Genomic DNA, 57,671 nt, shown 5'->3' on the forward strand with positions numbered 1-57,671 from the left:
AGCTTTTGTCAGTTGGTAAATACAGGATCACATAGAAGCTCAGGATCCAGAGCACTATGGTAGCCTGAATGAAGCGGTCTTTATATAGGATTTTGGTGGGAGAGCCCGTATCGCTCTCTACGTAGGTGACTTGCAAATATCGCAATAAACCTGCAATAACGAAAAGGCAGGTGTAATAAAGCCGGTAGGTCTTGAAGCGGATCATGGTTTCCGGTGCCAGCGTGTACATCAGGTACGCCACGATGATAATGGCCGACACCACGGCCAGCATCACGTTCATAAAATCGAGGTTATAGCCTTTCACCGCTTTGCGCATGTCCTTACCAGACTGCAGTTTGATCAGCACATCGTCCCTGCGCTTGGCCACGGCCAGGAAAAGGGCGAGGAGGAATACCATGATCACCAGCCATTCGGAAATGGCAATATCGGTGGCAATGCCCCCGCACTTGATGCGGAATACAAAGCCGGCTGCCAGGATGAGGATATCGAGGATGGAAACATTCTTTAAGCCGAAGGTATAGGCTACATTCATGATGAAGTATGCGCCCAGCACGGCCAGGAATTTCAGTTTGATAAACCAGGCGATGCTGAAAGCAGCCAGCAGGCAAACCGCAAACAGCACCAGGGCAGCGGGTTTGCTTACTGCACCGGAGGCCAGGGGACGGTTGCACTTTACCGGGTGCGCACGGTCTGCCTCCAGGTCTTTGTAATCATTGATCACGTACACTGCGCTGGCGGCCAGGGAAAAGGCCAAGAAGCCCCAGAAAGCCGGCAGCAGCTTGTGGAGGTTAAAGATCTCACCGGCAAAGAAAACGGGTATGAACAGAAAGCCGTTTTTAGCCCAATGTGTGGGGCGCAGTAATTTCAGATATTGCACAGGGTAAAACGAATGATCCGCCCGCAAGATACCTTAAAATGCGGGTGCTTCCAATCCCGGCCTGCCGCGGCTGGCAGCGTGAATGGCAGGAATAAAGGGATAAACGCCGGGGCGCCGGGGGTAAGCGCAAAGAAAACACGGATAAACGCTTTTTTTAAAATCATGCAAAATTAAGTGAAAGGCCCGCTGACGCGCAGTAAATGAAGCAATTCCACGAAAATAACCGCGGGTTTTTCCGTCAAATGGGTATTTTTGCCCGCGCCAAACATCCCGGACTATGCAAACGAACACCCCCAGATTATCCAGGTTCTCCGTGATAGAACTGCTTACCATCGTACTCATTGCCCTGGTACCGCTTTTCCTCACCTTTCCCTACCGGGTGAATATTTTCCTGAGCTGGGAAGGGGCCTACCGCCTCTCGCAGGGACAGGTACCTTTCAAAGATTATGGTACCCCGCTGGGCTACGGTTTCTGGATCGTGCCGGCACTTTGCTTCAAGCTTTTTGGGGCCAAGCTTATTTCCCTGGTGAAAGCACAGGTGATCCTCAATATTATAGCCGGCCTGGCTTTCCGCTGCATCCTCAAAAGCCTGGATGTAAAACCCGGTATCCGGGCGCTCTCTGTGCTGGTGTTTGTGCTCTCTTATTCCTTCTTCAATTTCTGGCCGTGGTATAACCAGACGGTGATTGTATACGAACTGGTGGCCCTCTGCTTCCTGCTGCGTTTCCTGGTGCGGGAAGATAAATGGCGCTGGGCTTTCCTGGCGCTGAGCAGCTTGTTTGTATTCCTGACTTTATTTACCAAGCAGGATGGGGGAGGCCTCACACTGATGCTTTGCCTGGCACTGCTGGCGTATGATACATGGCAGCGCAAAGCCTGGCTGGATATCCCGGTATTCCTCGTTATGCTAGGCGTGGTGGCCGCTTGTTTTATTTTGCCATTGATGCCCAATTTTGCTTATTGGTACAATCACGGCCAGGCCCCGCATAATTCCCGCCTCAGTATAGGCGACCTGGTGGGCGAGTTCTTTGGTGCTTCGCAATGGATCAAGTTCTACCTGCTGCTAATAGTATTGCTGCTGCTGCCGCAACTGCGCCATTTCCGCGATCTCTGGAATAACCGGAAGTTGATGCTCTTTACGCTGGTAACACTGGGCATCCTGGCGGAAGCCGCTATCTTCCAGGTGACCAGCTACACACCGCCGGACAATAATATTTTCTTCCACAGTTTTGCCTTTGCTTATATCTTTTCACTGTTGCTGCCCTTGCTGCAATTGTCGTCTGAAAATGTGCGCAATTTTGGCATCAGTGCCCTGCTGGTGCTGCTTTGGTGGTCTGGTGTGTACTGGAAATATGCAGACCGCGTGTTTGCCCGCTTCATGCCGGCGGGCGGTCCTTCGGGTATCGTGGTGAGCAAAACCGGGGAGAACGTGGTGAGCCGCAGTAACTATATGTTGTCTTACGATACCACGGATGTGCCCACCTCGCAATGGGTCTTCAGCAGGCTGCCGGAGTTCCAGAAGGTGTACATGCCGCCCGGTACCGTGGCGGGGATAGACCGCTTTATGGCCATGCCGGTATTGAAAGAAAAAGGGGATTCCCTGCGGGTGTTGAATATGTCAGAACTTACACCCCTGGCGCACGCCGTGCCTTTCAAAGAAGAAACCGGCCCGGATATCCCCCTGTGGTACCACCTGGGGGTGGGGATGTTCAACCGCCAGCTGGAGGCTTACAAACAGAAGGTGCACCGCCACTATTACCATGTGGTACTGTATGAGTATATGCCGTATAATAATAACTTCAATCCCTTTGCGCTGCGCGACGCCTTGCGCAAGGATTACCAGTTGGTGGACAGTTTCCTGGCGCCCAGAAGGCCTACCCGGGAAATGATTGAAGTGTATGTACCGAAACCGCAGGACCCTGGTACTTTTTAACCCGCGTAAAATTTCGCGCTATCTTGTAGCATGCAAATCCTCAAAAATTTAAACCTCGTCCTCAAGTTTGCGATAGAGTTGGTCATGCTTGGCGCATTTGCCTATGCAGGGTGGATAATTCCCCAACAATTGGCTTGGAAGATCATTGTTCCTTTGGTTTTGCTCACGGTGGTTATCCTGCTATGGGGAAGAGTGGCGGCGCCTAAGTCACCCACCAGGCTGCCTTTTGCAAAGCGGGTGGCGTTTGGGCTGGCCATGTTCATGCTGGCTGCAGTGGCATTGTATGTTGCCGGGCAGCCGGTGCTGGCGTTGGTATACGCGGGGATTGTGTTGCTGTGTGAAACGGGGACTATTGTGTGGCGGCAGTGAGGAGGATCCGCGGCGTGCATTTTTTCACGCCGCGTGATAATATCAATCGTTCAAACCTTTCCCCGCCATGATCTGCGGCATACATTTCTCCACGCGGGATGCCCGGGTAGCGGATTGCTTGGCCTGGGAGATATAAATATTGTAAGCGCGCTGGCGGCCGGGCGTTAGCGCGTTAAACGCCTTTTTCAGCGCAGGGATTTTATCCAGTTTTTCCTGAAGTTCCGCTACAAGCTCCATCGGGGCCGGTTTTTCGGCTTCCACCGAGATGCCGGATTTTTCCACTTCGATGGCTTCCTTGATGTATTCTTTCAGCGTAGCGGCAATGTCTGTGACCTGTTTTACACTGGTGAAACGGAGCTGACGGCCCACGACGGTGTTCTCACCGGTTTTAATGAGAATGCCGGCTGGATCTTTCATCAGGTAGCCTTTGAAGAACAACAGGGCGCAATAATCTTTAAAGGGCTGGATCAGTACAATGTTTTTGCCATCGTGGGCGTAGCATGGTTTGCTCCATTTGATGGTTTCGGTGAGCTTACAGTCCAGCAGGATCTTTCTGAGTTTTTCCATTTCGGCGGGCCATTGTTTGGCGCTGAGGAAAAAACCGTCTGCTGCGTGGTGGGTAGTTTTACTCATTAGGATTTGAATTCAATTGGTTGGGTTAAAGATAAATCTTAAAGTAGAAAAATGATGGGTTGCGGTGGGCTAATGGGAATCGGAATTTTTGTCTTATAATTTATATTATGTTAAATAGAATTATGCAGGAAATCCCCTGACTTACAGGCAGTTATTAAACGGACCGTTATCTCATCCGGCCCTGTCCTTCTCACCTTCCCATCGTTCACCATCATTTGCTTCACCACAATGCCCGTGCAAACCCTATGATCTATCTTTGCATTTCCAATCATCAACACCCATCACATTGAATCACCTCGCCACTCACTATAACACACTTTACCAAACCGCCGTGCAAAAGATCTACGCCGGCCAATATGAAACAGACCCGCTCATAGACGATCCCACAGACACCCGTCGCGGCCTCACTTTGCTCATACGCCCGGATGAAATTATAAGATCCCGCATCCGCCACTTCCTCGATCAACTTGCCCTGGTGGCGCCCGGCCAATATTTTTACCCGGCTTCTGATATGCACGTCACCGTGATGGCCGTGATTTCTGCGGTGCCAGGCTTCACGGTGGATCAAATTGATCCCAAAGCTTACGAGGCCCTCGTCCAACGCTCCCTGGCTGGCATCCAGCCGTTCCAATTAGATTTCCGCGGGCTTACCGCATCGCCCGCCGGTGTATTGGTACAGGGCTTCCCGGGCGGTGCTGCGCTCAATGATATCCGCGACCAGCTCCGCGCAAATTTTAAAACCTCCACGCTGCCGCAATCCCTGGACGCGCGCTATCCCATCCAAACGGCCCACCTAACCATAGCGCGGCTGCGCCAACCCCTGGCGGATGTTCCCACCTACCTGGAAATGATAGAAAAATATCGTTCGGTACATTTTGGAACGATGCAGGCGCACCAACTGGAGCTGGTGTACAACGACTGGTACCAGCGTGCTGCCCATACACAAAAGTTGGCGCAGTTTGCACTGGGCTCGCAGAAAACAATGTAACTTCGCGCTTCTTTTTTACCAGCCGGCATTCCGCCACAACACGCAATGAATCCGCAACTCATAGAAATCATCGAAGGCCTGCTCTTCGCCATCCTCTGGGCCTCCGCCACACCCGCCACTAAGTTTGCCGTGCATTCTGTGGACCCTTTCCTGCTTACCTGCATCCGCTTTCTATTTGTAGGCGTGGTAATGCTGGTCTATGGGGCTTTTTCGCGCAAAAACCCGCTGGAGCACCCGTCCCGCAGGCAGTTTGGGCAATTATTCGTACTCGGGCTGCTCAATATCACGTTGTACATGACCGGCTTTCTCATCGCCGTCAAAACCGTATCTGCGGGGCTGATCAGCATTGTGATGGCTACCAATCCGCTCATCCTGGTGCTGCTTTCCGCGGTGGTCCTGAAAAGAAAACTCACCGTTGCCGAGATCATTGGCAGCATAGTGGCCGTTTCCGGGCTCGTGATCGCTGCTATTCCCAACCTGCGGGAAAGTCATGCTACGCTCCTGGGCATTGTAGCCCTGGTCCTGGGCATTATGTCCCTCTCCTTTGGCAGCATTTATTTTTCAAAGACCGGCATGGCGCTTACCCGCATGACGGTGAATATGTGGCAGATCATTTTTGGCGCCCTGCTTTTCATCCCGGTGGTGTCACTGAATTATGCCCACAACTTCCTCATCCCGGATCTGAACTTCTTTCTTTCCATTGGCTGGCTGGCCTTCCCGGTATCCATTGTAGCCTACATCCTCTGGTTAAAGCTCCTGCATAAAGATCCTGTGAAGGCAGGCCTTTGGATGTTCCTCACGCCGGTACTGGGCTATAGCATGGCGGTAATAATCCTGCGCGAGCCCCTCACCGCTTATGGTGTGGCGGGTGCTATCCTGGTAGTGGCGGGATTATTTTACTCCCGCCGGAAGGCGCGCATGGCATAGTCTTCACGGTTACGCATAAACGGTAGAGGGCCGCCGTTCTAGCCCGGTGGCCCTTTACCTCGTAATAATACAGCGCATAACTCACGTTCTTCCATATATCTCGCGCAGCGAAGTTTTCGCTTTCTCTAACACCTTATGCTGCGCGGCCGGCAGGTTCTTTCCCGCACGGTTAATATAAAAGTTCAACATAGACATGGCGGACTGGTAAGGCGTGCCCTTCTTACGTTTGCTGGCATCTGCCGATTTTTTCAGCGACGCTGCGATCGCCTTCGGATTTTTCAATTTGAAAACATTGTCCTGCAGGTCCAGTGCATCGCTGTGCTCCATGACTTCAGCAGACCATTTGTTCACGGTTTTTTTAGCAGGCGCCCGCTTCGCGCCCGCTGCCTTCTTTGCCGCCGCTTTTTTAGCCGTTGTCCGTTGGTGGGTAGTGCTGCCGGCCTTGCTGGTGGCGCGTTTCGTGGCCGCCTTTTTTGCAGTAGCCCTCTTTGCAGTGCCGCCAGCTTTTTTAGCTGCAGCTTTTTTAGGCGCTGCAGTTTTTTTAGTGCCGGAAGCGGTGTGCGTTTTCTTCTTCGTGGTGGTATTGGTTGCCTGGGTAGTGGCCTGCTGGCGGGTCGTGGGCGCATGACTGGCCGTTGCTTTCTTTGCACGGGTGCGCGGAGCGCGCTTAGCCGTGGAAGTCTTACTGGTGCTGTGTTTGGTGCTCGTTGTCATCATCTCACTGTTTCCAGGAATATGCACAAGGATAATGCCTGGTCTTGAATGGTACAAGTCTTGCACCGCATTGACAAAACAAGGAACCATGTTATACTATTCACTCGCTGCCATCCAGGTACAGCCTTACACGTTGCCGGACGACGGTGTTTATCCTGGCAATCCCAACTTTCCCGTATTGTTCTATGCAGACGCGGTACAATTCAGGGACAATGCCCCGGAAGCCGCATTGGAGCGGCTTTTCAGTGCCAATGGGTGGACCGGCTGGTGGACCAATGGCATTTATGATTACCATCACTACCACAGTATTTCTCATGAAGTGTTGGGCGTGTACGCCGGGGAGGCGCAGGTACAACTGGGTGGCCCGCACGGTGTGATCCTGCCCTTCCGCAAAGGCGATGTAATGCTGATCCCTGCAGGGGTGGCTCACAAATGCATCAGCAGCACGGCAGATTTTGGCGTGGTAGGCGCCTACCCGCCCGGCCAGGAAAACTACGATGTATTGTACGGGCTGGCGGATGAAAGGCCTGCTGCAGATGGCCGTATTGTGGCGGTGGCCCTGCCGGAAACCGACCCGGTGTATGGCGAAAACGGGCCCATGGCGGCCTACTGGAACCCGGCCTATCAGCATGTATAGCAGCTATCCTCCACGACAGTGCCCCAACTCCCTGCTTTGCCGTATTTTTAGGGTTATTCAAGAAAGGAACTATGACGAAAGAAAAGATCAGGCTCAGCGTACTGGATCAATCTCCCATCCGCAAAGGGGGCACTGCCTCCCAGGCCCTGCAGGAAACCGTGCAGCTGGCCCAATTCACTGAATCCCTTGGCTACACCCGCTTCTGGGTTTCTGAGCACCATAACACGGCCAGCCTGGCAGGGTCTACTCCTGAAGTGCTGATGGCGCACCTGGCCAGTAAAACGGATCGCATCCGCATTGGCTCTGGTGGCGTCATGCTGCCCAACCACAGCGCATTGCGCGTAGCGGAAAATTTCCGCATGCTGGAAGCGCTCTTCCCCGGCCGCATAGACCTGGGCATAGGTCGTGCACCTGGTACAGACCGCATTACCGCCGCTGTGCTCAACCCGAGCAACCAGTTCCGCGAAAACGAGTTTATTGAACAGCTCTCCGATTTGCAGCATTATTTTCACGATACGTATGAACCCGGCACCCTGCATGAGCGCGTGAAAGCCACGCCCCAGGCAGCCACCGTGCCCCAGCAATGGCTGCTGAGCAGCAGCGGGCAAAGCGCTGTATTTGCGGCCCATTTTGGCATGGGCTTCACCTTTGCACACTTTATCAGTGCAGCGGGCGGACCGGAAGCCGTGCGCATTTACCGCGAGCGTTTCCGGCCTTCTGCCGATCTGAAAGCACCTGCTGCCAGCGCGGCGTTCTTTGTATTCACCAATGAAAGCCAGGAGCTGGTAGACCAGCAGCAGGCCATCATGGACTACGCCATGCTGCAGATTGAGAAAGGAAAGAGCCAGCCCTTCCCTGCTTTTGAAGACATCCGTGATGTGGAATACTCTGATATGGAGATAGAACGCCTCCGCTTCAACCGGGCACGCATGCTAACGGGCACGCCTAAACGCCTGGAGGAAAAGCTGCGGGAACAGGCGGAGCGCTATGCCGTGGATGAACTGATCCTGGTAACGATTACGAATGATTTCCGGCAGCGCTTAAAATCATATGAGCTGATGGCAAAGGCGTTTGATCTTTAAGCGGGTGCCGGGAGGTTGCAAAGAAGATAGCTATGGGGCAAAAGAAAAAGGCGGTGCTGCGTTGTATGCAGACCGCCTTTTTTATATCGTAGAAGGATAGACTATTTAATAGTAACACCAATGCCCAGTTGTGCTTCGGAAGTTCTCCATTTTTCAAAGGATCTTTCTTCAATGCCGGTGTTATTCAGGTTGCTCAGGCCCTGCACGTAGCGGCCAAAGAAGCGCCAGTTGCCCAGGGTTACGTTCACGCCACCGATCACGCCAAAGTTGTTCTTCTTGAAAGCGCCGTGGCCCAGGATCAGGTTCTCATCGTCGTACACCAGGATGCTGTATTGCGGACCTGCCACCACGCTGAGGATCTTGGAAAATTTGTATTGGGCCATTACGGGAACCGTGATGTAGTTCAGGTTCACACGCTGGCGGCCCTTGGAATTATATTCGTCGATCACACCGGGTTTCTGGTAATAATCGTAGAAGTTATGGCTTTCGTTCTGGAAGCGGGTATACAGCAGATCAGCGGTAAGGCCCCAGTGCTTGTCCAGGCTATATTCTACAAAGCCGCCCGCGTTGAAGCCAGCTTTCATCCCCGCACTGAAACCGGTACCATCAATGGTGGTCATGTCCAGGCTCACTTTAATGCCGTAGTGGAGCTTTGCATCTTCTTTCTTCTTGGCAGGGGCTGCGTCCTGCGCCATGGCGCCCGCGGTGAGACCCAGGATGGCAGTAGCAGTGAATAGTACTTTTCTGATCATAGCGATGTAGTTAATTCCGGATGCAACATTAATGATCCTGCTTCAATTGTGGTGTTTATGGCAGGTGATAATAGATGATACCCCGTTTTTGCCCGGCTGTTGTGCGGATTTTGTCGGTGAAATGTTGATCAGACAAAATTACCCTGCTGAGGTTTAAACCGGCGTTAATTATTGTTAAGAAATACCTGGATGACAGGTCTTGGCGGCGCAAAAATAGAAATTTCCGGCAAACAATCTCCAATTTCAGCCCACCGGCCCGCATCGGGCGGTGCCGGGGAATGGACGTGCATGTGGCGCATTCCCTGAATTTGGAAATTGTTTTGCGTAATGCTCCTGCTACTGGTTCAGCAATCCCAGTCTTTGCATCCAGCCCTCTGCCAGTGAGGGCCAGCGGGTTACGGGTTTGTCCGTGGGCCGCAGGCCGTAGCCATGGCCGCCGTTGGCGTACAAATGTATTTCCGCGGGTACGCCGGCTTGTTTTAATGCCAGGTAATAATACAGGGCATTTTCCACGCGGATGGGGTCATCCTCGGTTTGCAGCAAAAAGGTGGGTGGCGTCTGGGCGTGCACGGGCAGTTCCGGTGCCAGTTGGTCCCCGTTGTTCTTTTGGGTAAGATAGGCCGGGTAAATGAGCAGGGTAAAGTCCGGGCGGCAGCTGGTGCTATCGGCGGCATCTACCGGTGTATAGGTACGGCGGCTGTAGTTGTTACTCAGGGCCGCACTCAGGTGGCCACCGGCGCTGAAGCCCAGGATGCCAATGCGCCGGGTGTCCAGTTTCCACTGGCCGGCATTGGCGCGCACATATCCCAGGGCGCGCTGGGCATCCTGCAGGGGAGCTATGTAGCGGGTACGCTCATCGGTATTGGGTACCCGGTACTTGAGCAGGATGGCGGTTACGCCCAGGCTATTGAGCCAGCGGCATACCTCCGTGCCTTCCAGGTCCCAGGCCAGGATCTGGTAGCCACCACCGGGACATACTACCACGGCCGCGCCGGTGCGCTTATTAGGACCGGGCTCGTACACCGTAATAGTGGGCACGGACACGTTGGTAAGGCGGATGATAGGCTTGCCCGCTACGGTCCCAATATCTTTGGTGGGGCCTTCCGGCGGCATGCCAGCCGTTATGCCGGGAGCGCCATGGGGCCACAGGAGAATGGGCGCGGACACTTTTTGCTCAGTCATAGTTTTGCCGGGGGCTTGCTGGCCAAAGGCCGCAGCAGTGAAGAGTATGGAAAGGAAACATGTAAATTTCATCATCGGGAATCATAAAGGCTAGATGCACCAAATTACAACCTGCGGCGGATAAAACAAAGCCGGCCCTTAAAACAGTAAAAGCGGATGCACCCGGAGGCGCACCCGCTTTTCCATACAACCGGTTACGATACTAAGCCTTCTTGGCAGTAGTAGCCTTGTGGGCTTTTTTATGATGCTTGTGTGCTTTCTTAGCTTTCTTTTCCTGCTTGGGAGCGGCCGGTTCCTGGGCCTTCTTTGCAGCAGCTTCGGTTTTTACCGGGGCTTTCTTTGCGGCTTTCACAGTTTTGGGAGCAGCGGCAAAAGCGGCGGTGCCCATCATAGCGGCCAGTGCGAATAATGCGATCTTTTTCATATTAGTGTTGTTTTAAAGTGGTAATGCAAATAGTTACTTCTTTTATAGGTGTTGCGGTGGGAAATGCAGCCACCGGTAGGCTACTACTTTGCTTTCTTGGTGGTGGTAGCGGTTTTGGTTACTTTTTTATGGGTTTTAACCGCTTTCTTGGCAGTGGTGTCAGCAGCGGGTGTAGCAGCTTTGGGCGCTTTTACCGGTGCGGCGGCTTCTGTCTTGGTAGCTTTTTTAGCAGGATGCTTAACGGTTTTGGGAGTGGCAGCGAAAGAAGCGGTACCGATCATAGCGGCCAGTGCGAATAATGCGATCTTTTTCATGTTTATTGGTTTTTTGCTTTTTTAAAATTGTTTGTAGGTAAGACGCATGCTTTGCTTCTTTCGTTTAACCTTTAATTTTGTTTTAAGTACATCTTAATTTGTGTTAAAGAAAATGCAAAGAGACGATCCGTCTATGATCGTCTCTTTGCATGAACACGGGCAGTGATAACTTATGCAGGTTTGTGGGCGGCAGGAGCATGTTGCTTCTTTTTGCCATGGTGATGATGATGTTTCTTGTGATGCGGTGCAGGTGCTTGCTTTGACTGGGGCGCCTGGAAGGAAGTCACTACAGGAGCAGCAAATACACCGGTGCACAGCAATGCGCCTGCGGCGAGTAGTACGATCTTTTTCATAAGGGAGCTTGTTTTAAGTAAGGAAAGATAACCGCTTTCGGGCATCCGGCGGGCAGGGATGGATAATTCTAATTACATCTTAATGAAGAAAAAAGGGGCGAGCCTGGAAAAACCCACCCATGCATATGTATGTAAATGTATGAGGAACAAGTTTTATGCTGCAGGAATACGCACAAGGATAGTGCCATCGCGTAAACCGTACGCGGAGGCACCGTATTTAGCGGGTACCTGGGGCATGTCTCCATCAAGTTGGTGGGGCGTGCATTACGCGTAGATAATTTGCACGGTAGATGATCAACGTGTTGGGGTAATAGTGTGGAACAAGATCAGGTATATACGCGTAATAATAGGGTATAATGGCTGTATCTGCTATGAAACGGTACGCCCTGTGTGCGACCAAAGCCGGCACGGCCGTGGGTTTCATGGCATGGCTTTCGTGACTATACCAGGAGTGAACCAAACCATATCATCATGAAAAAGCCAACCTTCCTGCTGAGAAACTGTATGCTGGGTGGCGGTATCCTGTTAGGTACATTTATGGTGCAGACCGCCAATGCACATAAAACAACCACACCTCCCATTATTGAGATGCTGGTAGACACTGTACCGGGAACACCGGTTACGCCTACACCCGTAACACCGTCCACGCCCACTAAGCCGGGCATGCCTACGGTGCCTTCTCCTGCCAATCCGAGTCCTACCACTCCCGTGTTGCCTACGCCGGGCACGCCCTCTCCCACTTCACCGTTGAATCCGGGCGTACCCGCACCCACATCGCCATCCCCGGCCCAGCCGGTACCTGGCACGCCGGTGCCTGCGCCTGCTAATCCTACAATGCCCACTACCCCAACCACCCCGGCACCCACCACGCCTACAACGCCCACCCCGCCGGTGCGGCCTTAACAGCGTGATAGCATACAACGAAGAAAGGTATCCACAACCGGATACCTTTCTTTATTTACGTATAGTCAATGCCGTTATAACCACCCGTTGTACAGGGAGTGGATCAGGTTGGCCACCAGGCCGCTCCATCCTGTCTGGTGGCTGGCTCCCAGGCCATGGCCATCATCGCCATGGAAGTATTCATGGAAAAGAATGTAGTCACGGAAATGCGGGTCCTGCTGCAGTTTTTCGTAGTGGTTGAACACCGGCCGGCGCCCGTCCCCATCCCGCCGGAAAATGCTGATGAGGCGCTCTGTCAGCCCATCGGCGATCTCCCGCAGGGACATGAACTTACCGGAATGCGTGGGGTATTCCACGCGGAAGTCGTCACTGTAATAAGCATGAAAGCGGCGCAGGCTCATCACCATCAGGTAATTGATAGGAATCCACACCGGTCCCCGCCAGTTGGAGTTACCACCAAACATGTTACTATCGCTGTCCCCGGGCACATAGCGGATGCGCATTTTCTCCCCGTTGAACTTGTACTCATAAGGCTGGGTAAGGTGATACTTGGAAAGGGAGCGCACCCCATGCGGGCTGAGAAACTCGTCTTCATCCAGCACCCGGAGCAGGATGCGTTTCATGCGGTGCCCGCGCAATAAGCTGAGCAGGTGTTTTTCATCGGAACCTTCTTCATACCAACGAGATACCATGGCTGCCAGGTCGGGCCGGTGGCGGAGGAACCAGCTCATATGGGCGGTGAAGGCCGGCAATTGCTTCAGCCGCTCACTTTCCAATACCTGCACCGCAAACAGGGGCACCACGTTTGCAAGGCTGCGTGTGCGGAGGGTTTCAGGGGGCTTGCCGGCATAGCGCAGCTGGTCGTAGAAAAATTCATCTTCCTCGTCCCACAACGCTACAGACTGGCCGCCAATGCCCGCAATGGCGCCGGCAATGTACAGGAAGTGCTCAAAGAACTTTATGGCCATGGCGGTGTACACGTCATCTTCCCGCGCCAGCTCTATGGCCATGTGCAGCATGTTCAATGCAAAGGAGGCCATCCAGCCGGTGCCGTCTGCCTGCTCCAGCACTGCATCCGGAGGCAGGTGGGAATTGCGGTCAAACACGCCGATGTTATCCATGCCCAGGAAGCCGCCTTCAAAAATATTGAGCCCATCGGCATCCTTCCTGTTCACCCACCAGGTGAAATGGATGGTGAGTTTGTGAAAAATACCTTCCAGGAATTTACGGTCGCCGGAGCCGGTGGTGATCACTTCCCGGTGGTAGATCTCCATGGCGGCGCCGGCCATCACTGGCGGGTTGGTATCGTCAAACTCCCATTCGTAGGCGGGCAGTTTGCCGCTGGGGTGCATGTACCATTCTTTGGTAAGCAGGAGCAGCTGTTGTTTGGCGAATTCCACATCCACCAGGGCCAGGGTCTGGCAGTGAAAGGCCAGGTCCCACGAGGCGTACCAGGGAAACTCCCATTTGTCCGGCATGGAAATAACATCTGCATTGTGCAGGTGCAGCCAGTGGGAATTCCGGCCTTTATCGCGCCCGGGCGGCGGTGGCGGCATACCGGGATCGCCCATGATCCACTTATGCAGGTTGTAGTAATAGTATTGCTTGTTCCACAACATGCCGGATAGTGCCTGGCGCTGGATATTGCGCAGGTCATCATCCGGGATGTTATGTTGCAGGTCGTTATAAAAAATATCCGCTTCCAGCTGGCGGACAGCAAAGAGCGCATCAAACTGTGAAAAGTCCTGCTGGGAAGTGGTACCCAGTTGCAGGCGTATGGTATGCGACGCCCCCGCTTCCAGGTGCAGGTCGTAATGCAGGGCGGCCTTGGTGCCATACAGCTCAGGATTTACGGTGTGGGCACCATGCACCACATGCTCATTGATCCCGTCTTTATAATAAACGTCCTGTTCACCATACCCGTACAGGCGGTGGGTGTTGGTATCGTTATCACAGAAAAGCGCCACAGGCTGGCCGTCATACGTGCAGAAGCGGGTTGCAATCTTAGGATGAAGAATGCGAACCACGTTACCATGATCCTTGCCCAGGTGGGGCTTTCCCGGATCGTAACCCCAGGACCAGGTATTGCGAAACCAGAGCGTTGGCAACACGGACAGCGAAGCCGCCTGGGTGCTCCGGTTATGAATGGTAATGCGCACCAGGATATCATCTTCCGTGCGCTTGGCATATTCAGTGAATACATCAAAGTACGCATCCTGGTCAAAGATGCCGGTGTCCAGCAACTCGTATTCCGGCATGCTGCGGTCTCGGCGGCGGTTCTCTTCAATCAGCTGTTCGTAGGGGAATGCCTGCTGGGGGTACTTGTACAGCATTTTCATGTAGCTGTGGGTGGGCGTGCTATCCAGGTAGTAGTACAGCTCTTTTACATCTTCGCCGTGGTTGCCTTCCGCGTTATTGAGGCCATAGTATCTTTCTTTGAGGATGGGGTCTTTTTTGTTCCACAGTGCCAGGGCGAAGCAAAGCAGCTGCTTGTCGTCTGAAATGCCTGCTATGCCTTCTTCCCCCCAGCGGTAGGCGTAGCTGCGGGCCATGTCGTGGGTGGTATAGCTCCATGGGTCCTGGTTGGCGCTGTAGTCCTCCCGCACCGTTCCCCACTGCCGGTCTGACACATAAGGACCCCATTTCTTCCAGGCCGGGTCTTTAAGTCTTCGCTGTTCTTCGTTCATGTATGCTAATGTAACGAAAAAAGGTCTTAGGTATTAAGTCTTAGGTATTAAGTACCGGGTGTTGTGTTTTACGTAGTGGACTTTATGTTGGGGGCATGGACCTGAAGGTGAAATTTATTGGCACAAAAAAACCGCTCCCTGATGGAAGCGGTTTGTGGAACAAAACTATAACGTGTTGTTTGTTGTTTATCATTCTCCAAGCTGGCTAAACTTCGCCACGCTTGTTTTGATCACTGCGATCGTGCCGGTATCGTTGTCAAAAACGGAGTACCGGCCCTGCGCTTCGTGGGGTGGGTCGCCCAGGAAGCCGTTTCCGGGTTTCCACATGCCACCGGGTACGCGGGGCTCCCCTCGCCGCCCCAGGCCCAGAAATTGACGCCAGGCACAATACTACTATCTTTCTTTGCATAATCAAATACTGCGTCAAAAATATTTTGATAGTATTTGTCGCGGATAGTATTACGGTTGTAGTTGTTGCCATCCCGGGAAATGCCAAATGCTTCCGGTACCACGGGCTTTTTCAGTTGGCGGGCCATGGCCACGTGCCGGTCCAGGTAATGTTGGGCATAAGCCACGGAGGGACCAAAGGTGGAATCTGCCTTTGCGGGGTCGTAGATATTCCAGTTCTGCACCCAGGTGTGGATGGTGGCGTAGTCAATATGGCTGCTTTCATGATCAGCAGGCCTGCATGCGCTGGTGGCAAGGCGTTAACTTTTTTTACGCTGCCGCTCTTCCATGCGAAACTGTGTGATCACCAGCACAATGGCGGCTACCAGCCCGGCGGTATTGATGAGCAATGCCGGCCAGTGAAATTCCAGGAGGCAGAAGACCGTGAGGCCCAGTGCAATTACCACCAGCGCGTAGGTGAACATGGACGATACCAGCAGCTGCCTGTCCCTGGACAGGCGCCAGGTAAAGTACACGGCGGCGGCCCACACGGCCAGGCCGCTGAAGATCATTACGTAGGTGAGCGGCGGATACATCATGGGTGTCATATTAATCTTCTTTGCCGCTTTTATCGCCGGTAAACCACTGCTCCTTGTTTTTGAAAAGCACATTGAAAGTGGTCAGCGATCCGTAAATGCGGGTGATATATTGCTGGAGGTTTACCTTTTCTTCATCACTGAGCTGCTTGTGCGCGTTCAGTTGTTGTTCCAGCACGCGCAGGCGGTCCCTCAGCATCACGATCTTGTGGAAGAACACTTCAATGGGCACCTCTTTGGGTTTCTGGGTTTTGTCTTTGGGCTGCAGGATCATGGTGCCTCCCTCCCAGCGTTCGCCCAGGGGCACTATTTCCGAGATGCCGCCCCATTGGCGCAGGATCTTCAACAGGGAAATTTCCGCCTGCGATGCGGTTTCCACTTCGGTGCTGCGGTTTTCCGTGTACAGCGATTCCAGCAGTGGATCTGTTTTATCGACTTCCTGGATGCCGTGGTCCATAAAGGTGATCACGTATTGTGCGTATTTAAGTCCAATGATCACGCCGGGGCCCAGTTTGGCGTGTTGCACGCGGGAGCCGATGCCCAGAAAGAGTTCCTCCATGTAGTGGTTACGGGATTGGTGAATGAAGTGCCCAATTTAGTACTTCTCTCCCACAACCGGAAAAATCACTGCCTGGTAGGGCTGCAAAGTAAGCTGTATATTTTCCAACAACAGATCCGGTAAATTGTTGAGTACCGGCGTCGCTTCCACGGGTTCTGGCAGTGCGTAAGGCACCGTGTCTTTACTGAAGTTCATGACCACCAGTATGGCGGTTTTGTCCAGCCGGCGCGTGTAGGCATATACCTGCGGGTGGGCAGGGTCATGCAGGGTGTAATCCCCGTAAACCAGCACGGGGTGGGCTTTTCGTAGTTGTATAAGTTTACGGAAATAGTTTAAGACAGACTGCGGGTCTTTCTCCTGGGCGGCACGGTTTATCCAGTGGTAGTTGCCGTTCACCCTCAGCCACGGTGTACCGGTGGTAAAGCCGGCGTGCAGGCTGTTGTCCCACTGGAAAGGCGTGCGGCCGTTGTCGCGGGCGCTCAGCTTCATGTCTTCCAGGAAGGCCGCCACGTCTTCATTGCGGCCCTGCAGGTAGGTATACATCATGTGGGTTTCAATATCGCGGTAGTCTTCTATTTTTTCAAAGCGGATGTTGGTCATGCCCAGTTCATCGCCGGCATAAAAAATGGGTGTGGCGCGCATGCTGAGCAGGAAGGTGATGAGCATTTTGCACGATGCCACGTGAAAGGCCGGCGCGTCATTGCCCCAGCGGCTGACCATGCGGGGCTGGTCATGATTGCCCAGGTAGATGGTGCCCCAGCCGTCTTTCGCAAAGATGCTATCCCATTTGGAGTACACGCGCTTAAATGCCTCCAGCGTATAGCCTTTGGGGTCGGGGCGTTTAAACCCATTGGGCATATAGCCCAGGCTCATACCTTCAAAATGATAGAGCATGTTCAGCTCCTTGCGGGATTGCTGCACAAACAGCAATGCTTCTTCCGCGCGGATGCCCGGCGCTTCCGCCATGGTGACAACGTCAAAGTCTTTGAGCACGCGCGCATGCATTTCCTGCAAATAGTCATGCAGGTGGGGACCATGCGCGTAGTAGTAACTCCAGTCGCCATAATATTTATCCGCCAGCTCCTGCGGGGAAATGGGCATCAGTGGCTGTTCTTTGGCAATGAAGGAGATCACGTCCATGCGAAAGCCATCCACGCCTTTCCGGAACCAGAAGCGCATCATGTCATACACGGCCTGGCGTACGGCGGGATTTTCCCAGTTGAGATCCGGTTGTTTACGGGAAAAATAGTGGAGGTAATAAGCATTGGTGGCCTCATCGTAGGCCCAGGCATTGGCATCGGGATCAAAGAAACTGAAGCGGTGTGGTGGAGTGCCGTTTTCTGCGGGCCACCAGTGGTAAAAATCGCGGTAAGGATTATCCCGGGAGGCGCGGGAGGCAATGAACCAGGGATGTTCATCGCTGGTATGATTTACCACCAGGTCCATGATGAGCTTCATGCCGCGCTGGTGAAGGCCTGCCAGCAGCAGATCAAAGTCCGTCATGGTACCAAATTCCAGCATGATATCCTCGTAGTTGCTGATATCATAACCGTTGTCATCATTGGGCGAACTATAGACCGGGTTCAGCCAGATGAGGTCTACACCCAGGCTGGCCAGGTAGTCCAGTTGCTGGATGATCCCCGGCAGGTCGCCAATGCCATCTCCATTACTGTCTTTAAAACTCCGCGGGTAGATCTGGTAAATGACCGCTTGCTGCCACCAGTTGTTCATGTTGATTGAGTTGTCTTGAATCGCAGGTGCTGGGACTTAGGTCCTAGGTCTTAAGTCTTAGGTCTTAAGTCTTCCGCAATGCGTGTACCATGTTTTTCCAACTTGCCAGGTGATCATCATTTCGTCTTAAAAATGCCCAATACCTAATACCTAGGACCTAAGTCCCAGCACCTGCGATTCAAGACAATCCCTTCATACCACCGCCACCCTGGCCATATGCCTTACCGGGAAATTAACGGAGGCGGCGATGTAACAGCTATGGTGCGCTTTTTCATGAAGGGCATTGGCTTTATCTATCATGGAGGCATCCTGCACGGTAACGATGGGTTGCAGGGTTACCTCCGTAAAACGGCCGTCCTGGCCACTTTCCAGCATAGTACCTTCTGCATGGTCTTCATAAGCAGTCACCACTACCCCGTTCACCGCGCATAAATGCAGGTACCAGAGCATATGGCAGGTGCTCAGGGACGCCAGGAACATTTCTTCGGGATTGTACCGGGTGGCATCGCCCCGGAAATTAGGATCGGAGGAGCCCATGATCTCCGGCTTGCCTTCCACGTGAATAGTGTGATCGCGGCTGTAGGCAGTGTAAGCAGCCGTGCCGGAACCTTCATTGCCGGTCCAGTAAACGGAGGTTTTGTATTGATGTGTGTGTGACATGGCTGTAGAATGTAGTATGGTGGATGGGATTGTACAAGTGAGACGTACAATGCATCCTGAAGGTAATAAATCCTGCTGGTTTGTTTTGCAGGATGCCGGTGCAATATTTAGTTATTTACCGTAAGTTTATTGCCGGTTACGGACCGCCTTTTTTTCAACATTTTACTGCTTATTACTTAATACCCAACATTACATGCACGAAGAGCAACACCTCCGCAGTTCTGAATTTATCCGCGACGTCGTGATCGGCATGTCCGACGGGCTTACAGTACCCTTTGCACTGGCAGCCGGCCTCAGTGGCGCGGTACAGGGCGCCGGCATTGTGATCACCGCCGGGCTGGCGGAAATTGCAGCGGGCGCCATCGCCATGGGACTGGGCGGTTTCCTGGCCGCCCGCACGGAAGCAGATCACTACAAGTCTGAACTGAAGCGGGAGTACGACGAAGTGGAGCGGGTGCCCGAACAGGAAAAGAAAGAAGTGAAGGAAGTTTTTGCGGCCTTTGGCCTTTCCCCTGCACTGCAGGACCAGGTAGCCGATGAAATGGCGAAGGATAAGGACAAATGGGTAGACTTCATGATGCGCTATGAGCTGGGCCTGGAAAAGCCGGAAGAGAGCAGGGCCCGCCGGAGCGCTTTTACCATCGGGGCTTCCTACATCGTAGGCGGCATTATTCCGCTGTCTCCTTATTTCTTTGTGCAGCAGGCGGCCGATGGCCTGACCTATTCTGCTGCCGTGACCATCGTATGCCTGTTTGTTTTTGGCTATTTCAAGAGCAAGATGACCGGCCAGCCTGCGCTGAAAGGTGCGTTCAGCGTAGTGATGATAGGTGCCCTGGCTGCCGCTGCTGCATTTGGATTGGCAAGGCTGGTGCAAGGGCTGTGAGGGTGTACAGCGTACAGCGTACAACGTACAGCGTACAACGTGCTACGTACTGTTTCCCTGGTAACCGAAAACATAACGCTGTAACGGTTACGGTTATACTATATACATGTGACAGTTGTATAAACATGACAGATATCGTTTTCCCCACTGTAAACAAGTCTTAATTTTGCAACGTTTATAAGCAACGCCGCGTACGTTGTACGTTGTACGCTGTACGTTGTACAATTTTAATTTTATGCCCTACGACAAAGCTTTCTGGAGCCGCCTCCTTGTTTATATTGCCAAAAGTGTGACGGGCGTGGTGATCGTGTACCTGCTTTCCTGGCTGGTAAATTACAACGACCGGATCTGGTGCCTTATTTCTGTAATGCTGGTGCTATCGCCAGACGGGAAGGACGCCACTTCCCTGGCCATGAACCGCATTAAAGCCAATGCGGTGGGCGCCGCCGTAGGGTTTTTAGTACTGGCGGTGTACAACAGGTCTGATATTTATGCTATGTGCGTAGGCATAGCCCTTACGGTGGTAGCCTGCACCTTCCTGAAGCTGGAAGCCCCTACCCGCTCCGCCCTTGCCGCCACCATCATCATTCTCACTCATGAAGCCGGGCGCCACATCTGGGATACCGCCGTGGAAAGACTTATCTCCGTAATGGCCGGCTGTGTGCTGGGCCTCGTGATCACCCTCGTATTCCACTCCCGCTTCGTTACCCGCACCGTGGCAGGCATACATGACGATGCCTGAGCATTTCTCTGCGATAGATTAGTATTGAAAATAAATTATAGAAATTAATATATAGGAATGGCTGCAGCCCGCTGTGGGTGCGGTGTACAGGGTATTGACTTCTCGATAAATAGTATTATTTTTAGCCCCGATCGTAAAGGCACAACAACCAAAAGCCTGCGCCAACTACACCCTACATTTATGTTTTTAAAACACCGGCTTCTCTTTCTTCTAGGATGGATCTGCTACGGCGGTAGCCTTTTTGGGCAGTCGCCTGCCGCGGACAGCCTGCAGCGGGTGTTAAAATCGCATCCGCAGGCGGACACCGGCAGGGTGAACCTGCTCAACCAACTGGCCCGGCTGCTGGTAACCCAGGATGGGGAACTGGCGCAAAAGTATAGCAGTGAAGCGGTGGAGCTGGCCGGTAACCTGCACTACGACAAAGGCCGTGTGCTGGCCCTGCGCAACCAGGCCCTGGGCGAGAATTTCAAGGGAAACCTGGACCAGCAGATGGAGCTCACGGTACAGGCCCTCCAGATCGCGGAGCGCCTGAAGGATAAACAACTGATGGCCATCCTGCTCAATGATGAAGGCAATATTTACATAGAAGAAGCCAATGCAGACCGCGGCCTGCCCCTGCTCCTGCGCTCCCTGGAGCTGAAAAAGGAACTGAAAGAGAAAGCCGAAATTTCCAAGACCCTTAACAATATCGGCTCTGTATACCTGTCTGACAATATGCCCGACTCCGCGCTGTATTTCCTGCGCCAGTCGGAAGCCATAAAACTGGCCATGAACGATCATCGCGGGCTGGCCTATACCTATGAGAACATGGGCCTGGCCCACCGGCTGCTGGGTAATCATAACAACGCATTTGATTACCTGGATCTTTCCCGCAAGTACTACGAGGAAACCCACAACCTGCAGGGCCTTACCAAGATCTACCTGGACCTGGCACAAACCAGTGCCGTGCTGCGCAAGTTCAAAGAGGCCGACCGTTATTTTGTGGTTGCAGACAGTCTCAATGAAATTGTAAAGAACCCGAAAAATAAAATGATCGCTTACCAGGCCCACGCAGTGCTGGATTCCGCCCGGGGTGATTTTAAAAAGGCATTGGCGGATTATAAGGAATACGCCATGCTGAATACAGATTATTTCAATGTGCAGAAAGACCGCTACATGACCAATGCAGCGGAGAAATATGAATCGGAGAAAAAGCAACGCGAAAATGATGCCCTGCTACACCAGCAACAGGCACACCTGGCCACCATCCGCCACCAGCGCATGCTGGAAGTGAGCGGCCTGCTGGTACTGGTGGTCATCCTCGGCATCACCTTCCTGGTATTCCGCCTGAACCGCAAATTGAACCTGAAAAATGCAGAAAGCCTGGAGCAGAATAAGATCATCATAAGCCAGAATGAAAAACTGGAAAGCCTGGTGCAGGTGAAAGACCGCATTTTCAGCGTGATCTCCCACGACCTGCGCTCTCCCCTGGCCATCCTGGATGGCCTGCTTTTCCTGCTGCGCGATGAGAAGATCCCGCCGGAGCAATTCCGCCAGTACACCAATGAGCTGTGGCGCGATACCAAGAACACTTCTTATATGATGGACAACCTGCTGCAGTGGGCCAGCTCCCAGATGAAAGGCATCCGCCTGCAGGCAGACGACTTCGACCTCGTGGAAGCCCTGCACGAGGAGTTTGACCTGCTCTGCACCCTGTCCCGCCAGAAAGAAGTGCACCTGTTCAGTGAGCTGGAAGGCCCGCTGATGGTGTATGCGGACCAGGATATGATAAAACTGGTGCTGCGCAACCTGATCAGCAACGCGGTGAAATTTACCCCGGCCGGTGGCCATATCCGCATTTTTGCCACCCGGCACAAGGGGCTGGTAGAAGTATCTGTGGCAGACAATGGTACCGGCATCCCGGCTGCAGAACATGCTAAGATCTTTTCCCATATCTATTATTCCACCACCGGCACCCAGAATGAGAAAGGCTGCGGCCTGGGCCTGCCCCTGTCCAAGGAATTCATTGAGCGCAACAACGGCACCATCCGTTTTGTGAGCGAGGAAAACGTGGGCACCACCTTCACATTTACCATTCCCGTCAGCGAGGAAGAGGACATCAGGCCCCGCCACCTGGAGGCAAAACTGGCACAGACGAAGTAAACCGCCCTTTACCCCCACGCCGTTTGTCACTTTTTTTTTCAGATTCCCTGCTAAATCGTTTATTTTTGTTCCCAGAACGGAAACAATAAGGTTTTTTTATGCCTGGTTGATGACCGGGAACTGTGATACATGCTACGTTGCGTTGAACCGACAAACTTATGTGCCCCCTGGAAGCGCAACTACTTTCATGGAAGCCGGCGGAAACTACCACGACCGCTGTCACGAACCGATCATCCCCCATCAAGCCCGTCCCTAAGGAATTGTCATCATCTCGAAATGAAGAAACAAACGCACATGAGGAAGAATGTCTGGCTTTTACTATTCCTGCTAGTGGTAGCGGGAGGGAAAGCCATCGCCCAGGTTCAAAAGACCATTGACCAGCAGGTGTCCGGCCACCTGGCGGGGAAGCTGCTGGATGCCAAGACCAGCCAGCCCGTGGAGATGGCCTCCATTGCGCTGCTGCGTGCAGACTCCACGTTACTCACTGGTATGTACTCCGCCGCCGACGGCAGCTTTAAATTCAACAACGTGCCCCTGGGAAAAATGATCCTGCGGGTGAACTTTGTAGGTTATAAAACACTTTTTAAGACCATTTCCCTCTCCAAAGCCACTGCCACGGTAGATATGGGCGCGGTAAAACTGGAAAGCAATGTAAAATCACTGGCCGCCGTAACGGTGATCGCGGAGAAGCCCACTTTTACCATGGCCATTGACAAGCGCGTGTTCAACGTGGATAAGAACCTGGCCAGCGTGGGCGGTACCGCCACAGACGTGCTGAAACAGGTGCCTTCCGTAAACGTGGACATAGACGGGAACGTAACAGTGCGCAACGGCGCCCCTACCATCATGATCGATGGGCGCCCCACCACCCTTACCCTGGACCAGATCCCCGCGGATGCCATCCAGAGCATTGAAGTGGTGACTAACCCTTCTGCAAAATATGATGCGGAAGGCATGAGCGGCATCCTTAATATTATCCTGAAAAAAGATAAAAAGAACGGCGTGAACGGCCAGGTGCGTGGTGGGATCACTTCCCTGGGCAGCTACAATGGTGGCGTGGACTTTAACATGCGCCGGGGTAAGATCAACTGGTTCGTAAACTACAATGTGCGCAACCGCCGGGGCAGCAGCAAGGACGAGATCAACCGCACCAACCTGGGCCCCGATAGCCTCAGCTACCTGAAACAGAACAATGATGGCCACATCCGCCGCCTTTTCCAGTACGCCCGCGCCGGCATGGACTTTTTCCTGGATGAGCATAACACCTTCAGCATATCCGGCTCTGTGGTGAAAGGCAATTTTGATAATTACTACAACCAGCGCCTGATGGAATCCGACAGCCTGCACACGCCCCTGCGTTACGGCTCCGGTATCAATAACAGCCAGGATGGTTTCACCAACTACACCGGTGAATTTAACTACAAACACACTTTCATCAAAGAAGGCGAAGAACTGAGCGCTAATGTACAGTACAACCGGGCTAACTCCCATGATCATAACCAGTACAGCCTTGCTTACGTGAACCCGGACGGCACGCCCAGCTGGGACCCGCACCTGCCGGAGCTGCGCCATGGCGATGGATCTGGAAACACCACTTATTTCACCGCACAGGTGGATTACGTGAATCCCTTCAGCAGCCGCAACAAACTGGAAGCTGGCCTGCGTACCAACCGCCGCGTGTTCAACAACAACCTGTACACCTACGGCCTGGATCCCATTTCAAACGAATACGGTATAGACACCGCCCTGTCTAACGATTACCACTATACGGAAACCATCAATGCCGGTTATGTAAGCTTTACAGGCGGTACCCGCGGCAACTTCGGCTACCAGGCCGGCCTGCGCGCGGAGCAGTCTAATTACAACGGGGAGCTGATGAACATTAAAGCAGGTACTTATAAAGTGGATTATCCCATCAGCCTGTTTCCCAGCGTATTCCTGAGCCAGAAGCTGAAAGGCGATAATGAGTTCCAGCTGAATTACAGCCGCCGCATCCGCCGCCCCTGGTTCCTGGACCTGGTGCCTAACATCAGCTATGGTGGCCAGTCTGCCAGCCGTGGTAACCCACTGCTGAAGCCAGAATTCACCAATGCCTTTGAATTTTCCTACCTGAAGGATTTCCAGGGCAAGGCAAACCTGCTGGTGTCTATGTACTACCGCAATACCAACAACGCGATCACTACTTTCTACCAGGATACTACGCTGAACATTAACGGGTCTGACCAGCATGTGCTGCTCTCCTACCCGATCAATGCCAACAGCCGCAATTCTTTTGGCGCGGAATTTACCCTGCGCAACCAGATTACGAAATGGTGGGACATTACCACTAATGCTAACCTGGCCCACACCCAGATCGATGCCAGCAACAGCGGTGCGAACCTGAGCAACAGCGGCATTACCTGGTTTGGTAAGGTGAACAGCAACACCAAGCTGCCCTGGAACCTCACACTGCAGGTAAGCGCTAACTACAACTCAAAGGAAATACAGCCCCAGGGCGAGCGTAAGCCCATCTACACCGCAGATATGGGCCTGAAGAAAGATTTCCTGAAGAACAATGCAGCCTCCGTCTCCATAGGCCTGAATGACATCTTCAATACGAACCGTGATCTCACTTACACCTACACGGAGTACCAGGAACAGGACCGCTACCGCAAACAAGCCACCCGCGAACTGCGCGTGAACTTCTCCTGGCGCTTTGGTAAAATAGATACGGAGAAGAAAGACAAAGGCCGTGATAACCGCCATGGCGGAGGCGATGATGGTGGAGGTTATGGGAACTAAATTGTACAACGTACAGCGTACAACGTACAACGTAGTGCCTGCCGCGAATGATTGATGTGTGACGTTTGTAACGTTTTAATTAAGGAAGGTATAGAATGATGATAAGAAAAGCCGCGATCCGAAAGGATGCGGCTTTTTCTCTTTAATGAGGTCTGGTACGTTGTACGATTTTTAATACTCCACAAACAGCTCATGCGGGTAACACCACAGCCAGCGCTCTCCGGGCTGTGCGGAGATGATCACGGGATGTTTGGTGTGATGATAATGTTTGGTCATGTGCTGGTTAGGCGATTGGTCGCAGCACAGCGTGGCGCCACAGGTCTGGCAGGTGCGCAGGTGCACCCAGTCATCGCCGGTCTTAATGCATTCTTCGCACACCAGTTCTTTAGGGTGCTTGAGTAGGGTGATTTCTTTGATGTGATTGCAAACGTCCATAATAATATTTTAAGCAAAGGAATGTTATCACACGGGGCCGTACGTTGTACATTGTACGTTGTACGCTGTACGTTCTTTATACTTCCGCCAGGTACTTATGCACAAAGCTGATGGCCATGGAGCCCTCTCCCACGGCGGATGCTACGCGGTTCATGGCGCCGGCGCGCACATCGCCGGCGGCAAAGATGCCAGGGCAGCTGGTTTCCAGCAGGAAAGGATCGCGGGGCAGCTTCCAGTTCTTTTTGAACTGCTCGTAGTCACGCAGGTCACGGCCGGTTTCAATGAACGCTTTATCGTTGCGGATAATGTCCAGTTTTATCCAATCTGTGTAAGGGCGTGCGCCGATGAAGATGTACAAGGCAGATGCAGGGCGGGTTTCCACTGTGTTGGTATCGCAGTTCTTCAACACCAGCTCCTGCAGGTATTTATCACCGCAGGCTTTGATCACTTCCGTACAGGGCAGCACTTCAATGTTCTTTGTTTCCGCGATCTGCGTGATCAGGTAGGCGGACATGGTTTCTGAGAGGTTAGGCCGGCGGATCACCAGGTGCACGTTGCGGGCAAACTTGGAAAGGTACATGGCTGCCTGCCCCGCAGAGTTGCCCCCGCCAATCACGTATACGTCCTTATCCTTACATGCAGCGGCTTCCGTATTGGCGCCTCCATAATACACACCGGCGCCGGTAAACTGGTCTACCCCGTCCACTTCCAGTTTGCGGTAATCCACGCCGGTGGTGATCACCACGGCACGGCTGATCACCTGGCGCCCGTCTTCCAGGTGGATGGTCTTGTAGCCATCTTTCTGGGTGATGTCCTGCACGCTCAGGGGAGACAGGAACTCCGCACCCAGGCGGCTGGCCTGTGATACGGCGCGTCGCGTAAGATCGGCCCCGCTGAGGCCCGAGGGGAAGCCCAGGTAGTTCTCAATGCGGGAGCTGGTGCCCGCCTGCCCGCCCGGCGATTTGCGTTCTATGAGCAGGGTGTTCAGGCCTTCAGAAGCCCCGTACACTGCGGCTGCCAGGCCTGCCGGGCCAGCCCCGATGATCACCACATCGTAAATATCTTTTTTCACATCCGGGTTCAGGCCCGTGTGCGATGCCACTTCCAGGATGCTGGGCTGGCGCAGCAGGCTGCCGTCTTCCAACACCAGCACGGGCAGGTCATCGGGTTGCAGCTTATTGCGTTCCAGGATCTCTTTTCCATCCGGCCCGCGCTCCACATCTATCCAGCGGTAAGGAATGAGATTGCCCGCCAGGAAATCTTTCAGTTCGTGCGATTTTGGGGAGAACTGGTAGCCCACCAGCTTTATGCCTTTGAATGCCGGCACATAGTGCGCCAGCCAGTCGTCCAGCATATCGCGCAGTACCGGGTAAAGCCGCTCCTCCGGCGGATTCCAGGGCTTCATAAGGTAATAATCCAGGCGCACATCATTGATGGCTTTAATGGCCGCATTGGTATCTGAATAGGCGGTGAGCAGCACCCGTTTGGCATCGGGGAAGATGGTAATGGCCTGCTCCAGGAAGTCTACGCCTTCCATCTCCGGCATGCGCTGGTCGCACAGGAAAAGGGCCACGCTTTCGCCGGCATTTTTGAGCTGCGCCAGGCTTTCCAAAGCCTCCTTTGCTGCAGTGGTGCTGATGATACGGAACTCCCGCCCGTACTCGGATTTCAGGTCGCGCCCCAATGCCCGCAATACCTGCGGGTCATCGTCTATGGCAAATATGATCGGTTTGTTCATGGTTGAAATTTGTACAGCGTACAATGTACAACGTACAACGTACGCTCCCTGTTTCTACAGGGATGCTTAAAAAAATGCTTCGCTATCCTCCACAATTACGTTGTACGTTGTACACTGTACATGGTACAATTTCCTCATCCCTGCACCGGCAGGCACACCACAAACGCGGTTCCTTCGGGAGAAGTATGCATCTTGATGGTGCCATGGTGCTGGCGGATGATCTTTTGGACGGTTTCCAGGCCCATGCCGGTGCCTTTGCCCATTTCCTTGGTGGTAAAGAAGGGATCAAAGATGCGGCTTTGTATTTCCCTGGGAATGCCGGGGCCATTGTCTGCCACCGTCACCTCCACATACGCACGGTCTCTACGGGTGGTGATGGTCAGCGTGCCTTTGCCATTTACCTCCATGGCATCGAGGGCGTTGTCTATCAGGTTGGTCCATACCTGGTTCATTTCACCGGGCATGATGCTGATCTGGGGCACATCGGCCCCGAAGTTTTCTATTACTTCTATTTTGAACTTGCGGATCTTGAACCCCATGATCACCAGGGTGTTGCGGATGCCGGGGTGAATATCCGTCATGGTCTTGCCCTGGTCCCGGTCCATGTGGGTGAATACTTTTACAGAGCTTACCAGGTTGGCAATACGGTTAGACGATTCCGCAATGTCTTCTACCATCTTTTCAGTCACCAGGTTGGCGTGCAGCCAGTTGAACATGGACGAGGAAAAGGTGCGGGGAATGTGCCGGTCCAGGCGGTCCAGGTCTTCCTGGCAAATGCCAAATTCCACGAGGGTTTCGGCAATGTCAGTGGCATTGTCCACGTTGCGTTCCTCCATCCAGTCAGTAAGTCGTTCTTCTTCTTTCATGCGCTGCGTGAGTGTCAGTTGCTGGTGTTTGCGTTCTGCTATCATGGGGAAGAACAGGTCGCTCACGGCGTCTACATCTTCCGGTTCCATGTGGATGCTCATGACTTCCTTAAAGCGGTCTGGCACCAGTTTCAGGTGCTGGCGCAGGGTCATGGCATCCCGGAGAATGGCGGCTGCCGGGTTATTGAGCTCATGGGCCAGGCCGGCGGAAAGCTTGCCCAGGGCCAGCATTTTTTCATTCTGCTGCATCAGCACGGAAAAGTCGCGCACCCGGTTGGTCATAACATGTACCAGTGCCTGGGTAAGCTCAAAATTATGAGTAATGAGGTCGCGGATGCGCTCCCTGGGCAGGCTCATGATCTGTGCATCTTCCGTGATCTCGCCATACATGCTGGCAAAGTGGGCGCGGGAATAAGGCAGGTAGCCGGTGATCTCGCCGGGGAGGACCGTGCTGAAATCGCGGCGGAGGCCTTCCTGTACAGAATAGAGCACCATGCGGCCCTGGCGGAATACATGGGTGCCTGCTATCACTTCGCCGGGTTTTACAACAAATTCTCCGGCCGCCAGCAAGCGGTGCTCACTGTTGTCAATGAGCCACTGCAGCTGGTCTGCCGGTACCTCGCTGAGCGGGTCCAGGGAAGAGAGCCATGCGGTGGTGACGGGGAGCATTTCCATTGTTGCCGGTTTGTGTTAAGATACTGAGAATGTGGCACAAGTACGATGAAAAATGCGGGACAATGGTTGAAAAAATAGTTAACATTCTTGTACAAATGCATGCAGCAGGCATCCTGCATTGAAATTGGAAATCAAGGGCCGGGAATTGTGTTAACTCCCTTTCTCTTCCTGCCGCACCGGCAGCAACAACTGGAACTTTGCGCCTTCCCCTTCCTTACTCTGCGCGGTGATCAGGCCATTGTGCTTGGTGATGATCTTGCGTGCCACGGCCAGGCCTATGCCCGTACCGTCATAGTCTTTCGTGTGCAGGCGCTGGAACAACGTAAAGATCTTTTCCACGTATTTTTCATCAAAGCCAATACCGTTGTCCAGAACGGTGATCAGGCACCAGGCGCCGTTCCTGGAGGCAGGCGAGTGGAAGTTCTTGCCCGATACCCGCCGGCCTGTAATGCGGATCACGGGTGGTTTTTCGGGGTGGGAAAATTTCAACGCGTTGCTGATCAGGTTCTGGAACACCTGGCGCATCTGGCCGGGAATGACTTCTATTTCCGGCAATGGATCAACCTCCACCACCGCCTGTTTTTCGACGATGGCCAGCTCCAGGTCTGAAAGTATTTCCCTGATCAGTTTATTGAGGTCCGTATGCTCATAATAATCATACACGCTGATCTTGGAGAATGCCAGCAGGTCGTCTATGAGGCGCATCATCCGGGTGCTGGAGCGGATAATACGGTCCATGTAATCCAGTGCCCTGGCGTCCAGGTGCTGCAGGTGCTTGTCCTTGAGCATGTGGCTGAACATGCTGATCTTGCGCAATGGCTCTTTCAGGTCGTGGGAGGCTACGTAAGCATAGTGTTGCAGCTCCATGTTACTTTGCTCCAGCTGGTCGTTGCTGATCTGCAAGGCCCGGGTGCGTTCCTGTACGCGGGTTTCCAGGATCTGGTTGGCTTGCTTTTGCTCGTCTATATCAATATTGGTGCACACCCACAATTGCACGTTATCCTGTTCATCCTTGCGGGCATTGGCCCGTAGCAGGAACCAGGCATAGTTGCCGTTGGCATTGCGCATGCGCAATTCGCGGGAGAAGTCTTCCTTATGCTCAAAAGCGTACTGCCAGTGCCTTTCCAGGTCTTCCACGTCATCCGGGTGTACAAAGCGGCTCCAGTCTGGCACTACCCCTTCCTGCAGGTGCAGGCCGGTGAAGTCGGTGAACTGGTGGTTGATATAAGTGAGCACGCCGGCTGGTGTGAGGGTCCACACGATGAGGGGCATGGACTCCGCGATGAAGCGTTTCTCTTCCCCGCTGGTCTGGGCTTCTTCTTCGGCGCGGGTCAGCTCGCGGGTGCGCTCCATCACTTTGGTTTCCAGCGCAGCATTGAGCTTTTTCATGTTCTCGCGGGCCACTACCAGTTCATTGTAGTTCTGGCGCAGGCGTTCCTCACTTTCCTTTTTCCCTGTAATGTCCGTATAGGTAGCCACCAGGCCATCCTCCATCTTCACCGCCACCACGGAGTACCAACGGGTGGCCCCGTTGTGGTCTACCGGCAGTTCATGTTGCAGTACTTCCCCGGTGTTTACCGTGTGAGTATATTGGGCAAACAGGTCATGGGCGCCCAGGTGGGCAAAGTGTTGCAGCATGCGCTGGTGCAGCGCATCGGCTTTGGGCTTTTGCAGCACCGCGGTGGCCGCATCATTGGCCGTGATGAGCTCCAGGTCTGTAATTTTGTGGTCCTGGCCCCGCAGCGCGCGGAAGGCCAGGATGGCGCTCTGGCTGGAGTTAAAAATACCTTTCAGTATATTATCCAGGCGCTTGATGGGCGAGATATCCACGAAGGTGATCACTACCCCATCTGTACCCTTGTCTTGCCGTACATAAGGCAGGATGCGCACCAGCATTACCTCCCCGTTTTGCAGGGTCACCTCTTTTTCCACGATCCCGCCATTGTGCAGCACTTGTTGTGCATCCTGCACCAGGCTGTCATCTTTAATATTGGTAGAGATGTGCGAGATGGGGCGGCCTATGTCAGACTCAATGAGGTTAATGAGGTGCACGGCGGCAGGGTTGAACTTGCGGATATGCATGTCTGCATCGAGGAAGAGCTGGCCTATGTTGGTGCTGAGGAAGTAATTATTCAGGTCGTCATTGAGCGCCGCCAGTTCCCGTATTTTAAGCTGGTGCTCTGTGTTGAGGGTATGCAATTCTTCATTGAGTGATTGCAGCTCTTCGTTAGAGCTTTGCAGTTCTTCATTGGCGGAGAGCAGCTCTTCATTGGAGCTTTGCAGTTCTTCGTTGGCCGCTTCATAGCCTTCCATCACGGTTTTCAGGCTTTCCCTGGTTTCGTTCAGTTCCGTTTCCAGCGCCAGGAGCTGGCGGCTACTCTCTGAATGCGTGACGTTAGAAAAATCAATGGTGCCCGTATTGTGCCCGTTCACGGCTTCACGGCCCTCCCCCAGGAGGATAAACGTATAATTGCTACCACTGGCACCACCGGGTAGCGGATCTACGACGATGCTTACCAGTTGTTCGTCATCTTCCCTGCGGATCTTTACCCGTGGCAGGGAGATCTTTTGCTGTTCTTTCCAGGCCTTGCGGATGGCGGCGTTCAGCGCTACGGAGAGGTCCGGCCCTACCATTTTTAACAGGTTCAGTTGCAGTTTTTTATCAGGCAGGGAAAGGTAACGGTTGAAGTTGCCTACCGCTTCGCGCAATTCATAATTCTGGTCTATGTAAAGGCCTGCAAAGCCGGCATCTTCTATCAGGGCGGTCTTAAAATCATCCAGGAGGTCCTGTGCAGCGCGGGTGTAACCAATAGCCGTTTGCGCAGGCCTGGCGGCCGGCAGTTTTATCAGTGTAGCCTGTGCAGGGCCCAGGGTATTTTCCTGGTGATAACCTTTGAGGGAGGCGTTTTTCCGGTAGATCTTCCACTTCGTGCTCACGTCTTCCAGCCCGGCGCGTATGCCGTCTACATTTTCACTGCTGCCCAGCATCAGGTAACCACCGGTCAGCAGGCCAAAATGCAGGGCCGACAATACTTTGTGCTGCAGGGGAATGCCCATGTAAATAAGCATGTTCCGGCAGGTGACCAGGTCGTTGCGGATGAAGGGCGGGTCGCGGAGAATATTGTGCCGCGCAAATACGATCTGCTTCCGGATGCGGGGAGTCACCGTGTACTTATTGCCGTCCTGTACAAAATATTTGGTCAGCAGGCCCGGGGGAATGTCCTTCACCTGTTCCGCCGTGTACACCCCTCTGCCGGCAGTTTCCACGGCATCTTTGTCTACATCGGTGGCAAATATTTTGACCTCGGGAGAGCGCCCGTTCTTATGCAGGTATTTATCCAGCAGCATGGCAATGGAATAGGCTTCCTCGCCGGTGCTGCAGGCGGCCACCCACACCTTTACTATTTCATGATCTGCCTTGTTGCGGACGATGGTGGGGAATACATCATTGTACAGGGCGTCAAAAGCAGCAGGGTCGCGGAAAAAGCCGGTTACGTGGATGAGAAAATCCTTGTACAGCTGCTTACATTCTTCAGGGTGGGTTCGCAGGTACTCCACGTAGGAGCTCAGGTCCTTGAACTCACCCAGGGTCATGCGGCGCACCAGGCGGCGGATGAGGGTGGGCGGTTTGTAAAACTGGAAGTCGTGCCCGCACTGTTTCAGCACCAGGGCATATACTTCTTTCAGCAGCTCGTCCCTTATTTGGGCGGTGTTGACTACATATGCAGGCAGGTCGGAAATATAGTTGTGAATTTCTTCCGGCATCTGTTCCGGTGGCAGGGTGTAGTCTGCGGAGCCAGAGCCGATCACACTGTTAGGCATGCCATTAAAACGCGCGGTGGTGGGGTCCTGTACAAACACAATGCCCCCGGCTTCTTTCACTGCCAGGGCGCCTTTGGTGCCATCTGTACCGGTGCCGGAAAGGATCACGGCAATGCCCAGCGGGCCCTGGTCTTTGGCAAGGCTGTGCAGGAAAATATCAACGGCGGTGTTAGGCACCTTTTCGCCGGTCTTCTGCGCCAGCTGCAGGCGCCCCTCCGCAATGGTCATCATCTTATTGTTCGGGATCACGTACACGCAGTCACGCTCCACCGGCATATCATGCGCGGCTTCCTTCACCTGCATGTAGGTATGCTTTGCCAGCAGTTCCACCAGCAGGCTTTTAAAATCAGACGACAAATGCTGAATGACTACAAAACTCAGGTGGCTGTTTTCCGGCATGTTGTCGAAAAAGGCATGGATAGCCTCCAGTCCCCCGGCAGAGGCGCCGATGGCCACTATGTACGTATCTTTTGTTTGTTGTTTTTTCTTCATGCCGGATGTTCTTTCCTGGTGTTGCCACCCGCTAAAAGAGTGCCGCGGATGGCGCTGCCCGGCAAATACGCTCCCGCAAAAGGATGGGGCAAACGTTACAGTAGTGCATCGCAGCCTAAAATAAATTCATGGATTGGGAACAGGGTCAAGCCCGGCATGCATGGAAGAGTACGGGAAAAAGTGTGGAATATTTGGGACGATGCAAAGCATTTAAAATGCTTTACATCGTTAAATGTTTTGCATCGCTGGCAGCAAGATGAAAAAGCTGGCTCCTTCCCCGGGGATGCCTTCTGCCAGGATAGCGCCCCGGTGGCGTTCTACGATCTTTTTGCAGATAGAAAGGCCCAGGCCCGTGCCGGGATAATCACTTTTGCCATGCAGGCGCTGGAACACTTCAAAGATGCGCTCCGCATAGGTTTGCTCGAAACCAATCCCATTATCCTTCACCTGTATGCGGTACCAGGTGTGGTGCTCATCCAGCAGGTACTTCAGCTTTTCTTCATGGGTGAGCGCCCGTGCGGAAAGATGGATATCCGGCGTTCTTTCGTGATGGCGGAATTTCAGTGCATTGCCGATGATGTTGATGAACAATTGCTCCAGCTGTATGCTGCGGCCCTGTATTTCCGGCAGGTGCGCAGCGCGGATAAGGGCGCCCGTTTCGCGGATAGGAATTTCCAGGTCGTTGAGCACGTGCTGGATGGTAGTGTTGAGGTCTACTTTTTCCAGCGGTATATCGCGGGTAGCAACGCGGGAAAGTTGCAACAGGTCGTCAATGAGGCGGCGCATATTGCCGGCGGCATTGGTCATGCGTTCTATATATTGCGCACCATCTGCGCCCAGTACGTCTTTGAACTTCACCTGCAGGCGGTCACTGAAGGTAAGTATCTTGCGGAGCGGCTCCTGCAGGTCGTGCGAGGCTACGTAGGCAAACTGTTCCAGCTCTTTATTGCTGCGGGCCAGGTCCAGCACGTACTTGTCGCGCTCCCGCTCCAGGCGTTTCATTTCCGTGATGTCACGGATAACGCCCAGCATTTTTTCTTCCCCGGTTTTTTCATCTGTGCAGTACATGCCTTTTGACACGAGGTGTTTGCGCTTGCCGTGGATGTCGATGATATCGTACTCCGCTTCATAGCCCTGTTTTTCCTTGCGGGCCCTGTCCAGTGTTTCATACAGTGCGGGTGCAAAGCTGGGGTCGGGGAAGCGCAGGAAAAATTCCGCGGAAGGTTTCTCCGGGCAGGCGGCCGCATTCTCATAGCCCAGGATGCGGTACAGGCCTTCAGACCAGATGCTTTCCCGGGTACGCGGGTCCCAGCTGAAGCTACCGAATTGCAGGAGGGTTTCCGTGGTTTGGATAAGGGCTAGCAGGTTATTTACGTCGGCTGCTTTCATGCCGTCCGCCGTTTTGGGCAGTACCTGGAAGGTCCATAATAAACCGGGGGCATCTTTTGCGTTCGGGATGAAGGAGCGTGCGCTGATCAGCAAAGGGGTAAGCGCGGGCGTTACGCCATGTATGGTGAACTGGATATTGGCTTTATCGGTGGTGGCCTGCAGGTGCTCCCGGATGGCTTGTATCGTCCATTCGCCCAGGAGGCCGGGTACCAGCAGGTTTTGTTCCATGGCTTGCTGCAGGGGCTTTCCAAAGAGGCCCACGGTCTGGTTATTGGCTGCCAGGATCCTGCCATCCAGACTAGAGATCAACGCGGCATGCGGGTATGCATTCAGCGTGGCTTGTAGCAGTGGTTCGGTAGCAAGGTGCTTCATGTACGAAGAAAGGATGAATGGGATGTGAGAAAAACGGGTAGCGGCTAGGCCCTGGGCTGGGCCTGTCCGCCATAGAACGCGGCGCCCTGCAGGGCGGTCTTATCGTTGTCGATCACGTGCAGGGGCGCGGTTTCCAGCAGTTCAAACAGGCGATCCCCATCGCGGTAGTGCTGGTAGAAAGTGGGGGATTTCAGCAGGGGCAGTATCTTGGGTGGTATGCCACCTCCCAGGAATATACCGCCGGTGGCTTTCATTTTCAGCATCAGGTTACTGGTTTCGCGGGCCAGGTATTTTACAAACAGGGTCATGGTTTGCGTGGCGATGGCAGCCTTGTTCTCCACGGCCGCAATGCTGATCACGGCTGCATCGTCCTGGGTGGTGAAAGCCTCTGCCATCCAGGTGGGCACTTCCACCTGTTCCACCTCTTTGAGATAGTTGAAAATATTGAGAATGCCCATGCCGGACACCAGGTGTTCCCAGCTCACCACCGGCACCTTGGTGCGCAGGTAGTTATGCAGAGCCACGTCCTGTGCGCTGCGGGGCGAAAAATCACTGTGGCCGCCTTCTGTGGCAAAGGGAAAATAACGTTCCCCATCATAATACAGGCCGGCTTCTCCCAGGCCGGTGCCGGGGGCAATGATGGCCATGTTGCCTTTGATGGTCACATCGCCTTTATGGAGGGTTACCAGGTCATCGCCCTGGAGGGTGGCCAGGCCGTAGGCGGTGGCTTCCAGGTCATTGATCAGGTATACATTTTTGATGCCGGTGGCTTCTGCAATGGCTGCCTCGCTGATCTCCATGGGCAGGTTGGTAATGGCGGCCTTGCCGTGCATCACCGGTCCTGCTACGCCCACGCTGATGCGGTCAGGCATGCGGTCGGGGTATTGCTCATGAAAAGCCTTGATCAGCTGACTTAAGGAATTATACTGTGCGGAGTGGTACGTGGCTTGCTGGAGCAGGGTAAGCGCGCCTCCATTCACTTCATACAGCGCCAGGTTTGTCTTGGTGCCGCCCAGGTCCCCGGCCAGCACGCAGCATGCGGGAAACGCCGGGTTGCTGTTGCGGGCAAAGGTGGGAAGATACATTGCTTGGTTGTCTGTTGCCATACTGTTGAATTAAAATTGTCCCAGGTCTTAATTCCCGCAAAGTAAGCCATGCGGCTGCTTTATCCAAATAAGTGGCGCCCGCTATGGGTATTTTTACATGGAATACACGTACTCCCACCAGCGGTTAATATGAGAGGCGGAAGGCAGTGCACCGCACGCTCCGGGGCGGGGCAGCCAGAGCACTATATCGTCCGGCGCGGCCGCCAGCAGGCGTTCTACGGGCTCCCGCCAGGGATGCAGGGCCAGGTTGTAGGTGCCCCAGTGTACGGGCAGCATCACTTTGCCGCGCAGGGCGGCGTGGGCGCGCAGGGCGTTGTCCGGGCCCATATGGATATCAGGCCAGCCATCACCATAGGCCCCTATTTCCAGGATGGTGAGGTCAAACGGGCCGTAGGTGTTGCCTATTTCTTCAAAGCCGGGCCACCAGCCGCTGTCGCCGCCAAAATACACTTTGTGATGCCGGCCGGTGATCACCCACGAGGTCCAGAGGGTGGTATTGCGGTCGCGCAGGCCACGGCCGGAAAAGTGGCGGGTGGGTAAGGCGGTAAGGGTACAGGTCTCATCCAGCACCAGGCTATCACCCCAGTTAAAGACCCGCCATTGCTCGGGGGATACGCCCCATTTGCGCAGGTGGCCTTCCACCCCCAGCGGACAGTAGAAAGTATAGCCTTTGGCCCCCAGCTTCCTGATCACTTGTTCATCCAGGTGATCGTAGTGATCGTGGGTGAGCAGCACACCGTCCAGTGGGGGCAGGTGGTCTATGCTTACCGGTATTTCAAAGAAGCGCTTAGGCCCCATGAATGAAAACGGCGATGCCCGCATGGCCCACACGGGATCTGTCAGGAAACGTTTACCGGCCACTTCGAGTAAAATGGTGGTGTGCCCCAGCCAGGTGAGGCGGATCTCGTCTTCCTTTGGATTATCGTAGGCCAGCAGGTCAAACGTGAAAGGGCCGGGTGCTTTTGCAGGTTCCCGGTCGTTTTTTACCGTCATAAATTTCCACATGGTGGACCAGAACATGCCTGGCGAGGAAACGGTGGTTGGCACCGGGTTTTCGTAGTGTGTCATGCAGTAGTGATTAGCAATGGTGTGGCGGTATCAGTGGTTGCTGAGTACTGCCAGCAGTTCGTAACTATAATCATGGCTGTCTGCCAGCTGGCTATGGCGCGGTGTCCTGAGCACTTTGACCTGCTGCAGGTGGCCCGGCACAAAGGTGAATTTCCTGATCTCCTCCGGCAATGGTTGCCAGTGTGTTTGCGCATCCGGCGGCACTTTGCTGAAGGCCACCTGGAGGCACTCCCGTTGCTGTCCTTTACGATCGGTGCAGGTGGTTTTTTGTGGATGCACCCACATGACCAGCACCCTGGGGTGCGCATCCGGCTTGCGCTGTTCATGGAGTACCAGGCCCAGGGTGCCATACCCCTTGCCAAGGTAATGCAGTGTGTGCTGCCGGCGGAGAAATACCATGGTATCCGGGCTGGCCTGCGCTACATCCACGGTTTTGAGCACCATGCTGATGGTGTCGCCATGTTGCAGCCAGGGACCGGCTTCTATGATCTCGGGAAAGTAATTGAGGTAATCAGTGCTCAGCTCCGCATCGCCGGTGGCATGGAGAGTAAGCCCTATGAGCATACCGGGACTGGATGCGGCGGGCAGTGTGTCACTGGCATAGAACATATCGCCCCCGTGCACTTCCTGCGATACAGCGGACGTGCCGCTGGTATCGGTGCCGGCGGAGCCGGTATTGGGGTGTTGATTACAGGCGGTGAGCAGGGTGGCGGCCAGGGCCCAGCGGATGGAAGCATGCATAGACAAGAAGTTTCAAGGTTCAAAGGAGGCCCTGGTGCAGGTTGCAGTAAACAGTTCCTGCACCAGGGAAATCCAATTTCCAGGTTTCAAGGGAATCCAGGCTCCAGGTAAATTCCATATTCCCCGGGGACATCACCCGCCCAATTTCCAGGCCGAAGTGTATAACATCCCGCAAAGAACGCGCCCCCTAGTTCAATGATGCATCGCTAAAAGTATCACCCTGGCGCAGGTCGCCGGTGGTGAAGCCTTTTTTGAACCAGTACATGCGCTGCGCGGAAGTGCCGTGGGTGAAGGCGTCCGGCACTACGTAACCCTGGGCTTCCTTTTGCAGGCGGTCGTCGCCCACGGCGCTGGCCGCGTTGAGGGCCGATTCAATGTCGCCGGCTTCCAGGATGGTGTCCATGCGCTCCGCATGGTTAGCCCACACGCCGGCCAGGAAATCGGCCTGCAGCTCCAGTTTTACGGACAGCTTATTGTATTCTGCTTCGCTCATGCGGCCGCGGGCGCGGTCCATTTTTGCAGAGATGCCCAGCAGGTTCTGCACGTGGTGGCCCACTTCATGGGCTATTACATAAGCCATAGCAAAGTCGCCATTCACATGGAACTTGTCGCGCATTTCATCAAAGAATTCGGTGTCCAGGTATACTTTATGATCGCCGGGGCAATAAAAAGGCCCAGTGGCTGATTCTGCCATGCCGCAGGCGCTGCTCACAGAGCCGTTGAAGAGGTGAAGCTTGGGCTCTTCGTAGGTTTTGTTCATGTTGTTGAAGATGTCGTGCCACACATCTTCCGTGCTGGCCAGCACTACGGAGGAGAAGCGCTTGTTCACATCGGAGTAGTCGGTCACCTGGTGGGTATCGTCAGGGCCGGCCTGCTGGGTGCCTTGTTGCTGCACCTGTTGCAATACGGTAGCGGGGTTTTGCTTGAAAAGCAGCGCCAGTACAATGATCACCACGGTGCCAATGCCACCGCCTATCACCATACGGCCACCGCCGCCACCACCGGAGCCTTCTTCCACGTTATCACTTGTACGCCTGTTTTGCCAACGCATAGAATGAGGATTTTTGTCATTTTGAGAGATGATGTAAAAATGAGGTTTTTCTTTGTATTTTTTTACCCCTCCCCTTCCCCATTTTCACCGGCAGGATGACTGGAAATAGCCGAAATCAAGTTGCCCCGGGCAGGGATGCAGGTTAGGTTTGCAGTATTAAATGACTGTGAGCCATGACTAAAAAGTTAAAACCCTGGCACCTCCTGGCTGTTTGGGTCCTGCAATTTGTGGTATGGAACTGGGAGTATGTGATCTGCGACGTAGTGACCAATTTCATCTGACAATGGGGTAAGCCCCTGCCGGGAGCTGGAGCGTGGACATGGACACGGCTCTGATAACGCAGGCCCCGGACCGGAAGTTGGCCCCCAAAAAACGCCGCCTCAAACATATGCAGCAAGCTTCCCTGGTATGGGCCGCTGAGAAATGGCCGGCCACAGAACTATTCCAGTTCTTCACCACCGCAGACGGGTACCTGGCCACCGGGCATATGACCGGGCTGGTAAACGCCACGCCTTTTGCATTGGAATACAAGATCAGTCTCAATCCCCATTGGGTCATAACGGCGGCGCATATACGTTCCCTGACCAATGTGCAGCAAACCATCGGCCTGCATCACAACGGGCAGGGTCAGTGGGAAGACGCAGACGGCCATCTGCTATCCCGCCTGCAGGGCTGTATGGATGTTGATATTTCCCTCACTCCTTTTACCAACACGTTGCCCATCCGCCGCCTGCACTGGCAGGAAGGCGTGCCCCAGGTCATCGACGTGGTGTACATCGATGTGCCTTCGTTCAAAGTGGAACACGTGCGCCAGCGCTATACCGCACTGCGCAAAGGCGTGTTCCTGTATGAGAACATGACGAATGATTTTAAAGCGGAACTGAATGTGGATGAACATGGCCTGGTGATCCACTACCCGGGTGTGTATGCGAGAGTGTTTGCAGAGGTGGTGAAGGATTGAGGGACGACAGCCCGGCTATTTAAAGGGCAATAGGCTCGGCGCGCGCAGTGCGGAGATGTCAAACCGCAGGTCCACTACCGTGGTAACCTCTACAAAGAAATGCGGCACGCCCGGCGGCGCACTGGGGTAGTAATTACCCGAGAAGGAAAGCGTGTTCAAAGAAAGATTTTCATTACGGACCGTGCAGGTAAGCCCCAGCCGGCTTTGCAGGTGGCTGGTAAACAAAGGATCTCTTTTATCATCCAGCTGCGACACCTGCAGGATGGTGGAAAGATTGAACTTGAAGCCATACAGCTTGAACGGTGTATACCACACCGTTTCAGACTTGAAGTTGAGGCGCTGGTAGCCATTCAGCGTGGTGCGCTTGTAACCAAAGATGCCGTTATCGTTATTGATGTTGAGCGGTTTGTAAAAGTATGGGTCCGGGCAGGTCAGGTAGTCGGCGGAGATGAACTGGCGGAAGCGGCTGCCCCGGTACGTGAAGAGGCGGCTGTAAAAGTCCATGCGGGCATGGATCACCGCGTCTTCAGAGGTGTTGCGGCCCCAGAAACTGCCAATGCCGAAAGAAGGATTGAAGAGGTCCTGGTGTTTGTTCACCCAGAAGCGGTTGCCTTCAATGGCCGTGTAGAGGCGGCGGCGCTCTATCCACGTTTCCCAGCCGGTGGTGCCTTTGACCTGGTAACCGGCGGGAATATCCTCCGTGCGGCCAAAGCCAAAGAAGTGGTGGGTTTTGAAGAAGTTCTGCTTAAATACCGAGACCTGCGCCAGGTAATAACGCCGGTTGTTGTACACGGGGTCGTCTTTAAAAGCAGGCTGCTGGGGCGTTTCCAGGAAGAAGAGGTTGTAATGCCGCAGCAGGATGGCCACGCTGGGCCGGCGGGTTTCTGTACCATTGTCGCTGAACTGCTGGCGGAAGTTGTAACCTATCCAGCCATCCAGCGTATTGTATTCATATTTGCGGAAAAGACTGTCTGCATAGCCCCATTTGTTGATGGAGTGATTAAGGCTGAAAGTAAGACCACCGGCCACCCGTGCCGTGGGGCGGTACAAGGGGCGGTTCAGGCTTACATAATAAGATCCCTCGTACACGTTGGTGTCCAGCGGCATGTAGGTATTGAGCATACTGTAGCCAATGGACCCGTCTATAAAAGTGCCCAGTATATTGTACTTGGTATACCGCACCAGGGAGCCAAACTGCGGATGGTAGCTGCTTTTCCACAAACCGCCTACATCCAGCCCCTGGCCCGCCCCCAGCAGGTCATTGTTCGTCACCACCGTGGATGCGGCCTGGGGGGAAAGCTCTTTGAGGTTGATGCTGTACTCAAATACATCTTTGGTCACCACCATCACATCGGCAGAATCTGCGTTGCTGGTGGCATTCACTACATAGATACGTGCATCCTGGATGAACGGGCGGGAACGCAGGTAACGTTCATTGTCTGCCAGCTCAAAGGGATTGATGGTATCGCCCGGCTTAAAGAAAAGCATTTGCCGCAACACCCATTCCTTCGATTCAAAGTGCAGCTGGTTGGCATAATCCACCAGTTTCATGGAGGTTTGGAAAGTGGTATCGTTAATGTTACGCGGGCCAAACACTTTCACCTTACGGAAAAACACCCGGCGGATGGTGCGGCCGGATAAGGCTTTGAACAACTGTTCACTTTTTATCAGGCTGCTATCTTCCAGCGGATCCGGTGCATTGGCGTGGGTAATGCTGGTCAGCACGGAGTCGCGGTAATGCTTTAGGCGCATGGAGTCTTTATACGCCATGAGCTTATGGAGGAAGCCCGTTTTCCTGGGAGGATTGGAAGGCACGGTGTCCTCAAAAGCAGCTGGCATGAAACACCCGCCACCATAACCCGCCCTGGCGGGCTGGGAAAAGTGTAACAGGAAGTAGGTACCAAGGAGGGTCAATAATATTTTTAGTAACCGGATCAAGCCTTATTGAAAACAAATTTTAATCAACATAAATCAATTTCAAACCGCACAAACGGGTCACATCTTAAACGTTTCAAATATTGCTGCCGGTATATCCTGGGCAAAGCATTGTTTCCAAATATAGGTGTTTCGACCTCTAAAATGATCAGTCCGGGTTAAATCTGCTACCACAGTAGAGAAAAACAATGGGCGCAACGACCACGCTGCGCCCATGGTTGTAAAGGCCCGGCCTTTTATACGGGCCAAAGTAACGAAGCTTCCCGCGTATTCCGGAGTCGTTTGCCGTTGGGCGACAAAATTTTCAACCGTAAATACATCATATACCGGTGCTATCTTTTCAATAAGCCTGAGATGAGGGAGATCAGGAAGAGTACCACGAAAATAAAGAAGAGAACACGTGCAATGCTTACGGCGCCGGCAGCAATGCCACCAAAACCAAAGATAGCGGCAATGATGGCGATGATAAAGAATATCAGTGCATAACGTAACATGGTGAGATAGTTTAATGGTTATAGATACTACCGGAAAATCAATTATCAAGCCATCCGGCCTGCAGGGCTGCATTGTGCCTCCAGGGCCATGAATGGCAGGTTTGCGCCCGTCATTCTGTAGAACAGCTTCCCCGGATAAGCCGGCCGCCCCGGTAGCAAAAACTAGCAGGATTTTGGTTGTGTTTACCGGAAAAACCCATTGCTCATGTCACAAACGTCTACTACGCAGCCGCTCCGCCCCCGGGGCAATGCCTGGGCTGAAGAAAGCGCCATCCAGAACGTGCCGCAGCAGGAACGGATCTTCTCCGCCGCTGCAGGCGCCGTATTGCTGCTCACCGGCATCCGCCACCCGTTAAAGCACCTGGTCTCCCTGGGCCTGGGCGGCTACCTGCTGTACCGGGGCGCTTCGGGCAATTGTCCGCTGACCCGCTTTTTCAAACGCAGTGCTCCGGAACAACATACCCGCGCGGTGAACATCCGCACCAGCATCGTGGTCAATAGGCACCGTGCAGAGGTATATGCATTCTGGCGCCGCCTGGAAAACCTGCCCCGCTTCATGCGCCACCTCACGGATGTGCAAAGCATTACCGATACCCATTCCGTTTGGCAGATCCATGTGCCGGGATTTGAAATAGTATGGGAAGCAGAGATCGTGAGGGAACTGCCCAATGAGCTGCTGTCCTGGCGCTCCCTCCCCGATTCCATGATCGTTACCGCCGGCAAGGTGGAGTTCCTGGACGCGCCCAATGGTGGTACAGAACTGCGCATCATGATCACCTATCGCCCCCCTGCCGGCGACGTAGGCCGCGCCGTAGCTACGATGCTCACCCCAGCCTTCCGCCACATGGTGCAGCGGGACATCCGCCAGTTTAAAGACCTGGTGGAATCAGTGAGGGAGACGGTGTAGGGGATGTAGCGGTGTTAGGTGCTAAGTCTTGGGGCTTAGTCCTAGGTCCTGGGTCTTAAGTCTCAGGGTCAAGCCTTGGGTGCCAGGTGGCGAAATAACATGCGAGGCGGGTGAAATTGGTGCACCCGCTTCGCATTTTTATATCTTTGCTTGAACCGGGGCGATACATCACCATCGCATTGCCCATACCTAAGACTAAAGACCACTATGAACAACTCCATTACCCTCCGCTTTCTTGCGGAGCCTTCAGATGTAAACTTTGGCGGTAAAGTGCACGGCGGTGCCGTGATGAAATGGATAGACCAGGCGGGATACGCCTGCGCGGTGAACTGGTGCGGTGAATACGCGGTGACCGTGTACGTGGGTGGCATCCGGTTCTTTAAGCCCATCGCCATCGGCGACCTGGTAGAGATCACGGCCACGATCATTTATACGGGTAGCAGCAGTATGCACATTGCCATCAATGTGGCGGCCGGCAACCCGCGGCAAAGAGAGATGGTGAAGACCACCCACTGTATCATTGTATTTGCAGCGGTAGATGAAAATGGTAAAACGGTGCAGGTGCCTGCCTGGAAACCTACCACAGCGGCGGAGATCAGCATGCAGGAGTATGCACGCCGCCTGATGGACCTGCGCAAAAATATAGAGGAAGAAATGAGACCTTACCTGATGGAATGAGGCCTGTTATTATGGCGTAAATGCACGGAGGGAAACCGGGTGCTAGTGGATGAACTGCATTTCACTGAGCGTTTTATAAAGCCCATCTTCCTGGGCCACCAGCCACGCATGGCTGCCCTGCTCCACTACCCTGCCCTTGTCCAGCACCACGATGTGATCTGCCTGGCGAATGGTGGCCAGCCGGTGAGCTATTACAATGGCGGTGCGGCCCTGCATCAGCTTGTCCAATGCATCCTGCACCAGTTGTTCAGAAGCCGCATCCAGCGCACTGGTAGCCTCATCCAGGATAAGGATGCGGGGATCTTTAAGCACCGCGCGGGCAATGGCAATGCGCTGGCGCTGGCCGCCGCTGAGCTGCACGCCCCGTTCTCCTACAATAGTATCCAGCCCGTCGGGGAAACGCTGGATAAATTCCCATGCATTGGCCTGGTTTGCGGCCCACATGATATCTGCTTCCGTGGCCTGGGGATCGCCATAGGCAATGTTTTCACGGATACTGCCGCCAAACAGGAATACATCCTGCGGCACCACTGCAATCTGGCCGCGCAGGGCAGATAAAGGGATATCCGCCGCATCCAGGTCATCAAACCGGATATTCCCACTAACGGGATCGTATAAACGAAGTAATAAAGATACCAGGGTACTTTTGCCCGCGCCGCTGGGGCCCACCAGGGCAATGCGCTGGTCCGCCTCCACGCGGAACGATACCTGGTCCAGTACCGGTACGTCCGGGCGGCTGGGATAATGAAAGGACACATGGTTGAAAGCAACGCCTCCCTTGAGCTGGTAAGCGGGCGGGATTGTTTTTTGATCTGCGATGGCTTCTGTAGGTACATCCAGGATGTCCAGTAAATGTTCTGTAGCGCCCATGCTTTTTTGCAGTGTAGCATAAACGTCCGCCAGGCCTGCTATAGCGCCGCCTATGAAACCGGAATAGATCACGAAGGAAAAGAGCGGCCCCGTTTGCAGGCGGTGGGCGGCAATGAGCAGCGCCCCTTTCCAGATCACCGCTACCATGGCCCCAAATATTCCCAGGATAAAGAAGGAAGAGAACATGCCACGGAAACGCCCCACGCGCATACCCGTGCGGGCGGCAGCCTGTGTTTTATCGTGATAGCGCCTTACCTCAAAAGCTTCGTTGGTAAAGGCTTTTACATTGAGAATGCCTTGCAGTGTTTCTTCCACAATCGTATTGGCTTCTGATACCTGTGTTTGCACCAGCTTTGCATTGCCCCTTATAAATTTACCGAAAACCAGCGCCAGCACAGAGATCACGGGTACAATGGACAACATGAAAAAAGTAAGTTGTGTGGAAATATGGAACAGCAGCACCAGCCCGCCGGCCACGATCACCACCTGGCGCACCAGTTCAGCAATGGTGGTGGTAAACGTTTCCTGCAGCAGGGAAATATCGGAGGAAATGCGGCTGGTCAACTCTCCCACCCGGCGGTTAGCGAAGAAAGCCATGGGCAGTCTTACCAGGTGATGGTACACGTGCTCGCGCAATGCGGCCAGTGTCTTTTCGGTGACAGCTACAAAGAGCACCGTACGCAGGAAGGAGAAGGCAGCCTGTGCCACCAGCAGCAGGATAAGGGTGAGGCCTATGGCAGTGATCTGCTGCATGATCCCGGTTTTGTCGCTGGCCACCTGCACCAGCTGGCCCAGGTATTTTGGAAAGAAAAGGCTGGCGCTGCTGGCCAGCAATAAACAAAGCATACCGGCAAAGAACTGCGGCCAGTAAGGTTTTACATAACGGTACAGCCGGAATGTTTTACGAAGGGCAGCCAGGCTGAAGCCTGGCCGGGCATGGGGAGTTTCGGAGGTTTGCATGAAGAGGTAGACGAACGAGGCGCAGGGAAATTGTATGGGAATCATTCAATGTACAACGTACCTGTTTCCCTTGTACCGGTAAATAGCAGGGCCTTTATAAAAAGACCTGCAAGCCCATTTTATATGCAAGTAAAAAGGCGCACCTTCCCGGTACGCCCCTGTAATTCGCTGTATGTTGTATGGTACAACTACTTCCGCATGGTCCTGTTCTTAGATGTGTCCTGCTGGCCGGTGCCATAGCGGGAAGAATCTTCGCCGGGATTGATGGCGCCGGGAGGTATTTCTGCACCAGGGGCGGTATCGCGGCCAAAGGAAGATGTGTCGGGGGCCAGGGCCTCTTTATCTGCCTGGTTAAGGGAGTCCTGGGTGGAAGAGCGCCCGCCGTTGCCACAGGCACTGAAGGCCGCGCCGCCCAGTAATAAAGCCAATGCTGCTGTGCTCAGGTAACTTGCTTTTCTCATGACAAGTGGATTTAATGTAAGTACAAATACGGTTAGAATCCGGGTAGAAACCCGGCTTTTAAAATTGCGTAACAATTGTGCCAAAGCAAGCGCTTTGGCCGCGCCCGCCGCCGGGAGGTGTGGAATGGGGCGGGCCATATTTTCCCCAAATAGTTGACCCGGGCACACAATAAAAAAGGAGGGATTGCTCCCCCCTGTATGAATGATCTGGTTTCCGCAAGAAGTTATATAATGATTTTGTTATTTATGACTTGTGTCGCCCATCACAGGGGTGCTGTCCATTGCCACAGTCGTATCAGCACCGGTGGTCATGTTCGTGATGCTGTCTGTTGCCAGGCTGGTGGAATCCTTTGCAGTGCTATCACTGCTCTTGGGTGAACCACAGGCAAAAAGGAAGAAGCAAATACCACCGGCAAGGCTCAGCACCATACCCATTTTAAACAGACGTAGCTGGAAGGTTCCGAGGGTGCTGATCTCTTGAGTGTTTGTCTTCATATTAGCGAAATTTAATTGGTTAACGTATACGCCCGCTTTGTTTGAAATAATTGTGCCAAGCCACGTGCCACCAGTTGCGTAGTAATACGCTATACTTGCGTTTGCTAGCGTTTGCGTAGTTAAAACGCCGCATCATTAATATTGTTACACAAGCATTTAAGAAAATATAACAGGTGCGCCGGGTTTCCTTCAAGGCTATAACAAGCCGCTCGTGAAACGGTGTATGGCCGGTGAGCGATTTTTGCCTCCCAGCCGCGCCTTATTGCACCCGGGTGCTGGAAGGCTCCTGCCGGCATGCTGGTGAATAGCCCCCGGCGGGCTATTTTAGCCGGCTGTTGTAAAGCCCCGTGTTTCCCTACCGGGTCGTATCTTCGTTCTCTAAAAGCAAAGGAGCTGTTATGTCCCGTGGGTACGCCGATATGCCTTTACATTATGGAAGTGTGCCGCCCTGGCTGGCCCAGCGCATGTCCCTGCTGGGTGGGGCCATTATTGAATCCATCCTGGCAGATTATGGAAAAGCGGAAGTGATCCGCCGCCTTAGTGATCCTTTTTGGTTCCAGGCCCTGGGTTGCGTGTTGGGCATGGACTGGCATTCTTCCGGCATTACCACTTCTGTGATGGGCGCGCTGAAACGCGCCGTGAACCCGCGTTCCAAAGAGCTGGGCATTTATTTCTGCGGGGGCAAGGGCCGGCACTCCCGGGAAACGCCGAACGAACTACTGGTCGTTGCTGACCGCACCGGCCTGCCGGGCACAGACCTGGTGCGCAGCAGCAAGCTGGCTGCCAAGGTGGATAACACTGCCATCCAGGATGGCTTTCAATTATACCTTCACTGCTTCATTGTATCGGACCAGGGCGAGTGGTCCGTGGTGCAGCAGGGTATGAACGACGCCACTGGTATGGCCCGGCGCTATCACTGGAATTCACAGTCGCTCCAGTCTTATGTAGATGCGCCACATACTTTCATTTATGGCCAGAACCAGGGCCTCATCCTCAACCTCACCGATAAAGATGCCGGCAATACCCGCCAGGGCGTATTGCAATTATCCAAAGAAAATCCCACGCACCTCATCCAGGAAATAAAGCATTTGAAAATGCCCGCACACCATGAGGTGCGGGAAAAAGACGTGGACCTGAAACGGCTGGGAAGCGTGCTGGCGCTGGCGCAGCAGCAACCCGTGGGTGATTTTGAATCCCTGCTCCTGCTAGAAGGCGTGGGCCCCCGCACTTTGCAAAGCCTCACGCTGGTGAGTGAGGTGATCCACGGAACGCCCAGCCGTTTCCGCGACCCCGCGCGGTTTTCCTTTGCCCATGGTGGTAAAGACGGCCATCCTTTCCCGGTGCCGGTGAACGTGTATGACGATACCATCAATGTGCTGAAACAGGCCCTGCACAAGGCGAAACTGGGCGATGCGGATAAGAAAGGCGCCATTCAGCAACTTTCCACGCTGGCCCGCCGCATTGAAACGGATTTTGTGCCCAATGAAAATTTCGAGCGGCTGGTAGAAAAGGAAAGACAGGAATCCTGGCAACATGGCGGCCGGACGGTGTTTGGAAAGGAACAACCGCCCGCGAAGAAGGATAGCGGTAACGGGCAACTCAGCCTGTTTGATTAAGGCGTCTTGCCCTGCTGGCGCAGTTTTTGGGCCATTTCCATGAACCAAAACGTTTTCTTATGGCACGTTATTCAAAAAAATCCGGTGAAATGGTGGAAAGTGCCATGCACCGCGAGAAGAAAGGAACGCTGCGGAGTGGTCGTAGCGGTAAGAAAGTGACAAATCCTAAACAGGCTATTGCCATTGGCTTATCTGAAGCCCGGGAAAAAGGTGCAAAAGTGCCTCCCCCGCCCAAACGCAGCGCTGCCGCTAAAAAATCCACCAGTACCCGCAGCACTGCAAAGAAAGCTGCTCCTAAAAAAGCAGTCGCAAAAAAAGCGATGTCCACGCGCGGTACCACTAAAAAAGCTACGGCCAAACGCGCTACCACAAAACGTAGCACCGCCAAAAAAGCCACTGCCAAACGCAGTACCGCCAAGCACGCCACTACTGCAAAACGCGCCTCCACCCGCAAAGTAACGGGTACGGCTAAACGCAGTACAGCTAAGCGTGCCACTGCCAAGCGCAGCACCCGCAAAACTGCGGCCCATCACGGTTAAAACCATTGCCCGTTTTTTTAACACCCTTGGCCTGGTAAAGTGGAATGGCTGTTCGTTCCAGATTGCCGGGCTATTTTTTTGCCCCTACTCCCCGTTCCTGATGCTGCGCGCAGGATTGGCCAGCGCCGCATGAATAGCCTGGTAGCTTACCGTACCTGCTGCAATCAGCAGGCTGGCGCCTCCCGCCAGCACAAACACACTCCACCCGATCCGGATATGATAGGCAAAGCGCTGCAACCATGTACTGGCCATCCACCATGCCACCGGTGATGCCAGTACCAGCGCCACCAGCACCAGGGCCAGGAACTCCCTGGACAACAAGGTGGTAATATCCAGCGCGGATGCACCCAGCACCTTGCGGATGCCTACTTCGCGCTTCCGCGTGCTGGCCATAAATGTGGCCAGGCCAAAGAGCCCCAGGCAGGAAATGAAAATGGTGAGGCCCGCAAAAAGCCCGCCCAGCGTGCCAATGCGCTGTTCATTCACAAATTTTTCCGCATAAGATGCGTCCAGGAAGGTATATTCAAACGGGTAAGAGGGGTTGTATTGCTCAAACACTGCTTTGGTACGCTCCAGTGCCGTGGCGGTGGGCAATGCAGGGTTGAAGCGGATGTTTACCACGCCGGTCCACCGTTTAGGGCCACAGAAAATGGTGGGCGTGGTAGCATCGTAAGGGGAGCGTGCAATGATATCCTGTACTACACCTACAATGGTCCAGCGCACGTTTTCCAGGGTCACAAATGTTTGCCCCACCGGTTCTTTAAAGCCCATTGCTTTGGCCGCAGATGCGTTGATAATGGCGGCGGTAGAATCGGCGGGATAGGCCTGCAGGTCTATATCGCGGCCGGCCAGGAGGCGCATGCCGGCGGTCTTCACCAGGTTGCCGTCCTGGGTTACCATGTCAAAATCCACGATGCTGCCGGGTGTTTTGCCGGCCCAGTTGATCCTGTTGCTACTGTTCCAGATGTCGATCAGGGGACTGCCGGTCTTGGTTACAGACGTGGCAATGCCCTGGCGCAGCAGCTCATTGCGCACCGCGGCGTAACTGTGTTGCAGTTCCTCTTCAATGGTGAGGTAGTAGATCGTATTGTTTTTTGCAAAACCCCGTTCCCGCTCCTGTGCGTAGTGCAACTGGCGCTGTACAATAAGGGTGGCAATAATGAGGGCAATGGCAAAGGTGAACTGGGTTACCACTAATATCTTCCGTGGGCTCGCCACGGCACGGGCTTTCCGGAAAGTGCCTTTCAGCACCTGTACCGGGCGGAAGGCGGAGAAATAGAATGCAGGATAGCTGCCGGCCAGCAGGCCAGTGAAGAGGATGAAGCCCCCGTAGCAAAGCCAGTATTCTGCATGGTTCCATGGAATGCGCACCGGCTGGCCAATGAGGGTGGTGAAGAACGGCAGCACGGCCCAAACCAGTATGCCGGCCAGGAAACCCGCCACCAGGGCCATGGTTATTGATTCTCCCAGGAACTGGCTGATCAGTGAGAACCTGCCCGCGCCGGCCACTTTGCGTACCCCTACTTCCTTGGCCCGCTTCTCACTGCGGGCGGTGCTGAGGTTCATAAAATTGATACAGGCAATAAGCAGCAAAAAGGCGGCAATAATACCAAAGAGGCGCACCGTTTCTATGCGCCCGCCCACATTTACCCCGTTCTCAAAACGGCTGTACAGGCGCCACTTGCTGATGGGTTGCAGGAAAATATCAGTGGGATGCAGGTCTGGCGTGGTGTAGTGGCGGGTAATGGTGTTCCTGATCGCTGCATTCACGGCAGGCAGCGCTGCGCCGGCTTGCAGCAGCACATAGGTATTGGCCACGGAAACATTCCATCCCACATCGTTCCAGCCTACTTTATCCATGAAGGTAAAAGGCAGCAGGTAATCAAAGTGGAACTGTGAATTGAGTGGCAGGTCTTTTAGTATACCCGTTACCGTTACAGGGCCGTAACTTTTCAGGTTTACGGTCTGGCCCATTGCGTTTTGATGACCAAAGATCCGTTCCGCAGTTTGCTGGGTGAGCACGATGCTGTTCACATCGCGGAGGGCGTTTGCGGGCTGGCCCTCCACCAGGGGAAAGCTGAAAATACGGAGGATGGAAGGATCTGCAAAGACCCCGTTGATCCTGATGTTCCGGTTGTTGGTCCCGGCTACAAATCCGCAGTTGATCATGCGGCCACTCTCCGCTATCGATGAGTTTTCCAGCTTCAGGGCCTCTGCCAGTTGACGGGGCGTGCCATCCCCGGTGTACACCTGCTGGTCTGTCCGTTCATTCCGCATTACCCGGAAAATACGGTTGCCCTGCGCATGGAAATCATCATAACTCATTTCCTGGTAGATCCAGAGCAGGATGAGCATCGCGCTGGCCATGCCTATCGCAAGACCGGCAATATTGATAGCAGAAAATCCTTTGTGGCGGAGCAGGTTGCGGAAGGCGATCTTCCAGAAGTTAGCGTTCATGAAACGTGGTTAAGGTACAGGCACTTCCACAGGCCTTGTACCACGTTGCGGAGATTTGTATATTATTTTGATACACATTAATAAATATAAAATATGTTCAATAGCGCACATAAACCCGTCCGTTTCAGTACAGGCTGGGAATGTATGTACGCCGGCGGCCGGGTTACGCCTGGCCATGCACGCATCCTGGTGCAGGGCCCTTCAGCCCCCGCTAGAGGATATACTCATCATGGTTCACCGGCTTCTCCGGCGCAGGTATGTCGGTTTCTCCCATCATCTGCAGCAGGTTGATCTCGATGGTACGGGTAATGCTGTTGAGCGGGATGCCTGCCGGCTTCTCCTCAAACGGGTTCATGAGGCTCATGCCGTTGATATGCGTGGTATGAAATACAAAACCCACCATCCACCCCAGGAAAATAGCCAGGGGGCCGGCGCTCTCGCCAATGGCCATGGTGATGAGAACGATCAGGATCCAGATAAACAGCTTGGTGAAGTAGATGTAGGTAGTGGGGAATACCGTGTTGTTAATGCGCTCTGACTTGCCCATGCTGTCGCAAAAATCCTTCAGCAGGTTATTGAGGGCCAGGAAACGGAAGCCATCCACCTGCTGTCCCTTGCTGAGGCGCTGCAGGTCGCGGGCCTGTATGTCCAGGATGGCATTGGGCACATTGGTATGGCGCACCACTTCTTCCTCCTCGCCCACCAGCAGGAATGCCGTATAAGCGGTACTGTCATCTTTACGCAGCCCGGCTTTCAGTGCATACAGGAATGCCAGGTGGCGCTTCACCATTTGCAATGCAAGCGGGCGGCTGCCTGGTTCGGAGAAGTGCAGCAGGTTGCGTGCCCAGGACCGGCTGTCATTCACCAGGGCGCCCCAGATAATGCGGGCTTCCCACCACCGGTTATAGCCCTGGTTACTGTTAAAGGCGATGAAGAACGCTAACGCTGTGCCCAGTAAAGCCGGCAGGGCCGCGGGGATCTGGTGTTTGGGTAAAAGGTCTCTATCGGTGAAATAAGCCGCGGTACACAGTACGATCATCATGAGGTCTATGCGCCAGGTGATCTGTATAATCCGGGGAACGCTGAGGTTCTGACGTAGTAACATGGACTTGCATTAGACCATGAAAATAATAAAAAACGCGGTGATACACTGCATACCTGTTAAGGTTTGCAGCATACCGCCGCGCATAAACACACTCACACTTTCAATCTCCTCTAATTCCTGTTCCTCGTACTAACAACAAGTTTATTGTAACGTTACTCAGCCCTCAATATACGTCTGGTACGGGGGCAAGCACGGTGCGTAGTTTGCCTTGTTTGTTCTGCTGTGCCAGGGTAGTTCCCTGCCCGCTGACCGGTTCATGTTTGCGCTGCCCGCATTTACGCAGCACCCGCACATTTACGCCACAAATGCCTTTCAGCTCTTCTTCCAGTTGCGCTACGGATCTTTCCGGACGTACATCGATCGATTTTGCTTCACCGGCAAAGCCGCTATCGGCAGTTGACGTGGTCAGGAAGTCCAGTTTTAAATACGGATACATTTCCTGGAAGCGGTTCTGGATGTTAAAAAGCAGATCGTCTGCCTGGATGGATATTTGCATGGGAATAGATTTTTCGAGGTTCATTGCTATGCAAATGTACACGCAGGTAAAGCCGTAAAAAATGACATTATATCATCTTTCACTATGATCTTTATCATCTCCACCGGCCCGCCAGCTTATTGTTAAAGGACTCCCCTAAACCAGTATTGTTTTTCCTTAATGAATAGTTAAAGACCGATTAAACAAGGGCCGGTGTATTGTCCTTTCTCTTGTTCAGCAACCAGAGAAAAGTGGGTAGCACCACTAATAAAAGCGGCAGTGCCAGCACCAGGCCGCCGGTAACCGCAATGGCCAGGGGCTGGTGCAGCTGCGCACCCGCGCCTATACCCAGTGCCAGGGGCAGCAGGGCCATGATAGCCCCTGTGGCGGTCATCAGCTTGGGCCGCAGGCGGGTGCTGATAGCATAAATGATCGCTTCCCGGGGATTGCTGTGGTGCACGGTTTCCAGGTACTGCCAGTAAGTGAAGATGGCATTTTCACCGATGATACCCACGATCATAATCAGCCCGGTATAGCTGCCAACATTCAATGGCGTACCGGTAACGTAAAGCGCTACGCAACTACCTGCCACGCCCAGCGCGGCAATGAGCAGCACCAGCGCGGCAATGCGGAAATCGCGGAACAGGAACAGCAGTACGCAGAACACCAGGAGGCCGGCCGTGAGCAGGATGAGGAGCAACTCGCGGAAGGACTGCTGCTGCTGGGCGAAATCGCCCCCGTAAGTGATATGGTAGCCAGGTGGTAAATGCACTGCTGCGGCAATATTTGCCTGCAGGGCCGTGATCACCGTGCCCAGGCTGCGGGTGCCATCCAGGCGGCCGGTCACCACCCCCATGGTTTGCAGGTTTTCCCGTTGTACCTCGGCGGCGCCCGGCTGCACGGTTACCGTAGCCAGGGTGTTTAGGGGGCGCAGCTGGCCGCCGGGCAGGAAAATGGGCAGCTCCTGCAGCGTGGACACGGTTTGGCGGCGGTTATTGGGCATCACCATGCGGATGGCCACTTGTTGCTCCTGGGTGAGCATGGTGCCTACCTGGCTGCCTTCCAGGGCCTGCTGCACCTGGTTTTGCAGGGCCAGGGGTGTAAGGCCAAACTGGGCCAGCCTGGCGGCATCCGGTACAATGCTCAGGGATGGCCCGGCTATCACAACGCCGTCAAAGGCATCGGCTGTGCCGGGTGTTTTTTCCATAACGGCAGCGATCTGTTGAGAGAGCGTTTTCAGTTGGGCGGCATCACTGCCGAATACCTTGATCTCAATGGGCTGCACGGAGGCCATCAGGTCGCCGAGCATGTCTCCTATCACCTGGCCAAAATCCACGCGCAGCGCGGGTTGTGTGCCTTCTATGCGGATGCGGATGTCGTTGATCACTTCATCGGTAGTACGCTTGCGGTTGGGATTGAGCTGGATGAGATAATCGCCGGTGTTAGGCTCCGTAATAAAGAAGCCCATCTGCGTACCGGTGCGGCGGGAATAGGCGGTTACCTCCGGCGTGCTGGTAATGATCTTCTCTACCTCGCGCAGCATGCGGTCTGTCTCCGCCAGCGATGTGCCGGGGGGCGATGCGTAGTCCAGTACAATGCCCCCTTCATCCATCTCCGGCAGGAAGCCGGTTTCCAGCCTGGGAATGATAAATATTACCGCCGCTACCAACAGGGCTGCAAAGCCAATGGCGATCCAGGGCCGGTCCATGAAGAACGATACCCAGCGCCGGTTGTTCACCCCATGTGCTTTCATGGGTTTGGGCCGCTTGTTGAACAGAGCATATACTACCGGCAGGCCTATCCAGGTAACGAAGAATGAGCACACCAGTGTAATGATCATGGCATTGGTCATCACCTTGAAGTAAGCCCCTGCCACGCCAGTCATGAATACAAAGGGAATAAAGATCACCAGGGTGCTGAGGGAAGAGCCCAGCATGGCCGGGAACAGGTAGCGGATAGCCTCCTGCAGCAGGTCTGCCGTGGGGCGGTCCGGGTGCTCTTCATGCGTGCGGTGCAGTTGTTCCACCACTACAATGGCATCGTCTATAATAAGCCCTATGGCGGCTGCAATGGCGCCCAGGGTCATAATGTTCAGCGTATAGCCGATGGCGTAGAGGATGATCATGGTAAGCCCCAGCGTGATGGGCACTGTAACCAGGATAGTGGCACTGGCCTTCAGTGAGCGCAGGAAGATAAAGGACACGATCATGGCCAGCCCCAATCCTATCCACAAACAATCCGATACGCTGCGGATGGAGGTGTTCACAAAATCAGCCTGTATGTAATAGGGCCTTACGCGCACGCCTTGCGGCAGCAAGGCTTTCAGCGCCTTCACCTGTTTTTCCATGGCTGCGGAGAGGGCCACCACGTTGGCGCTGGGCTGGGAAACGATGGCTACCAGCACGGCATCGTGCCCATTGGCATTGATACGGGTATAGTTGATGGCTTCCTGCACGCTTACGGTGGCAATATCGCGCAGCAGTACCACGCGTTTACCGTCATTGCGCACTACGATCTGTTCCAGGGTACCCAGGTTGTGCACACTGGCATCTGTAACGGTGAGGTATTGCAGCTTGTAGTCAGACAGGTAGCCGCCGGAGGCAATGAAATTGGTCTGGGCCAGCGCATTGGCCACCATGTCCGGCGTGATGCCCAGGCTACTCATTTTTTCCGGCATTAGTTGCAGCCAGCATTCCTTGGTAGCGCCGCCACTGATGCGCACTTCCGCCACCCCGGGCACCTGCGAGAGGTAAGGGCGCACGGTGTTCATGGCCAACAGTTTCAGCGCAATGGGTGAAAGGTTGTGGCTTTCCAGCGTGTAGCCCATTACAGGCAGTATAGCAGGGTTCATCTTGGCGGCGGTCAGCTGCACCCCGGGGGGGAGTTGGTCCTTTACTTCTGCCAGTTTGGAATTAATGCGCTGCAGGGCGGCGTCAATATCGCTGCCCTCTGCCATGAAAGCGGAGATCTCACAGCTCCCGCGGCTGGTGGTGCTGCGCAGGTTCTGAAGGTCTGGTATTTGTTTGATGGCATTTTCCAGCGGCTTGGTCACGGTGATCATCATCTTGTCCACCGGCTGCAGGCCGGCATCTGCAATGATCTTGATCTTAGGAAAGGTGACCTGCGGAAAAAGACTGGCCTGCAGGTGCACATAAGCATACACGCCACCGATGATGATGAGCGCCAGCAGCAAGGTGATGGGATTGCGATGGTGCGTAAAGTAATTGCGGGTGTTCATGTAGCGTTGCTTATTGTTTTGTTACCTGCACCTTGGCGGTGTCTGCCAGTCCATAGTTGCCGCTCACCAGGATGCGGTCTGTGAGTGAAAGCTGTGGTGTGGTGATCTCTACCCTGCCATTGCTTTCCAAACCTTTTTGTACCGGCACTTTCACGGCCGTGTTGCTATCCAGCATGCGCATGATCCAGTATTCACTTTGGGTCTCATCGGTGAGCAGCGCAGTGCGGGGCAGCGTGATGGCCTGCGGATGCGCGGTGCGTTGTATGCGTACCTGGGCTACCAGGTTTTCCGGCAAGGCTGCGTTGGCCGCCACTTTGATCACTACTTTCTGGGTTTGTGCCAATGAATCCGCACTGGGCATAATGGCGCTCACCACGCCGGGCAGGCGTGTACTGTCTGGCAGCAACAGGCTTACCCGCTTTTGCAGGGTCACGGCATTGCGCAGCTCAAAAGGCACATTGAGCACAAAGGCAAAGCTGCTTTGATCGCTGATCACCGCTACCTGTTCTGCTTCCTGCACGTAGTCGCCCTCCTGGTGGTTCAGCTGCGTGATATAGCCGCTGGTAGTAGCTTTTACGCCATTGACACCGGAAAACTTAAAGCTGGAATCCAGCAGGTTCACCGCGTTGCCAATGCTGCGCGACTCGCGGGTGCGCACGGTAAAGAGCAGTTGGCCTGCATGCACGGCCTGGCCGGGTTGCAGGTGGATGGACTGGATATAGCCGGCTGTATTGGCGCGGGCATAGCTTTGCTGCAGGAAAGTGGCTGTGGCATTGAGCGACACGGAATCGCTGAGCGTTTCCTGTGTGGGCTGGATCACGGTGACCGGTGTTACAGGATCGGCGGTGGTTTCTTCTTCCGCGGGTGCGTTGTTGTTTTGACAGGCGCAAAGACTGGCCAGCAGCAACAGGTATAATGAGTGGCGGTACATCTTTATCATTTGTTCCAGTAATTGATCTGAGCAATAAGTTGCAGGCGGCTCACAGTGTTCTGGGTAAGCAGGTTGCGTGCGGTGAGGTAATTATCAAGGGCTATCACCAGGTCCGGGATGCGGGCATCGCCGGTGGCTAAGAGTTTCAGGTTAATGTTCACCAGCCCTTCCGCATACTTCACCTGGTGGTTAATATTGGCCAGCAGGGCTTGTGTGCCGGCCAGTTGCTGGTGCAGCTGGGCCAGTTGCTGGTTGTACTGCCGGGTAAAAAAATCCTGGTAGCCCAGTCTTGTTTTCTCGGCAATGTCCAGCTGCTCATGCTGCATGCGGCGCTGGTGGCCGTCGTAGATGGGCACACTCACGGTGAGGCCTACACTGGAACCAAAATGTTTGTAAGGGGTAAGTTGTAAAGAAGAGTTGTAACCTCCGTCCACGAAGGCGGATAATTTAGGCTTATAAGCATAATCTACCAGGGCATGCCGGTTGCGCAGGCTCAGGCTGTCTATCTGGTACTGGCGGAAGAATGCGGAATGTGCTG

The 57,671-nt window shown here is 54.0% G+C and carries 50 protein-coding genes (2 of these 50 cut by a window edge); 16 read left to right on the forward strand and 34 right to left on the reverse strand.

Annotated elements, in window-relative coordinates; all coding sequences use genetic code 11:
* Positions 1-877 carry the 5' portion of a decaprenyl-phosphate phosphoribosyltransferase gene (locus tag DCC81_RS22895; protein WP_108688989.1) on the reverse strand. 11 nt of this gene lie to the left of the window's left edge, so 877 of the gene's 888 nt are visible here — the first part of the coding sequence; it begins with the start codon at positions 875-877; its stop codon lies beyond the left edge, outside the window.
* 277 nt (positions 878-1,154) lie between these two features.
* Here DCC81_RS22895 and DCC81_RS22900 point away from each other — a divergent pair, with 277 nt between their 5' ends.
* Positions 1,155-2,810: a hypothetical protein gene (locus DCC81_RS22900; protein WP_108688990.1), complete on the forward strand. Its 1,656-nt coding sequence runs from the start codon at positions 1,155-1,157 to the stop codon at positions 2,808-2,810.
* 30 nt (positions 2,811-2,840) lie between these two features.
* A complete protein-coding gene (locus DCC81_RS22905) occupies positions 2,841-3,179 on the forward strand; it encodes a YrdB family protein (RefSeq protein WP_108688991.1) in 339 nt (112 codons plus the stop codon).
* A gap of 42 nt (positions 3,180-3,221) precedes the next feature.
* Here the strand turns inward: DCC81_RS22905 and DCC81_RS22910 are convergent, their stop codons facing one another.
* Positions 3,222-3,812, reverse strand: coding sequence for a YdeI/OmpD-associated family protein (locus DCC81_RS22910; RefSeq protein ID WP_108688992.1), 591 nt, complete (start codon positions 3,810-3,812; stop codon positions 3,222-3,224).
* A 331-nt stretch (positions 3,813-4,143) separates the two neighbouring features.
* Between DCC81_RS22910 and DCC81_RS22915 the strand changes: the two genes are divergently transcribed.
* Both DCC81_RS22915 and DCC81_RS22920 read left to right on the forward strand, forming a co-directional pair.
* Positions 4,144-4,800, forward strand: a complete 657-nt coding sequence (locus tag DCC81_RS22915; protein ID WP_205686413.1) for a 2'-5' RNA ligase family protein — start codon at positions 4,144-4,146, stop codon at positions 4,798-4,800.
* 45 nt (positions 4,801-4,845) lie between these two features.
* Positions 4,846-5,727 (forward strand): DMT family transporter, encoded by an 882-nt coding sequence (locus DCC81_RS22920; RefSeq protein WP_108688994.1) that lies wholly within the window; start codon positions 4,846-4,848, stop codon positions 5,725-5,727.
* Between the two features lie 81 nt (positions 5,728-5,808).
* Here the strand turns inward: DCC81_RS22920 and DCC81_RS22925 are convergent, their stop codons facing one another.
* Complete coding sequence (locus tag DCC81_RS22925) at positions 5,809-6,444, reverse strand: DUF3175 domain-containing protein (protein WP_240613052.1); 636 nt, start codon at positions 6,442-6,444, stop codon at positions 5,809-5,811.
* A gap of 85 nt (positions 6,445-6,529) precedes the next feature.
* Between DCC81_RS22925 and DCC81_RS22930 the strand changes: the two genes are divergently transcribed.
* Both DCC81_RS22930 and DCC81_RS22935 read left to right on the forward strand, forming a co-directional pair.
* Complete coding sequence (locus DCC81_RS22930) at positions 6,530-7,078, forward strand: cupin domain-containing protein (protein WP_108688996.1); 549 nt, start codon at positions 6,530-6,532, stop codon at positions 7,076-7,078.
* Between the two features lie 71 nt (positions 7,079-7,149).
* Positions 7,150-8,160 (forward strand): LLM class flavin-dependent oxidoreductase, encoded by a 1,011-nt coding sequence (locus DCC81_RS22935; protein WP_108688997.1) that lies wholly within the window; start codon positions 7,150-7,152, stop codon positions 8,158-8,160.
* Positions 8,161-8,261: 101 nt separating this feature from the next.
* Here the strand turns inward: DCC81_RS22935 and DCC81_RS22940 are convergent, their stop codons facing one another.
* From DCC81_RS22940 to DCC81_RS25420, 5 genes are all read right to left on the reverse strand, one after another.
* Positions 8,262-8,912: a porin family protein gene (locus tag DCC81_RS22940; protein WP_108688998.1), complete on the reverse strand. Its 651-nt coding sequence runs from the start codon at positions 8,910-8,912 to the stop codon at positions 8,262-8,264.
* Positions 8,913-9,248: 336 nt separating this feature from the next.
* The gene (locus tag DCC81_RS22945; protein ID WP_108689298.1) at positions 9,249-10,094 is read right to left on the reverse strand and encodes an alpha/beta hydrolase; all 846 of its coding nucleotides are present in this window, start codon (positions 10,092-10,094) and stop codon (positions 9,249-9,251) included.
* Positions 10,095-10,296: 202 nt separating this feature from the next.
* Positions 10,297-10,518 carry a hypothetical protein gene (locus DCC81_RS22950; RefSeq protein ID WP_108688999.1) on the reverse strand — a complete coding sequence of 74 codons (222 nt, stop codon included), beginning with the start codon at positions 10,516-10,518 and terminating at the stop codon, positions 10,297-10,299.
* 83 nt (positions 10,519-10,601) lie between these two features.
* Positions 10,602-10,832, reverse strand: coding sequence for a hypothetical protein (locus DCC81_RS22955; protein WP_108689000.1), 231 nt, complete (start codon positions 10,830-10,832; stop codon positions 10,602-10,604).
* A 170-nt stretch (positions 10,833-11,002) separates the two neighbouring features.
* Positions 11,003-11,185 (reverse strand): hypothetical protein, encoded by a 183-nt coding sequence (locus tag DCC81_RS25420; RefSeq protein ID WP_133177775.1) that lies wholly within the window; start codon positions 11,183-11,185, stop codon positions 11,003-11,005.
* A 471-nt stretch (positions 11,186-11,656) separates the two neighbouring features.
* On the opposite strand from DCC81_RS25420, the gene DCC81_RS25625 reads away from it, so the two are divergent.
* On the forward strand, positions 11,657-12,088 hold the full coding sequence (locus DCC81_RS25625; RefSeq protein ID WP_165806703.1) for a hypothetical protein: 432 nt from the start codon (positions 11,657-11,659) through the stop codon (positions 12,086-12,088).
* Between the two features lie 74 nt (positions 12,089-12,162).
* On the opposite strand, the gene DCC81_RS22965 is transcribed toward DCC81_RS25625, so the two are convergent.
* The 6 genes from DCC81_RS22965 to DCC81_RS22990 all read right to left on the reverse strand — a co-directional run bounded on the left by DCC81_RS22965 (position 12,163) and on the right by DCC81_RS22990 (position 18,708).
* On the reverse strand, positions 12,163-14,775 hold the full coding sequence (locus DCC81_RS22965) for an MGH1-like glycoside hydrolase domain-containing protein (RefSeq protein ID WP_108689001.1): 2,613 nt from the start codon (positions 14,773-14,775) through the stop codon (positions 12,163-12,165).
* 230 nt (positions 14,776-15,005) lie between these two features.
* The gene (locus DCC81_RS22970) at positions 15,006-15,407 is read right to left on the reverse strand and encodes a glycoside hydrolase 5 family protein (RefSeq protein ID WP_108689002.1); all 402 of its coding nucleotides are present in this window, start codon (positions 15,405-15,407) and stop codon (positions 15,006-15,008) included.
* A 75-nt stretch (positions 15,408-15,482) separates the two neighbouring features.
* On the reverse strand, positions 15,483-15,761 hold the full coding sequence (locus DCC81_RS22975) for a hypothetical protein (RefSeq protein WP_133177776.1): 279 nt from the start codon (positions 15,759-15,761) through the stop codon (positions 15,483-15,485).
* Positions 15,762-15,771: 10 nt separating this feature from the next.
* Entirely contained in the window at positions 15,772-16,317 is a 546-nt protein-coding gene (locus tag DCC81_RS22980; RefSeq protein WP_108689004.1) for a hypothetical protein, read from the reverse strand.
* 36 nt (positions 16,318-16,353) lie between these two features.
* Positions 16,354-18,048 carry a glycoside hydrolase family 13 protein gene (locus tag DCC81_RS22985; RefSeq protein ID WP_108689005.1) on the reverse strand — a complete coding sequence of 565 codons (1,695 nt, stop codon included), beginning with the start codon at positions 18,046-18,048 and terminating at the stop codon, positions 16,354-16,356.
* 192 nt (positions 18,049-18,240) lie between these two features.
* Positions 18,241-18,708, reverse strand: a complete 468-nt coding sequence (locus tag DCC81_RS22990) for an OsmC family protein (RefSeq protein WP_108689006.1) — start codon at positions 18,706-18,708, stop codon at positions 18,241-18,243.
* Positions 18,709-18,901: 193 nt separating this feature from the next.
* On the opposite strand from DCC81_RS22990, the gene DCC81_RS22995 reads away from it, so the two are divergent.
* The 4 genes from DCC81_RS22995 (at position 18,902) to DCC81_RS23010 (ending at position 25,256) form a co-directional block, all read left to right on the forward strand.
* Entirely contained in the window at positions 18,902-19,591 is a 690-nt protein-coding gene (locus tag DCC81_RS22995) for a VIT1/CCC1 transporter family protein (RefSeq protein ID WP_108689007.1), read from the forward strand.
* 235 nt (positions 19,592-19,826) lie between these two features.
* The gene (locus DCC81_RS23000) at positions 19,827-20,333 is read left to right on the forward strand and encodes an FUSC family protein (RefSeq protein WP_108689008.1); all 507 of its coding nucleotides are present in this window, start codon (positions 19,827-19,829) and stop codon (positions 20,331-20,333) included.
* A gap of 180 nt (positions 20,334-20,513) precedes the next feature.
* The gene (locus DCC81_RS23005; protein ID WP_165806704.1) at positions 20,514-22,475 is read left to right on the forward strand and encodes an ATP-binding protein; all 1,962 of its coding nucleotides are present in this window, start codon (positions 20,514-20,516) and stop codon (positions 22,473-22,475) included.
* A gap of 294 nt (positions 22,476-22,769) precedes the next feature.
* Positions 22,770-25,256, forward strand: a complete 2,487-nt coding sequence (locus DCC81_RS23010; RefSeq protein WP_165806705.1) for an outer membrane beta-barrel family protein — start codon at positions 22,770-22,772, stop codon at positions 25,254-25,256.
* Between the two features lie 171 nt (positions 25,257-25,427).
* On the opposite strand, the gene DCC81_RS23015 is transcribed toward DCC81_RS23010, so the two are convergent.
* The 9 genes from DCC81_RS23015 to ypfJ form a co-directional block, all read right to left on the reverse strand.
* Positions 25,428-25,691, reverse strand: a complete 264-nt coding sequence (locus DCC81_RS23015) for a UBP-type zinc finger domain-containing protein (protein ID WP_108689011.1) — start codon at positions 25,689-25,691, stop codon at positions 25,428-25,430.
* A 76-nt stretch (positions 25,692-25,767) separates the two neighbouring features.
* On the reverse strand, positions 25,768-27,429 hold the full coding sequence (locus tag DCC81_RS26015; protein WP_108689012.1) for an FAD-dependent oxidoreductase: 1,662 nt from the start codon (positions 27,427-27,429) through the stop codon (positions 25,768-25,770).
* A 134-nt stretch (positions 27,430-27,563) separates the two neighbouring features.
* Positions 27,564-28,970, reverse strand: a complete 1,407-nt coding sequence (locus DCC81_RS23025) for a sensor histidine kinase (RefSeq protein WP_205686414.1) — start codon at positions 28,968-28,970, stop codon at positions 27,564-27,566.
* 150 nt (positions 28,971-29,120) lie between these two features.
* On the reverse strand, positions 29,121-33,284 hold the full coding sequence (locus DCC81_RS23030) for a chemotaxis protein CheB (protein ID WP_108689013.1): 4,164 nt from the start codon (positions 33,282-33,284) through the stop codon (positions 29,121-29,123).
* A 228-nt stretch (positions 33,285-33,512) separates the two neighbouring features.
* On the reverse strand, positions 33,513-35,045 hold the full coding sequence (locus DCC81_RS23035) for a sensor histidine kinase (protein WP_108689014.1): 1,533 nt from the start codon (positions 35,043-35,045) through the stop codon (positions 33,513-33,515).
* Positions 35,046-35,089: 44 nt separating this feature from the next.
* Positions 35,090-36,151: a glucokinase gene (gene glk, locus DCC81_RS23040; protein ID WP_240613053.1), complete on the reverse strand. Its 1,062-nt coding sequence runs from the start codon at positions 36,149-36,151 to the stop codon at positions 35,090-35,092.
* 93 nt (positions 36,152-36,244) lie between these two features.
* A complete protein-coding gene (locus tag DCC81_RS23045; protein WP_108689016.1) occupies positions 36,245-37,219 on the reverse strand; it encodes an MBL fold metallo-hydrolase in 975 nt (324 codons plus the stop codon).
* A 30-nt stretch (positions 37,220-37,249) separates the two neighbouring features.
* Positions 37,250-37,960: a DUF4377 domain-containing protein gene (locus tag DCC81_RS23050; protein ID WP_108689017.1), complete on the reverse strand. Its 711-nt coding sequence runs from the start codon at positions 37,958-37,960 to the stop codon at positions 37,250-37,252.
* 187 nt (positions 37,961-38,147) lie between these two features.
* Positions 38,148-39,011: a KPN_02809 family neutral zinc metallopeptidase gene (ypfJ, locus tag DCC81_RS23055; protein ID WP_108689018.1), complete on the reverse strand. Its 864-nt coding sequence runs from the start codon at positions 39,009-39,011 to the stop codon at positions 38,148-38,150.
* A gap of 388 nt (positions 39,012-39,399) precedes the next feature.
* Here ypfJ and DCC81_RS23060 point away from each other — a divergent pair, with 388 nt between their 5' ends.
* Positions 39,400-39,972 (forward strand): putative glycolipid-binding domain-containing protein, encoded by a 573-nt coding sequence (locus DCC81_RS23060; RefSeq protein WP_165806706.1) that lies wholly within the window; start codon positions 39,400-39,402, stop codon positions 39,970-39,972.
* Positions 39,973-39,987: 15 nt separating this feature from the next.
* Here the strand turns inward: DCC81_RS23060 and DCC81_RS23065 are convergent, their stop codons facing one another.
* Positions 39,988-41,910, reverse strand: coding sequence for a BamA/TamA family outer membrane protein (locus DCC81_RS23065; RefSeq protein ID WP_165806707.1), 1,923 nt, complete (start codon positions 41,908-41,910; stop codon positions 39,988-39,990).
* A gap of 329 nt (positions 41,911-42,239) precedes the next feature.
* A complete protein-coding gene (locus DCC81_RS23070) occupies positions 42,240-42,401 on the reverse strand; it encodes a DUF1328 family protein (protein WP_108689021.1) in 162 nt (53 codons plus the stop codon).
* Positions 42,402-42,606: 205 nt separating this feature from the next.
* Here DCC81_RS23070 and DCC81_RS23075 point away from each other — a divergent pair, with 205 nt between their 5' ends.
* Positions 42,607-43,308, forward strand: coding sequence for an SRPBCC family protein (locus DCC81_RS23075; protein ID WP_108689022.1), 702 nt, complete (start codon positions 42,607-42,609; stop codon positions 43,306-43,308).
* 207 nt (positions 43,309-43,515) lie between these two features.
* Positions 43,516-43,986, forward strand: coding sequence for an acyl-CoA thioesterase (locus tag DCC81_RS23080; RefSeq protein ID WP_108689023.1), 471 nt, complete (start codon positions 43,516-43,518; stop codon positions 43,984-43,986).
* A 42-nt stretch (positions 43,987-44,028) separates the two neighbouring features.
* On the opposite strand, the gene DCC81_RS23085 is transcribed toward DCC81_RS23080, so the two are convergent.
* From DCC81_RS23085 to DCC81_RS23095, 3 genes are all read right to left on the reverse strand, one after another.
* Positions 44,029-45,816: an ABC transporter ATP-binding protein gene (locus DCC81_RS23085; protein ID WP_108689024.1), complete on the reverse strand. Its 1,788-nt coding sequence runs from the start codon at positions 45,814-45,816 to the stop codon at positions 44,029-44,031.
* Positions 45,817-46,004: 188 nt separating this feature from the next.
* Positions 46,005-46,277 (reverse strand): hypothetical protein, encoded by a 273-nt coding sequence (locus tag DCC81_RS23090; RefSeq protein WP_108689025.1) that lies wholly within the window; start codon positions 46,275-46,277, stop codon positions 46,005-46,007.
* 240 nt (positions 46,278-46,517) lie between these two features.
* Entirely contained in the window at positions 46,518-46,772 is a 255-nt protein-coding gene (locus DCC81_RS23095; protein ID WP_108689026.1) for a hypothetical protein, read from the reverse strand.
* Between the two features lie 398 nt (positions 46,773-47,170).
* On the opposite strand from DCC81_RS23095, the gene DCC81_RS23100 reads away from it, so the two are divergent.
* Entirely contained in the window at positions 47,171-48,388 is a 1,218-nt protein-coding gene (locus tag DCC81_RS23100; RefSeq protein ID WP_108689027.1) for a DUF763 domain-containing protein, read from the forward strand.
* Positions 48,389-48,447: 59 nt separating this feature from the next.
* On the forward strand, positions 48,448-48,927 hold the full coding sequence (locus DCC81_RS23105; protein ID WP_108689028.1) for a DUF6496 domain-containing protein: 480 nt from the start codon (positions 48,448-48,450) through the stop codon (positions 48,925-48,927).
* An 84-nt stretch (positions 48,928-49,011) separates the two neighbouring features.
* Here the strand turns inward: DCC81_RS23105 and DCC81_RS23110 are convergent, their stop codons facing one another.
* The 6 genes from DCC81_RS23110 to DCC81_RS23135 all read right to left on the reverse strand — a co-directional run.
* Positions 49,012-51,384: an ABC transporter permease gene (locus DCC81_RS23110; protein ID WP_108689029.1), complete on the reverse strand. Its 2,373-nt coding sequence runs from the start codon at positions 51,382-51,384 to the stop codon at positions 49,012-49,014.
* A gap of 211 nt (positions 51,385-51,595) precedes the next feature.
* Complete coding sequence (locus tag DCC81_RS23115) at positions 51,596-52,489, reverse strand: bestrophin family protein (RefSeq protein ID WP_108689030.1); 894 nt, start codon at positions 52,487-52,489, stop codon at positions 51,596-51,598.
* 163 nt (positions 52,490-52,652) lie between these two features.
* Complete coding sequence (locus tag DCC81_RS23120) at positions 52,653-52,985, reverse strand: hypothetical protein (RefSeq protein WP_133177777.1); 333 nt, start codon at positions 52,983-52,985, stop codon at positions 52,653-52,655.
* 178 nt (positions 52,986-53,163) lie between these two features.
* A complete protein-coding gene (locus DCC81_RS23125) occupies positions 53,164-56,202 on the reverse strand; it encodes an efflux RND transporter permease subunit (RefSeq protein ID WP_108689032.1) in 3,039 nt (1,012 codons plus the stop codon).
* Positions 56,203-56,212: 10 nt separating this feature from the next.
* A complete protein-coding gene (locus DCC81_RS23130; RefSeq protein WP_240613054.1) occupies positions 56,213-57,142 on the reverse strand; it encodes an efflux RND transporter periplasmic adaptor subunit in 930 nt (309 codons plus the stop codon).
* Positions 57,139-57,671 carry the 3' portion of a TolC family protein gene (locus tag DCC81_RS23135; protein WP_108689033.1) on the reverse strand. The gene runs 703 nt beyond the window's last position, so the window shows 533 of its 1,236 coding nt (coding positions 704-1,236); the start codon falls outside the window, past its right edge — the gene reads right to left on this strand; the stop codon is at positions 57,139-57,141. The genes DCC81_RS23130 and DCC81_RS23135 overlap by 4 nt, the downstream gene beginning before the upstream one ends.

Source organism: Chitinophaga parva (genome assembly GCF_003071345.1).
Classification (GTDB): domain Bacteria; phylum Bacteroidota; class Bacteroidia; order Chitinophagales; family Chitinophagaceae; genus Chitinophaga; species Chitinophaga parva.

Excerpts from the sequence above, each read along its gene's own strand:
- DCC81_RS22900 (WP_108688990.1), top strand. The coding sequence starts at position 1,155 with ATGCAAACGAACACCCCCAGATTATCCAGGTTCTCCGTGATAGAACTG.
- DCC81_RS22905 (WP_108688991.1), top strand. The coding sequence starts at position 2,841 with ATGCAAATCCTCAAAAATTTAAACCTCGTCCTCAAGTTTGCGATAGAG.
- DCC81_RS22910 (WP_108688992.1), bottom strand. The coding sequence starts at position 3,812 with ATGAGTAAAACTACCCACCACGCAGCAGACGGTTTTTTCCTCAGCGCC.
- DCC81_RS22920 (WP_108688994.1), top strand. The coding sequence starts at position 4,846 with ATGAATCCGCAACTCATAGAAATCATCGAAGGCCTGCTCTTCGCCATC.
- DCC81_RS22925 (WP_240613052.1), bottom strand. The coding sequence starts at position 6,444 with ATGATGACAACGAGCACCAAACACAGCACCAGTAAGACTTCCACGGCT.
- DCC81_RS22930 (WP_108688996.1), top strand. The coding sequence starts at position 6,530 with ATGTTATACTATTCACTCGCTGCCATCCAGGTACAGCCTTACACGTTG.
- DCC81_RS22935 (WP_108688997.1), top strand. The coding sequence starts at position 7,150 with ATGACGAAAGAAAAGATCAGGCTCAGCGTACTGGATCAATCTCCCATC.
- DCC81_RS22940 (WP_108688998.1), bottom strand. The coding sequence starts at position 8,912 with ATGATCAGAAAAGTACTATTCACTGCTACTGCCATCCTGGGTCTCACC.
- DCC81_RS22945 (WP_108689298.1), bottom strand. The coding sequence starts at position 10,094 with ATGACTGAGCAAAAAGTGTCCGCGCCCATTCTCCTGTGGCCCCATGGC.
- DCC81_RS22950 (WP_108688999.1), bottom strand. The coding sequence starts at position 10,518 with ATGAAAAAGATCGCATTATTCGCACTGGCCGCTATGATGGGCACCGCC.
- DCC81_RS22955 (WP_108689000.1), bottom strand. The coding sequence starts at position 10,832 with ATGAAAAAGATCGCATTATTCGCACTGGCCGCTATGATCGGTACCGCT.
- DCC81_RS25420 (WP_133177775.1), bottom strand. The coding sequence starts at position 11,185 with ATGAAAAAGATCGTACTACTCGCCGCAGGCGCATTGCTGTGCACCGGT.
- DCC81_RS25625 (WP_165806703.1), top strand. The coding sequence starts at position 11,657 with ATGAAAAAGCCAACCTTCCTGCTGAGAAACTGTATGCTGGGTGGCGGT.
- DCC81_RS22965 (WP_108689001.1), bottom strand. The coding sequence starts at position 14,775 with ATGAACGAAGAACAGCGAAGACTTAAAGACCCGGCCTGGAAGAAATGG.
- DCC81_RS22975 (WP_133177776.1), bottom strand. The coding sequence starts at position 15,761 with ATGATGTATCCGCCGCTCACCTACGTAATGATCTTCAGCGGCCTGGCC.
- DCC81_RS22980 (WP_108689004.1), bottom strand. The coding sequence starts at position 16,317 with ATGGAGGAACTCTTTCTGGGCATCGGCTCCCGCGTGCAACACGCCAAA.
- DCC81_RS22985 (WP_108689005.1), bottom strand. The coding sequence starts at position 18,048 with ATGAACAACTGGTGGCAGCAAGCGGTCATTTACCAGATCTACCCGCGG.
- DCC81_RS22990 (WP_108689006.1), bottom strand. The coding sequence starts at position 18,708 with ATGTCACACACACATCAATACAAAACCTCCGTTTACTGGACCGGCAAT.
- DCC81_RS22995 (WP_108689007.1), top strand. The coding sequence starts at position 18,902 with ATGCACGAAGAGCAACACCTCCGCAGTTCTGAATTTATCCGCGACGTC.
- DCC81_RS23000 (WP_108689008.1), top strand. The coding sequence starts at position 19,827 with ATGCCCTACGACAAAGCTTTCTGGAGCCGCCTCCTTGTTTATATTGCC.
- DCC81_RS23005 (WP_165806704.1), top strand. The coding sequence starts at position 20,514 with ATGTTTTTAAAACACCGGCTTCTCTTTCTTCTAGGATGGATCTGCTAC.
- DCC81_RS23010 (WP_165806705.1), top strand. The coding sequence starts at position 22,770 with ATGAGGAAGAATGTCTGGCTTTTACTATTCCTGCTAGTGGTAGCGGGA.
- DCC81_RS23015 (WP_108689011.1), bottom strand. The coding sequence starts at position 25,691 with ATGGACGTTTGCAATCACATCAAAGAAATCACCCTACTCAAGCACCCT.
- DCC81_RS26015 (WP_108689012.1), bottom strand. The coding sequence starts at position 27,429 with ATGAACAAACCGATCATATTTGCCATAGACGATGACCCGCAGGTATTG.
- DCC81_RS23025 (WP_205686414.1), bottom strand. The coding sequence starts at position 28,970 with ATGGAAATGCTCCCCGTCACCACCGCATGGCTCTCTTCCCTGGACCCG.
- DCC81_RS23030 (WP_108689013.1), bottom strand. The coding sequence starts at position 33,284 with ATGAAGAAAAAACAACAAACAAAAGATACGTACATAGTGGCCATCGGC.
- DCC81_RS23035 (WP_108689014.1), bottom strand. The coding sequence starts at position 35,045 with ATGAAGCACCTTGCTACCGAACCACTGCTACAAGCCACGCTGAATGCA.
- glk (WP_240613053.1), bottom strand. The coding sequence starts at position 36,151 with ATGGCAACAGACAACCAAGCAATGTATCTTCCCACCTTTGCCCGCAAC.
- DCC81_RS23045 (WP_108689016.1), bottom strand. The coding sequence starts at position 37,219 with ATGACACACTACGAAAACCCGGTGCCAACCACCGTTTCCTCGCCAGGC.
- DCC81_RS23050 (WP_108689017.1), bottom strand. The coding sequence starts at position 37,960 with ATGCATGCTTCCATCCGCTGGGCCCTGGCCGCCACCCTGCTCACCGCC.
- ypfJ (WP_108689018.1), bottom strand. The coding sequence starts at position 39,011 with ATGCGTTGGCAAAACAGGCGTACAAGTGATAACGTGGAAGAAGGCTCC.
- DCC81_RS23060 (WP_165806706.1), top strand. The coding sequence starts at position 39,400 with ATGCAGCAAGCTTCCCTGGTATGGGCCGCTGAGAAATGGCCGGCCACA.
- DCC81_RS23070 (WP_108689021.1), bottom strand. The coding sequence starts at position 42,401 with ATGTTACGTTATGCACTGATATTCTTTATCATCGCCATCATTGCCGCT.
- DCC81_RS23075 (WP_108689022.1), top strand. The coding sequence starts at position 42,607 with ATGTCACAAACGTCTACTACGCAGCCGCTCCGCCCCCGGGGCAATGCC.
- DCC81_RS23080 (WP_108689023.1), top strand. The coding sequence starts at position 43,516 with ATGAACAACTCCATTACCCTCCGCTTTCTTGCGGAGCCTTCAGATGTA.
- DCC81_RS23085 (WP_108689024.1), bottom strand. The coding sequence starts at position 45,816 with ATGCAAACCTCCGAAACTCCCCATGCCCGGCCAGGCTTCAGCCTGGCT.
- DCC81_RS23090 (WP_108689025.1), bottom strand. The coding sequence starts at position 46,277 with ATGAGAAAAGCAAGTTACCTGAGCACAGCAGCATTGGCTTTATTACTG.
- DCC81_RS23095 (WP_108689026.1), bottom strand. The coding sequence starts at position 46,772 with ATGAAGACAAACACTCAAGAGATCAGCACCCTCGGAACCTTCCAGCTA.
- DCC81_RS23100 (WP_108689027.1), top strand. The coding sequence starts at position 47,171 with ATGTCCCGTGGGTACGCCGATATGCCTTTACATTATGGAAGTGTGCCG.
- DCC81_RS23105 (WP_108689028.1), top strand. The coding sequence starts at position 48,448 with ATGGCACGTTATTCAAAAAAATCCGGTGAAATGGTGGAAAGTGCCATG.
- DCC81_RS23110 (WP_108689029.1), bottom strand. The coding sequence starts at position 51,384 with ATGAACGCTAACTTCTGGAAGATCGCCTTCCGCAACCTGCTCCGCCAC.
- DCC81_RS23115 (WP_108689030.1), bottom strand. The coding sequence starts at position 52,489 with ATGTTACTACGTCAGAACCTCAGCGTTCCCCGGATTATACAGATCACC.
- DCC81_RS23120 (WP_133177777.1), bottom strand. The coding sequence starts at position 52,985 with ATGCAAATATCCATCCAGGCAGACGATCTGCTTTTTAACATCCAGAAC.
- DCC81_RS23125 (WP_108689032.1), bottom strand. The coding sequence starts at position 56,202 with ATGAACACCCGCAATTACTTTACGCACCATCGCAATCCCATCACCTTG.
- DCC81_RS23130 (WP_240613054.1), bottom strand. The coding sequence starts at position 57,142 with ATGATAAAGATGTACCGCCACTCATTATACCTGTTGCTGCTGGCCAGT.